The following is a 40,721-nucleotide window of genomic DNA, read 5'->3' as shown; positions in this document are numbered from 1 at the left end:
TCTATCGCCGCACGTGCTGGAAGCGTAGGCCCGGACACGCCGGGCCATGACGATAGAGGATGCCTCAGGCGTTCACCTGACCCCTCAGAGCCGCCCAACGGTCCAGGATCGGCAGGATCTGATCCCGCCCCTCGGCCGGCAGGCTGACGTTCACCCGCACCGCGCCCAACTCGCGGAACCGCTTCAGTTTGCCGGCATCTTCCGGCGCGCCACCGATCGTCACCGGCAACGAACCCCGCCCGGCTTCGGCCGCCATCTTCTGAAACGCCGGCATGTAGTCTTCCGGATTGCCGCTGGTCGCATTCGGGAACCAGCCGTCGCCGTAACGGACCGCCCGCCGAGCCGCCCACGGAAACGCACCACCCACAAGGATCGGCGGATACGGTTTGTGCGTCGGCTTCGGCCAGGTCTGCATCGACGGCACCTTGACGATCTGGCCCTCATATTCCGCCGTCGTTTTGGTCCAGATCTCCTTCATCGCCTCGATCTGCTCCCGCATCTTCTGCATGCGGGTGGCGAACACCGTGCCGTGGGCCTCGATCTCCTCGGCATTCCAACCGCCGCCGATGCCGAACAGGAACCGCCCGCCGCTGACCTGATCGATCGAGGCAACCGACTTCGCCGTCTGGATCGTATCCCGCTGGATCACCAGGCAGATTCCAGTCGCCAGCTTCAGCGTCTTGGTCACCGCGGACGCTGCGCCCAGCGTAACGAACGGATCCATCACGTCGTAATAGCGCTTCGCCAGTTCGCCACCGCCCGGCGGCGGCGTGCGCCGAGGCACCGGGATGTGCGAATGCTCCGCCACCCACAGTGAATCGAACCCGCGCTCCTCCAGCGCGACGGCGAGTTCGGTCGGGGAAATCGAGTAGTCGGTGAAGAAGATCGATGCACCAAATTCCATGGACTTCTGCCTTCATTGTTGACGTGATTGAGCGTGACCATCCGGAAAAACGAGCGAACGCCCGGGCCTGCCGACACTATGAGCGCGAGAACCCGGAATAGGCAATCGGCCCGCCGGCTGCGACGGGTCCCGGCCTAGTCGAACGCCGCCGCAATGCCCCGCATCCACACCACCACGGCCGTCGCACCCGCATCCGGGGCACCGATCGCGCGATCTCCGAGATAAGCAGCCCGACCAACCCGCGGGTGCATGGCCGCCGTCGCCGCCGTTCCTTCCTCGGCCGCCGCGAGCGCGCGCTTCCAGCTTTCCGGTAACGTCGCCCCCTCCGCCACGGCCGCACTGAACGCCTCATGCGCCGGCTCCAACGCGTCCAGCATGGACCGATCACCGCGTTTCGCCCCACCCAACGCGCCCACGCTGGCAACGGCGCCGGCAAAGGCGCGTGCCCACGCCTCGGCCGTCACCGGCCCGGACCCGAGTTCACGCGCGGCCCGCAACAGCGCAGTCGCGTAAAATGGCCCCGAGCTTCCCGCGATCGCGCGCCGCACGACGTTGGCCATCGCCGTCAGGGCCGTAACGGGTTGCCGCCAGGCCGCCTCCGGCATCGCGCGAATGGCCGTCGCACCACGCACCATGCTGATGCCCAGGTCGCCGTCGCCGGCTCGGCTATCCAGATCCGTCAGGGCCGCTTCTTCCCGCTCCAATGCGCTCGCGGCGGCCAGCGCCGCACGCCGCACGCCATTTCCGGCGGCTCCGTTCACCGCATCCGCCGGAGCTTCGACAGCCGGATCGCTGACCGCGGAAGCGACAACACGACGCTGACCGACGCGCCCGCCGCCCGGCCACGCCGGAGCGTCGACCGGGACATCAAGCCGTTTCAACCGCGCATCGTCCACCACCATCAGACTCAGCGAACATCCCGGCATTTCCAGCGCCGTCATGAAGTTCCCAGCCCAGGCGCGCTCCACACGGATACCGCGGCTCCGCAGGACGGCAAGCGCACGGCGAGCGACGATCGCCAGTTCCATGGGCGGCGTGCCGCCCAGGCCGTTCACCAGCAGCGCAACACGCTCCGTTTGCAGGCCCATCTGGGCGATCAGCGTAGCGATGATGGTATCCACCACGGCATCCGCCGCCTGCAGCGGCACGCGGCGCACCCCCTGCTCGCCATGGATGCCAAGGCCAAGCTCCATCTCATCGTCGCCGAGCGAGAAGCCGGGCTTTCCGGCGGCCGGCACGATGCACGCGCCGAGCGCGACCCCCATCGTGCCGAGCGCCGAAGCGGCCAAATTCGCCTCGGCGACCACCGCGTCCAATGCCAGGCCGGCCGCCGCCGCCGCACCGGCCACCTTATGCACCAGCACGGTGCCCGCGATGCCACGGCGGCGAGACGGTTCGACCGTGTCGTGCAGGGCAACGTCGTCGGCCACCACGACAACCCGGGTCGGTATGCCGTCAGCCGTTGCCAGTTCCGCCGCGAGGCCGAAATTCAGCCGGTCGCCCGTATAGTTCTTGACGATCAGCACCGCGCCCGCCGGCCCCCCAGCCGCTCGGATCGCCGCCAGCACGGCATCCACGCTGGGCGAGGTGAACACGTCCCCGGCAATCGCCGCGCTCAGCATGCCGGCCCCGACATAGCCGGCATGGGCCGGTTCATGGCCGCTGCCACCGCCGGACAGCACCGCGACCGGACGCGCTGGCGGCGGTGGAAGATCGGATCGCACGATCACGTCCTCTGCGTCGAGCAGGGCCAGGCCCGGATACAGGTCCGCAAGCCCTTCCAGCATGTCCCGCACCACGTGGCGCGGATCGTTGATCAGCTTTTTCATGTCTCGGTTCTCCCGCTTGCCGGCCGGGGACTGGCAACGTCCTTTGCTGGCCCATCCGGCTTTCGGCCACGCCAATGACACGACCCGTGCCGGTGGGACAAGATGGGATACGTCATGCCCAGGACGTTGCGTTTTTTCGTTGCACGATAGATAATCGAATATCGATGATTACCTCCGCCAAAACGATTGCCGAACAATTCGAGAGTTTGGGCGGGGGCAGCCTTAACCTGAACGGATGGAGCTTTGGCTGCGAGTTCGGCTATTGGCAGCGTTCACTTCACCTGGAGCCGCTGGGCTTGCTGCGATGGGCAAGCATCAGTCCTGACAACCTGCTGCGTGGTCTGGAAGCCGGATTCGCAGGGGTCGAGGACGAAGCCGCCCTTGAATTGCGCGCGCTTACCGGGTCGGATTGGGGATACACCCAGACGACCTATGGCATGTACATGGATCACTCCGGCATGGAACAAGATAAGGTTCCGGCCGCGCAGGCAAAAGCGGCACTCGCCAAAAGCATGGGATTTCTCAGGGATAAGTTGCTCCATGACTTGGCGCTGGGTGAGAAATTGTTTGTCTACCGGACATATGACCACATCGTCGATGACGGCATGCAATGTGCTCTGGCCGATGCGATCGGTCGCCTCGGCAACGGTGTCCTGTGCTACGTGCAGCACGCCGCCGAGGGGCGCCTGCCATTCACCGCGGTCAGAAAGACACCCAACCTGATTGTTGGATACATCGACCACTTCGCGCCGGTGGAGGGTCGTCTCGATTATAACCCTATTGGATGGGAAGCAGTCTGTCGTGCCGCGCTTGATGTCTGGCCCACTGGAATTCAGACGCAGCGCGCACCATCCGGAATGGATTATCTGGCCCTGAATCAGCCGGCTTTTCAGACGCTCCCACCAGCCGAACCAGGCGCCCGTCGATTGTCTCGGCTGCGGCGCTGGCTGGGATTGTAGCCCGGCGCATCGATGTGTCGACGCGCCGGAAAATCCGGACATTCCACGCATCATCGATGACGGTAGGGCATCACCGCTACATTACGGTCACATCTTCGGATTAGAGCATGATCGCGCTGGGCGGAACGTCCAGAGCGCGTGAATCATGCGATCAAACAAAACGCTCTAGCCCGAATTTCTTTATTTTCGTGACTTTTGTCCGAACGCTTGAGTGCTTACGGAGCAGGAAGACGGTTCTGCCATTCGTCCAATACCAGCCGGCGTTGCCGTCGACTCTTGATTCGTTGTGTGATTCGCCATGGCCCGGCGTCAGTCCGCCCCAGTAAGGTTCTGGATCAGGTGGCCCAGACTTCGCTGGCCCAAGACAAGGCCGATGTGTCAACGTCAACGGCCGCTGCCATAACCGGATACGAAGAAGTCTGTAGGCAGCAGCCAAGAGACCGATTGGTTTGTCTTCATTACGGTCATACCTTCCCGTAAACCCGCAATCTTAAATTTCGACGCGGCGCCGTCCCTCCGCAGCCTCCAACCTACGTGTGTTAAAAGGTTCTATCGAGAAACGGGCCGCGCACCAACAAAGCTCGCTCCCAGCAACAAGTCCCAACCGCCACCACCGAACGTATCAGCGCGTCTCGGTCCAGCTCTCGGAGAACGCCAGGGCGCACGTGCTGAACGGCCGGCCCTCGCGCTGCGTCGGAAACGGGCGGCCCTTCGCCTGAACCCCGTTGACCGTCAAGCGTGCCCCGAGCGCCGGGATCAGCACCGTGCAAACACCGTATTTGCGGGCCGGCGGCGGACCCGGCTCGGTGTGGATCAGCAGCGGCTCACCGATGTCATACCAGGTCAGCGTGACCTCCTCATCGTGCGAGACGGCCCGTTCGGTCCAGAAATCGCGCGCATCGCCCGACTTGTCGAACACCGCCTCGGTCACCGGAATCGAAGTATCCGCCAGTTCGTCGTTGAGCATGCCCTGGACGGTCTTCTGCAGCCAGCGCGCCATGGCGATGTTGTCGGCGTAGATCTTCCACCGGTCCTGGGTCAGATCGCTCTTCAGGTACAGCACGTGACCAGGGCCAGCGGGCGAGACCAGGATGCGCCAGAAACTCGCGTTGGTGGTGATCGCGCCGCCATCGGTGTCGCTCAGGCGGATGAAGGGGTTTTCGCCGGTCAGGATCAGCCGGTTCGGATCGAGGGACATCGGATTTCCTGCAATAAGGGTGCGTCCGCTAAGCCTACCGATCATTCCGTGCCTTACGCAATCGGGATGGCGGCCCCCCGGTCGGAATCCAACACTCAGTCCCCCATTTGGACGTCAAAAATCCCCCTCACGCCACCGTCATCGGCGCGTCGATCAGGGCTTCCTCCACCGGCGCCCCCGGGATGCCGAACGCGATCGCCGCGGCGGCGTAAGCACCGATCCCCGGCAGAGCCTGCAACATCATTGTTGTCCGGGAGCGTGTCGCCACAATCTCCCGGCTTCTTGCGCCACCGATCAACTGCCGGTCCTGCCGCTGACCAGCCCGAGGCGGTCAGGCCGCCGGCATGCGATGCATCACGCACAGTTTGTTGCCGTCGGGATCACGCAGGTAGGCGAGATACATGGCGCCGCCGCCGCCCTGGCGGACGCCGGGTGGGTCCTCGATCGACGTGCCGCCGTTCGCGGCCCCGGCATCGTGCCAGGCCTTGGCTTGCTCCGGACTTGCCGCCGCGAAGCCGATGGTGCCGCCGTTGGCATGGGTCGCCGCCTGGCCGTCGATGGGCTTGGTGATCAACAAGACACCGCCGTTGTGCAGGTACAGCAACCGGCCCTGGGGATCGTCCCTGCCCGGCTTGCCGCCGACCGCGGCGAACAGAGCGTCGTAGAACTTCCTCGATCGGGCGATGTCGTTGCTGCCGATCGCGACGTGACTGAACATTGCGTTTTCTCCCCTGCAAAGATGCGGGGGTGAGCAGACCACGGTTTGCCGGCCGGGAAAAGAGCGGGGTTCAGTCCTTCAGCAGATGCGCCGACCAGTCGGCGACGGAGTCTCCGCTGCTGATATTGGGGTGCACCAGGCCGTCGATCATGAAGGTCGGCGATACGTGGATGCCGTTCTGGCGGGCGTATTTGCAGTGAAATTTGATCTCGCGGTCGAGGTCGGGGATGGCGAAGGCCGGCGCGAGTTCGATGCCGCTGTAGCGTTCGATGCGGGCAATGATGTCGTTGGGGGTGGCGTCCATGTTGGGGCCGCCGGCGTGGTGGGCGAACTCGAACTCCTCGCGGTGGGCGGCGACGGCGGCCATGACGGATTTCGCCGCTGCCTTGCCGGTGGGGAGGGTGGACGCGGCGATGATGCAGCGGACGATGACGCCGGAATACATGTGCCAGGGTTGGGATTGGAGGCGGATCTTGATGGTGATCCGGTCCGGCCCGGCGTGGGCCAGCAGGTCGTCGAGTTTGCCGAACGCTCGGACGGAGAACGGGCAGGTGGGTTCGAGGAAGGTCTCGAAGACGCGGGGGCCGTGGCCCCAGGTCAGGGGGTCGGCGTGCCATGGGGGTTGGGTCATTGGGGGTCCTGGTTGGGTGGTTGGGTTGGTTTGTATGTGGGACGGGACGCTTGGTGGTTCGGTCCTGAATGGAGGCTGTTCAGGGTGTCGTCTGGCGATGCTCGGGCTGAGTCAAGGGAGGCTCTGGACTTCGTCGGCCATGGGTGCTGAATGGCGGCGAATGTTCACCAGTTATGGTGTTACTGGAGGTTGGTCGTGCGCGGCCGGGTGACGCACAAATGGCCAAGCTCGACGCCAGCGACCTGGTTATCATTCCCGTCACTGATCACCCATCACGCGACACGGCCGACCTTCTGGTGATCGCCCGCGATGCGCAACGCGCCGGAGCGGATCTACGTTCGATCGCCGAGCCGGTCTCGATACCATGTCTGATTTCGCGAAAGTGGTGCTTGCCATGCTCGGGATTGCTGCCAAACTTGAACGTCACCGGGTCATGGCACGCATTACGCGCGGCCGGTCCGATGCGAAAGCCAAGGGTGTGAAGTTCGATCGCAAGCCGATCCGGATCGCTGCACCAGCAGAAGGAGGTCTGCAAGCGGATCGAGGAAGGTAAGCCACAACGCAGCGTCGTCCGCAGCTACAACGTCAGCTAGGCGACGATTTCGAGGTTGCAAGCAGATGTCGCACGCCAACGACGATGGTTTGGATGACGCCGAGGTTCGCGACCTGGATGCGGAGGAGCAAAGGCGCGTACTGCTCACGTGGTTCCGGGCTCGCTATGTCGCACCTGAAGACCACAGGCTTCTCATAAATCACCAATATTGGCTATCGAACGAGTATGAAGAAGCGCCTGATGCATTTGCAAATTCGGATGAAGAGCCCGTTGACGCGTTGGATGTTATCACTGCGAGATTTTCTCACATCTTAAGCAACGAATTGCTGAATAAGATCGCTGGAGAACTTGAGAACACGGCAACCCACTGGTTTCGAATCAACGACGTCGATGTATATCGCGAGCACGAAGAGAAGGACTTAATGCGGCCGCGAAGGCGTCATTCGACAGCAGAGAACCAACGGATACCTATCACTGAGTCTTCAGATCCTACACTGATTTTTACCCCACGATTCCCAAACGGGATCACGCTCACCGACCTGCGAAGTCAGTCATCTAGTATACAGAAGGAAACCATGCTGGCTTGGTTTCTGGCGACACACGTACCTGCAACCGGAACTTACTTCGGATTTAGCGGCCTCGCACTGCCATCGGCCGTCCTTAATACCAGCATGCTCGGCACTTTTGCCCCCAACCAACCGCGTATCGCAGGATTCGGCCAAGGCACCTTCTTCAATGGCGGTCGAGCTACAGAACTATTGACAAAAGTGTTCCGTCCGGCCGTTGCCTCAAACGTGATCGAAGAAGTTGCGGCCCTCTTTGAGGGCCTGTGGGAGAGAAGACCAGAGATTTCGGAAAGTGCGTCTACACATGCTGAGGTCCTGCCTGCTTTGATCGCCACTTTGGACGCACTAGAGGCCGACGTTAGAAAATTCTCGCCCGAGCATGGTGGCATTGGCCACAATCGGCCGCCCGAGGACGAACTGCCAATAACGAGTGAGGGGCAGGTTAGCACGCTTCAGGCCATCGAAGAGATGCGGCTGGCGGTATCGTCAGGTTCCGATCATTCAGTCGTCGAGGCAGCTTGGCATGGCATCTCGCAAATCACCACGAAGCTTGGTTCTTGGGCGCTGAAGCAGGCCAACGTGTTCATAAATGGTATGGTGGAAGAAGGAGGTAAGGCAGTCGGGAAGAAGCTTCCTTACCTTATAGGCGTCGGATTTAGTGCATGGTACTTCGGGAATAATGTTCCGCATCTTCTGGAGAGGCTGATTGACATTCTCAAATGAGCGTTTCCATGGAATGGGGAACGTTATTTGCACAATTATGCAACGCAGATCGGGCACGCTCGACAATCCCCGCCCCAACCCCTCACCCACCAACCATCCGCACGCATTTCCGCATCACCGAAGGAAGTGCCACCCCATCCAGCGCGTCCAGCCGCCACGCGAACCCCTCCCCCTGGACTACCGGCACATGCGCAGCCAGCAAGTCCAGCACCAGTTCGAAATGGGTGAACCCGTGGCGCACCTGGCCGGCCGGACGCCACGCCACCGTCATCGGCGCGTCGGGCAGGGCGTCCTCCACCGTCCATGGGGTGTCCCGCCATTGCGTCCCCGGCAACTCGGTCATCCCCCCCAGCAGCCCCTTATACGGCCGCGTCCGCAGCAGCACCGACCCGGAGTCGTCGGTCAGCCAGAAATGCACGCCATAGCGCACCGGCCGGTCCTTCTTCGGCGACTTCCGCGGCAGCGAAGCCTGGATACCCAAACGCCGAGCGGCACACGGCTCCATCCACGGGCACACCGCACACCCCGGCGCAGCCGGCGTGCAAACCCCCGCCCCCAAATCAAACAGCGCCTGCGCAAAATCGCTCGGCCGAGCGCGGGCCACCGGGTCGTCCCCCAACCGGGCCGCGCCATCGCGCATCGCGGGTTTGGCGGCCGGCAGAGGGTCCTCGATCGCGAACACCCGCGACACGACGCGTTCCACGTTGCCGTCCACCGGCACCGCCGGGATGCCGAACGCGATCGCCCCGATCGCCGCGGCGGTATAGGCGCCGATCCCCGGCAGCGCCTGCAACCCCACCAGATCGGCCGGAAACCCGCCCGCCCCGGCCACCACCTGCGCACACGCATGCAGGTTGCGAGCGCGCGCGTAATACCCAAGCCCGGCCCAGGCCGACAGCACCGTATCCAGCGGCGCCGCCGCCAGCGCCTGCACGGACGGGAAGCGGCTTACGAACCGCTCATAATAAGGTATGACCGCGGTGACGGTCGTCTGCTGCAGCATGATCTCGCTCAGCCAGACGCGGTATGGGTCGGGGGTCTCGCCAGGCTCCGCCCGCCACGGCAGCCGTCGCCGGTGGCGGTCGTACCAACGTAACAGCTCACGGGCAGAGGCGATGGCGGACGACGACACGCGCACGGATATGACCGGACCGGATCGCCACGTCTATGGCCCGCGCCCGCTGGGCAGTCTGGTGCCGCAGATCACGCGGCAGACATTTCGAAAACATAATCCGGCATCGGCACAGATTCTGGCGGATTGGGAGATTATAGTCGGACCCAAGGTGGCCTCGATGACGGTGCCGCGCCGGCTCGACCGGGGCGTCCTGACCATTGCCTGTGCCGGCCCGGCGGCGATGGACCTGCACTACATGGGGATCGAGGTGATCAACCGGATCAACACGCATCTGGGCGGTCAGCCGGTCCATTCGCTGAAGTTCACCCAGGCCGGCATGCCGCGTAAGGCGCCGCCGATCCGTCCGTCACCGCCAGAGGCCATCCTGGAAGCGGAGGCAGCGGTGGCCGACCTGGCGGACGGCGACCTGAAATCGGCCCTTGCCGCCCTGGGCCGGGTGGTGATTGGCCGAAGCAAACACTCGACACGACTCTTGAAGAAGCTGTAATACCAGATATAGAGGTTTCCATGACGTTTTTCCGCCGTTCGCTACTAACTGTGGTACCTGCCAGTATCACCCTCGGCGCCATCGCGCTGCGCAGCAGCCCCGCGCGCGCCGATGACGACCCCAGGGCCGAACGCTTCGTCGGCAAGCCCGACGCCAAGGTGACGGTAGGCGAGTATTTCTCCCTGACCTGCACCCATTGCGCCGCCTTCGCGCATGAGACGTACCCCGACATCAAGAAGAACCTGATCGACACGGGCACGGTGAAGTGGGTGTTCCACGACTACCCGCTGGACCAGGTCGCCCTGACCGCCGCCATGGTCGCCCGCTATCTGCCGATAGATCGGTATGAACCGTTCATCCTGGCGCTGTTCTCCAGCCAGGACCGCTGGGCCTTCAGCCGCGACGTCAACCCCGCGGACGAGATCTGGAAGGTCGCCGGCCTCGCGGGCATGAGCCGCGCGACATTCGACAAGGCGATCGACGATACCAGCCTGCGCGACTGGATCATCGCCCAGCAGAAGTCCGACACCGACAAGTGGAAGATCGACTCGACTCCGAGCTTCGTGATCAACAACCAGAAATATGCGGGTGAAATGAGCTACGACGCGTTTCGCAAGCTGATTCCCGCTTAACCCCGACAGGAGTCATCATTGCCGGTCAGTTTTCGCCGTCTTCGCATCTCCGGGTTCAAGAGTTTCGCTGAACCGACGAGCGTGGAGATCCTGCCTGGACTGACCGGTATCGTCGGACCCAACGGCTGCGGTAAGTCCAATGTCGTGGAGGCACTGCGCTGGGCCATGGGCGAAAGCAGCGCCCGCAACCTGCGTGGCGGCGAGATGGAAGATGTCATCTTCGCCGGCACCGCCGGCCGCGCATCCCGGAACATCGCCGAAGTCACCGTCTTCCTGGACGAAGCGGAAGGCCGAGCCCCCCCGCCGTTCCACGAACAGCCGGAACTGGAGATCGTGCGGCGAATCGAGCGCGGCAGCGGATCGGCCTACCGGATCAACGGCAAGGACGCGCGTGCCCGCGACGTGCAGACGCTGTTCGCTGATTTGGCGTCGGGGTCGCGCGCCTCGGCGATGGTCAGCCAGGGGCGCGTCGGCGCGCTGGTGGGTGCCAAGCCGGAAGACCGCCGTCAGTTGCTGGAAGAAGCCGCCAATATCACCGGGTTGCATGCCAGGCGGCATGAGGCGGAGCTGAAATTGCGTGCCGCCGAGGCCAACCTGGCGCGTGCCGAGGATTTGCGGGCGCAGTTGGAAAGCCAACTCGGCAATTTGAAGCGCCAGGCTCGGCAGGCCAGCCGCTATCGCAACATCTCGGGCGGAATCCGGGCGGCGGAGGCTGAACTGCTGTCATTGCAGCGCGCCCGCGTGGTGCTGATCCGCGATCAGGCGGCGGCGGCGCTGCACGCGGCGGAAGCGGCCGTGGCGGCAGCGACGGATGCGGCGACTCACGCGACCGCACAAGCCGCCGAAGCGACCGCCGCCCTGCCCCCGCTGCGGGAAACCGAAGCCGACGCCCGCACGGTGTTGGAACGCCATCGCGTGTCGCAGGAGCAGATCGCCGGCGAGGAACAGCAGGCCAGGGTCGCCCTGGGGGAAGCGCAGCGGCGGATCGAGCAGTTGCGGCGCGACCTGACCCACGCCGAACAGTTGCAGCGCGACGCGGCGGCGGCGGACCAGCGGCTGGCGGCGGAGGAAACTGCTCTGGCCGAGGCCGATTCAGGCCATGACGAACGCGCCGCGGCGGCGGAAGCCGCATCAATCGCGGCATCCGACACAGTCAAAACCACGGAAGCCGAGGCCAATCGCGCGACCGAAGCCGCGGCCGAGGCAAATGCGCGCGCCCAGGCGGCGACACAGCTTCTGGCGCAGGCCGAACACCGCGCGAATCGTCTGAATGAGCAGTCCCGTACCGTGGGCCAGGAACGCGAACGGGTTGCCGCGCAACAGGTCGATCCGGCAGTGGTGACTCGGGCCGCGACCGACACCGCCGAGGCGGAAGCGGCCGTAACGGCGGCACGTACGGCAGTCGAGCAGGCGGAACAGGTTCGTGGCACGACAGCCGCCGCCCTGGCCTCGGCCCGGGATAAGCAAGCCGCCGCGGATTCCGCCCGCGCCAGGCTGGCGGCGGAAGCACAAGCGCTGGCGGAAGTGCTGGCGGTGAAGGACGGCGAACGTTGGCCGCCGATGATCGATTCTCTGACTGTCGCGGCCGGTTTGGAAGCGGCGTTGGGCGCGGTGCTGGGGGAAGAACTGACCTCGGCGCTGAATCCGGGCGCGGCACGGCACTGGCGGGAGCTGCCGGCATTCGATCCTGCACCAGGGCTGCCGACGGGGGCTGCTCCATTGGCCGAGTCGGTTCAGGGGCCACCGGCGTTGGCCCGGGCATTATCGCAGATTGGTCTCGTCGAAACCGACCAGGAAGGTTTTGACAACCAGTCCAAATTGCTGCCGGGGCAGTCGCTGGTCTCCCGAGCGGGGGCGATTTGGCGGTGGGATGGGTATTCCATTCGGGCGGGCACACCGACCCAGGCGACGGTGCGCTTGCAGCAGCGCAACCGGCTGGTGGGCCTGCGCAACCGGCTGGCTTCAGCGGAACAGGACGCGGCCTCGGCCCGTGCGGCTCGGTCCGCGGCCGAAACCGCATCCCAAGCGGCGGTAACGGCGGAACAGACGTCGCGCAACAGCCGGCGGGACTGGGAGCAAAAGCTGGAACGGGCGCGCAGCAGCCTGACCAGCCTGCGCAACCAGGCCGCCACGGCGACGTCCCGGCTGGCCGCGGCGGACGACCAACTGGCCCGGATCACGGTCGAACGGGATGAGGCACTGGCAGCCCTGGCGCAGGTGCGCGAGTCGGCGACCGCCCTGCCGGATATCGGTGCCCTCCGCGCCGCCGTCGATCAGGCGCGTGCGGCGCTGTCGGCGGCCCGGTCGCGAGAGAACGCGGCGCGCGGGGACCGCGATTCGCTGGCGCGCGACCACACCACCCGGACCAACCGCCGGCGCGTGATCGTCGCCGAACGCGCCGGCTGGACGGAACGGTCCAAAGACGCCGCCGACCGTGTCACCGACCTGGCCGCGCGCCAGACCGAGGCGGAAGACACGCTGAAAGCCCTGGAAGCCAGGCCGGCGGCAATCGCGGTTCGGCGGGCCGAGGCGTTGGACGCCCTGTCGGCGGCCGAAGCGGCGCATCGCCGCGCGGCGGAGGCTCTGTCGGTCGCGTTGAACCACGCGTCGGAGATGGATCGCGCGGCCCGGGCGACCGAAGCCGCGTTGGCTGGCCGGCGGGAGGATTCGGTCCGAGCGGAAGGCGGCGTGCAGCAGGCCAACCACGCCTGGGGCACCGTCGCCGAACGCATCCTGGAACGGCTGGGCGCCAACCCGGCCCTGCCCGACCCACCGTCCGACCTCAGCCAGGATGCCGAAGACAAGGCCCGCCGGCGATTGGAACGGCAGTTGAAAGAGCGCGAGGAGATGGGCCCAGTCAACCTGCGCGCCGAACAGGAAGCCGAGGACGTCGAAAAGCAGATCGGCACGATCGAAACCGAACGGGAAGAACTGACGACAGCGATCGCCAAACTACGGGGGTCGATCGGCCACCTGAACCGCGAGGGACGCGAGCGGCTGACCGAGGTCTTCCAGGAAGTCGACAAGAATTTCCAGCAACTGTTCTCCCGGATGTTCGGCGGCGGCCGGGCGCACTTGGCGCTGGTCGGGTCGGACGACCCGCTGGAGGCGGGGCTGGAGATCTACGCCCAGCCGCCCGGAAAAAAACTGGCGACATTGTCCCTGCTGTCGGGCGGCGAGCAGGCGCTGACCGCACTGTCGCTGATCTTCGCGGTGTTCCGCTGCAATCCCGCCCCGGTCTGCGTGCTGGACGAGGTCGACGCCCCGCTGGACGACGCCAACGTGGAACGGTTCTGCACCCTGCTGGAAGATATGGTGCGCGACACCGGGACCCGCTTCCTGGTGGTGACCCACCATCCGCTGACCATGGCGCGGATGGACCGGCTGTACGGGGTGACGATGCAGGAACGTGGCGTGTCACGGCTGCTATCGGTCGACCTGACGGCGGCGAACGACCTGATCGACTCGCCGCGGATGGCCGCGGAGTAACACCACAACCGTTGAGGCCGACTCTTGGCCTGCCGATGGCGAACGGACCGCAGTTCGTCACGGCTCAGCGTCAGTTGCTTCGCCATAGCCCGGCTGATTCGTCACGGTCGGGCAACGGTCTTTTCGTCACGGCCCCGCTGATTCGTCATGGCCCGGCGACAGTCTTTTCGTCATGGCCCGGACTTCGCCCTAAGGGATTCTCACTTCTCGTTGCAGATTTGCATAGAGCGAGAATCCTTCATGGATGGCGTGGAATTTTTCTATTCCGCGGTGGAAGGTGATCGGGCCAGGCGGCTTGCCATAACAATGCCAGCTGCCAAGCCGCGCGATCACCCAGGCTGCCCAGGCGAGGCTGCGCGGCGGATGGGGGTTCTGTTGTCTGACCGTTTTGCCTTCGAGGGTCGGATTGAGCGCCGTGATCGTGACAATATCCATCTCGGTAAACACCACCGAGGCAGCCAATCCGTGCACGCCGTCGCGTTCCTGTACCAACTGCATGTCGATGCAGGCGGCCTTCATCGCCGCTGCCGATAACTTGACCAGCCCATCCGCCGTCCCCAGCTGGCTCTCCTCCAGCCCCAGTCCCTGCGATTTCGAGACCCGGAACAACTGCTCGATCCACCAGCGCATCCGGTACCAATCCACGATCCGCCAGGCCGTGGCGATATCGCTTACGTCGTGCGTGGTCAGCAGCCGCCAGTGCAGCGGTTCGACGCCCTCGGGCGCATCGACCTCGCGCACATCCACCAGCCATAGTTTCGCACGCGCCGGCAGATCGCGGTCCTTTTCATTCACCGGACGGGCGATCTCCACGGCGCCGAAGCGGAGTTCCAGCCGCGCCTGACGCGCCGCATGTGCCGGCGAGCGGGCGCGCAATGCGATCAAGGCTCCGCTCGCAACCGGAAAGCTGTCAGCCACCGTATACAGGGTCGCATCCGTCTCGCCGGCCAGGCGCCGATCACTCATCACCCGGTTCAGGACGTGGACGTTCTCCCCCGGCACCCGGCCCCAGGTGGGATAGATGTCGCCCTCGCGATCGGAGATCACCGTCACCATCGCCGCGGCAGACAGGACCTCTTTCGCCTGAACAGCTGTTTCCGTCCAACGCCGCGATTCCCGATCCGCCAGCGCCCGTTTGCGCAACGGCGACGTCACCGTGCTCTTGCGGTTCCACACCTGGCCGCCAACCAGCCCGAGGCAGGCCTCGCTGTCGGCATCCACCGCCATCATCACATGCGCCAGCACGCCATAGGCGTTGCCGTGCCCGCATCGGCCCAGACCACGCCGCCGCTTCGGCTTGGTGGCGAAGTGAACCTCCGTCGTGTCCTGGATCGCCAGCACGTGGCGGCCCGTTACCGCGGCGCGGGTCTGCTGGCTCCAGCTCTCCACGATCCTCCCGGCCGTCACCTTTTTGTTGTTGAAGAAGCTACCGGCTCCCAGCTCATCGCCCCGGGTCTTGCCCAGCCGGTGCAGGCACACGGTTTTCGACGACCGCATCTGTTCGAGAATGAGGCCCCCCTTTTGTCGAGCCGCAGATCCCCGAATGTCCCAAGATTGTCACCCATCGCGGTTACTGCCTTCCCGGTTGCCGCAAGCCAGCGAATCGTACCCCCGCCGCGTCGGGCAAGCCGTTTTTCGCTCAATCCGGCAACGAAATTACATCCCAGCATGGCCTAGGGCGAAGTCCGGGCCATGGCGAATTTCGCCGAGCCGTGACGAATCAGCCGGGCCGTGACGAGGTTGATGCGTCCACGTCAATGGCGATTGGTATCAGTCGCTTTCCGGCGGAATAACGTTCTGGGCTCGTGGCCCCAGTAGCGCGGCGCGCATCGTCTCGGCCGATTTGCTGCGGATGTCGTCCCACGCCTGCGGTGTGTAGAATGCCGAGTGTGGCGTGATAATCAGCCGTCCCAGCGTCCAATCTTCTCGCGCCCGGTAGGCACGTATTAGTTCGGGAACCGGTTCGACCGGTGGTTCCACCGGCACAACGTCCAGTCCGACGCCGGCCAGGTGACCGCTTTTCAGCAGCGTCGCCGCCGCATCGATATCGACGATCGGCCCACGCGCCGTGTTCACCACCACGGCGCCCTTGGGCAGCAGCGACAATTCCTTCAGGCCCAGCAGTCCGCGCGTCTCCCGCGTCAGCGGCGTGTGTACCGACAGCGTATCGGTTTGGTGCAGCAACTCTTCCAGCGTGGCTGCTCGTTGCACGCCGAGGCCCAATTCGACGCCGTTGGGCAGATGCGGATCGTAGAACACGACGCGGAAGCCGAATGCCTTGGCACGCAATGCGACGGCGGTGGCAATCCGCCCCATGCCGACGATGCCGAATGTCTGCACCGAGGACCGCCGCAGCAGCGGGTCGTCGATGTAGCGCCAGGCCGCCGGCGGGCTGGCACGCTGCGTCTCATGATGCATCAGCAACCCGCGACGCAGCGACAAGGCCAGGGCCATTGCGTGGTCGGCGACCTCGGTCGTGCCGTAATCGGGCACGTTCAGGATCATGATCTGGCGGTCCGCCGCCGCGACGCGGTCCAGGTTGTCGTAGCCGACACCCATCCGGCAGATCGCGCGCAGCCGGGGAAACCGCTTCAGGTCTTCGGCGAAGACCTTGAAGCGCAGGATCATCAGGCCCTCGGCCGCGGCGCAGTCCTCATCCGACAGGTCCGCGAGGGAATTCGATGCGGTGGCGGGGAAGATGACCCGGACGTCCGGCCCATAAATCCGACGTTCGACGCTGTCGTCGGCGTAGGATTTCTCCGAATACAGGACGGTGGCGCTGGGCATGGCGGTCGCTTCCTACAAGGTCGTTCCGTCCTCCTATAACGGGCTCGGCCGCGACGCAATCCGGGCGGCGCCCGGATCGCTGGCGATGACCGGGACGTTTCCCTAACATCCGCCCCAGCAGGAAAAACCCTGCCATGGCATCGGTCAGCTTCGTTACCGGCGCCAATGACCGAGCCTTCGACCAGTTGTTTTTACTGATGGGCTCGATAAGGCCGCGCTTGGCCGTTACGTGTCCAATCTTACCACTTCATCGGTTCTTTGGGTCGATGCCGACATGATGATTCTGTCCGACATCCTGCCGCTGGTCGAAAGCCTCGATGCCAGCATGCGGGCGGCTGCTTGCCTTCCAGCGGAGCATGGTGCTCGATGCGCTGATCGAGAACCAGCGCCTGCTGACAGCATGCGGTTTTGGAACCAAAGCGTGATGACCAGATGACACAGCCGCGCACCATCCTGGTTACCGGCGCCGCCAGCGGCATCGGCGCGGCGATCTGCCGCGTCATGGCCGGTCCGGGCACCGCCATCCTGGTGCACACGCGCCGCAACCGCGAGGCGGCCGAGACTGTGGCGCAACAGGTGCGCGACGCCGGCGGCCTGGCCGAGGTCGCGTTGGGTGACCTCGCCGACGCCACGGTGGCGGCCCACCTGGTGGCAACGACGATCGACCGCTTCGGCCGCCTGGACGTCCTGGTCAGCAACGCCGGCTTTGCCGACCGGACCCCGCTCGCCGATCTGACGGATCAGGCGCTGACCGACTCCACCCAGGCGATCCAGGGCGCGTTTTTCCGCCTCGCCAGCGCCGCTTTGCCGCATCTCCGCGCCGCCGCCGATGGACGGGTGATCGCGATTTCCAGCTTTGTCGCGCACGCCTTCCGCACCAACCTGACGACATTTCCCGCTTCCGCCGCCGCGAAGGCCGGGCAGGAAGCGCTGGTCCGCGCCCTGGCGATCGAGTTGGGTCCGGCGGGCGTCACGGTCAACGCCGTGGTGCCTGGTTTCATTCGCAAGGATGCCGGCGCCCACCGGGCCATCGCCCCGACCAGCCTGACGACCCAGACCGCCCACATTCCGCTTGGTCGGGTCGGGCTGCCGGAGGAAGTCGCCGTCGTGGTGGCCTTCCTGGCGTCCCCGGCGGCATCCTATGTCACCGGCCAGGCGATCCATGTGGATGGCGGGCTGGTGATCTAAGAAGGCGGGCGGCTTAGCCTTTGAGGGAGGGACGAAAAGGCTACCCCTCCAGCAACCCATCCCGCACAGCCTGCCAACTTGCCTGGTCCGGCGCACAGATCAGGCCGCCCACGGTCTGCGCCGGCCGATACGCCTTGCCATCAAAATGGGCGCTGTACCCGCCGGCCTCCCGATGCAGCAGCCACCCTGGCGCATGATCCCAGGGCATCAGGCGATTGAAGAACAACACATGGCAGAAACCCGCTGCCGCCATCCGATACTCGTGCGCCGCACAGCGAAGCCAGGTGGCCGATCCCAGCCGAGGCAAGTTGTTCAGCACCATCGTCCGCATCGGTTCGGGCAGGAAATGCGTGCCGACGATGCCCTCCATCCGATCCAGCGGTGCCGCGGCCGCGACATGCAGCCGTCGAGGCGGCCGGCCGTCACGACAGAACCACGCGCCACCGCCTTTCACCGCCTGGACGGTGTCCCGGCAGACCGGGTCGTGGATCGCGCCGGCCACGACCTCACCCCGCACGATCGCCGCCGCCATCACCCCGAACAGCGGCAATCCGGCCACGAAATTGCGCGTGCCGTCGATCGGATCGACGACGAACGCCAACGGCGCAGCGTCCAGGCGATCCAGCAGCGACGGATCGGCCGATGCCGCTTCCTCACCCACGATCAGCGCCCCCGGGAAACTGGCCTGTAACGCAGCCGAGATGAGGCGTTCAGCCGCCTCATCCGCCTCGGTCACCGGGTCGAAGATCGAGGATTTATGCCGAATTTCGCCATCCGTCAGCGCCTTGAACCGCGGCATGATCTCGACCCGGGCGGCTTCGGCCAGGATATCCGCAATCCGGACCACGTCCTGTTGCGTGAATGTCATCGCCCGTTTCCTCCGTGGGTCCGGCAGGAACGCCGCCAGGGTCGATCCTACCGCCCGATGGTATCCGTGCCTATGGCCGAGCCGGAGATGATGCGAAATAGTCCTGTGAAGTAATGGGTCGGGATCGCGATGTGGTATCGCCGGATGCTGTGGAGGAACGGTATCAACCTGATGATGTCTGTCCGAGCTGAAGTCGACTGTGCCGGCCGACGTCGATGTTGGCACGTTAGTCTTGTCTTGGGCCGGCGAAGTTCGGACCATCTGATCCGGGACCTTACTGGGGCGGATGGCCCGGACTGACGCCGGGCCATGACGAATCAGGAGGCGCCGGGTCAGAACGTAAAAATTGCATCTCTTCCCAAAATAGAAACCGTCGGCAAGAGACCCTGGCAAGTCCTCCGCCGGCCACGGGTCATCTTGCGGACGGTAATGCCGGTAATAATCCGCATCGAATACAGTCGTCAGGACATGATTTCATGCTGCGATGCACACAGAATGCTATGCTCACGAAATGTTGACCACCATTATATTAAAGCGACTCGGACTTGGTAGAAGTGTTTGATCTTTAGCCGGAGGGATATTGACAAAATGATGTCTTTGTCCGAAACGCTCGCAATGCGCGGAAGCCTCACCACGCGGTGATGGACTTGGCCACAGGGGCGATGCCCAGGAGGGACGATCATGAACGATGTGTGGCAACCGGTTCCCGGAACCCGGTTCTTTTCACGCAACGGCGAGGGGCTATACGAACGTCTGACAAATCAATTGTATCTGCGTGTGGACGACGTCGATGAGACCGACGCACGCGAGGTTTGCACCCGTTTCGCCGAGGCTTTTGAAGCCCGAGCCCCCGTCCGTATGGTCGCCTGACTGGATCGGCGCAACGCCATCCAGTCCAATAACCCGCCGGCGGCCCGGATGCCGCCAAATCAGGACCCCGGCATAAAATCGACGATGAATTCACTGCCGCCATAGTCGGCCTCTGCCGGGATGCGCATCAGGCGCCTCGTTCCCTCTAGTTTTGTGCCTCGCGGCTGCACCGTCACCACGGTCGCTGCTCGAGCCGCTGCCATCGCTTCCGCCACGGTGCCGGCTCGACCGAGTTTTTCCAAATTCTTGGCGGTGGCGAAAACCAGCTTGAACCGCCCCGCCTCGGTGTCCGCCAATGCCTGCGCGGGTGTGATCCATAGGGAGTCCACCGCTTCCCCGCCATCGTGAACCGCCAGATGTTCCGCCGGTGCCTCGGCGAGGAAGAAATGCGTGTCGTAGCGCTTCGGCTGGTTGGTCGGCGTGATCCAATGGGCGAAATGCACCAGAAGATCGGGCGCGGGCTGCAGCCCCTCGGATCCCAGCACGGCATCGAAATCGATCGAGCCCGCGTTCAGCGCGGCGCGGTGCTGATCCTCCAGCCGCGCCAGGGTCGCCGCGTCGATCAGCCGGTCCGTTCCGAGCGGGCGCGCCAGCAGCACGCCACACTCCTCGAAGGTTTCCCGGATCGCGGCGACCCGGAATGCCAGTGCCTCCGGGTCCAGCCCATCCGGGTTCGGGCAGTTGCGGACCGCGAGGTCATGATCGCTGTCTTCCAGCCGCCCGCCGGGAAAAACCAGGGCGCCGGCCGCAAACGCGATGGCATGGTGGCGGACCACCATGAAAACCTCGATCCCCGAGGGTCCGTCGCGCAGCAGCATGATCGTGGCGGCAGGTCTGGCAGTCGCTTCCATGGTCTTTTCCTGTTCAGGCATGATCGCGCGGGACAGAATGCCTGAAGACCGCCGAGTCAGTGCCGTGTTGTACCCGATGGCTGCCTGCCGGTCACGGCTTCAGGCGGCGAATCAACTCCATTGCGTTGGCGGGTGCGCGCACCTTCCTGTCGTTGTCGAAGAACACGAACACATCGCGTTTGCGCGGCCGAGCCTTTCCGCCGACCGGTTCGGCGTCTGCGGGCTCCTCGCCGGCGGCCCAGATTTTGATCCGGCGGCCCCATTCGTCCAGGGCGGCGTTGTCATAGTCGCCGGCCTGCGGCGTCCGCGATCCCAGCAGCCGACAGTAGACGAAGTCAGATGTGACATCCATCAGACGCGGCCAGGCCGCCGAATCAGCACAAACCAAGCCGACGTCGTGCGCTCGCAGCAGGTCAATGAAGGCCTGGCAGCGGAAACTCTCGTGGCGGATCTCGATGGCATGGCGCATCGGGCGCCGTGTTTCGACCTCCAGCCAGGCGGGTGTGCGCAGCGTTTTGTCGTGGCCGCGGCCCAGGCCGGCGGCATGGCCGGTATCGTGCGGCAGCATCTTCAGGAACGCCCCCAGCCGCTCCGGATCGAACCGAAAATTCGGCGGGAACTGCCACAGGATCGGGCCAAGGTGGATACCCAGCCGCAGCAGGCCGGAGGCCAGGAAGTTCGCCAGCGGCACGCGCACGTCGCGCAGCCGCAGAATATGAGTGATGACACGAGGCCCCCTGACCGCGAACACGAAATCCGCCGGCACCTGGTCGGCCCAGCCCGCGAACGTCTCCGGCCGCTGCAAGCCGTAGAACGTATCGTTGATCTCAAGGGTCCGCAGCCGGCTGGCGGCATAAGCCAGTTCCTGTTCGCGCTTGATCTCCTTGGTGTAGAAAATTCCTCGCCACGGCTCGTAGGTCCAGCCGGAAATCCCCACACGGATGATCCCCGCGGTCATCGCGTTTCAATGCGGAGTCGAGTTGGGTTCGCCATGGCACACGATTGTCTGCATATGTAGATTGCATACAATCATCATGTTACAACCATAGATATAATATTTTTGATAAAATACGCGTGAAACGCGGTTTTCGAACCGCGCCCGCAAACCTTATCCCCGGGCGACTATCCCCCGATGCAGGTTGATTACTCCGCCACCGCCACCGCCCCGCGCGGCGTTACCCTCAACACCAGCATGGAGGCCATCAGGCAGGCCAGGCCGCTGGCGATGAATGCCATCATGTAACTGCCGGACAGGCTGCGCACCGCCCCTGCCCCGAACGCCGCCAATGCGCCGCCGACCTGGTGCGCGGCGAAGATCCACGACACGATCACCGGTGCGTCGCGGCGACCGAACACCTCATTGCTCAGCGCGAAGGTCGCCGGTCCGGTGGCGACCCAGTCCAGGCCGTAGAACACCGCGAATGCCGACAGGCTGAGCGGATCGAACCCGCTGAACGGCACGATCACCAGCGACAGGCCGCGCAGCCCGTAATACCAGAACAGCAGCACGCGGGGGCTGTAACGGTCGCACAGCCATCCCGATGCGGTCGACCCGATCAGGCTGAACAGGCCGATCACTGCGAGGATCGAGGCGCCGTTCATCTGGCTGATACCGTGATCGGCGCAATACGCGATCAGATGCGTGTTGATCAGTCCGTTGGTGGAAAAGCCGCAGATCCCGAACGTCAGACACAGCAGCCAGAAATCCATCGATTTCGATGCTCGGTTCAGCGCCCCGAATGCCACGCCGAACGGATTTTCGCCGCTGAACGCCCGGATCGGCTCCACTGCCGTCCCACCATAGGCCGGCAACCCGACCGAGGCCGGGGATTCCGGCAGCAAGAGCATGACCATCGGGATAACCAGCGCGATCGCCGCGGTCAGCGCGATGGACACACCCTGCCAGCCATAGTGCTGCACCAGCAGCGCCAGCAACGGCAGAAAAATCAATTGGCCCGCCGCGTTGGCCGAACTCAGCAGCCCCATCGCCAGGCCGGCGCGATGCACGAACCAGCGATTGGCGACCGCACCGGCAATGCCGACCGCGCCGGCGCCGGAGCCGATGCCGACCATCAGGCCCCAGGTCAGGAACAACTCCCACGGCTGGGTCATGAACGTGGACAGGGCGGTGCCGGTCATCAGGATTGTCAGGCAGCCGATTATGGTGCGCTTCAGGCCGATGACCTGCATCAGGCCGGTCAGGAACGGGCCGGTGGCGCCCAGCAGGATGATGTTGAGCGACACGGCGCCGGAGATCGTCGAGACATCCCATCCGAACGCCTGCTGCAGCGGCACGATCATGACGCCGGGTGCCGCCCGGACGCCGACGCCGGCCAGCATGGCGGTGAACACGACCGCCAGGGTGATCCAGGCATAATGGACACGGCCGGAGCAGGCTCTTGCGATTCTGGCGTGGATCATGGGTGGTTCTTTTCGTTCGGGCGTTGAATTGTAGAACGTTCTTTCTTCCGCTGGATAGTGTTACGTATTGCAACGCGCGCATGGCAGATGCCGGTGTTGTTGGGGATTTCGGGTTGGTGGGGGTGCGCTTGGTGGCTTTTGCTGGCGGAGAAAAAGTAATCAAGCTGACACAGAGTTGCACCGAGGAGGAATGCGTCCTGCCGCATGTAACGGGACAGCCCGCGCCGTGGAGAGGTCGAGAAAGGCAAATCAACGGTGCCAAACGCTATAGTTCTTTCTCAGTGGAACTTTGTGCCAACTCGGTGCGACTCTGTGTGCGCTTGATTACTTTGTCGGGCTCGGGATGAACTTGAGAGGGCGGCACGGAAACCGGAATGTCGGGCACCCTGACACTCTGAAGCGATCGTTTCCCGGCGTTGCCGAACAGCAGAGTGCCCCAGATCGTCACCGCCCGAGACGCTCGCCGTCGGTAAAGCTGCATTTAGGATATTGCTTTTATCGCACCACCCCGGTATAACCCACATTAGAAATAAATCTTATGGATGACGGAATGAGACACATCCTGGAACGCACCTTCCTCTACCCGGGTGACAAGATCTGCGACGCCTGCCACGTGCAAGCTGGCGACGACCGCATGATGATCCGCACCCTGATCAACATGCTGGTGTGGAACTTCGTTGCCCTGCTGATTGTTCTCGTCATTTACTGAAGGCCACCGATGTCCGACGCCGCCCCCCTGATCGCCATAACCGAAGAAGCGATCGCCGTGTTGATCGACCGGTTTTATACCGCAATCCGCCGCGACCCCGTTCTGGGTCCGGTGTTCGAAACCGCGATCGCCGAGGACGCATGGCCGAAACACCTGGCGACGATGCGGAACTTCTGGTCGTCGGTCATGCTGACCTCGGGTCGCTATTCGGGCAATCCGGTGTCGGTGCATCGCGCCGTCCAGAGTCTGGAACGCCCGATGTTCGCGCGCTGGCTGGCGTTGTTCGAGGCCACCGCGACCGATCTGTTCGCGCCAGACCAGGCGGCGTTGTTCGCGGACAAGGCCAATCGCATTGCCACCAGTCTGCAACTCGCGATATTCCACCGGCTGGGGGCGCCGCCGGACGGGCTTGCCCCTCGCCCCGCACCGCAAAACCGAGCGTAGCCATGCGCCTGACCACTTATACCGATTACACGTTGCGTACTTTGATGTATCTGGCGGTCGACACCGGCCGCCCCGCCACCATCGCCGAGATCGCGCGTACCTATCGGATCTCGGAAACCCATCTGATGAAGATCGTGCATCAACTGGGTGTCGCCGGCGACATCGAGACGATACGGGGTCGCAATGGCGGCATCCGCCTGGGCAAGCCGGCCGCCGCGATCAACCTGGGTGCGGTGGTGCGGCGTACCGAACCGGACCTGGAGCTGGTGGCCTGTTTCGGCGACACCGAGACCTGCACCATCGGCGGGGCCTGCGTGCTGCGCACCGCCCTGCACGAGGCGCTCGCGGCATTCCTGGCCGTGCTCGATCGCTACACTCTTGCCGATCTGGTCGCGCCACGGCAGCAACTGGGCGCGCTGCTGGGACTGGTTCCGCACCCGGCGGCGATGCGGGGGATCGCCTGATGGACCCGACGGTCAACGCCTGGCGCAAAGCGCAACGAACGCAGCTTCTGGGGCAGCGGCAATCGCTGTCGCCCGACGACCGCCTGCGCGCGGCGGAGGTCATTGGCGAGCAACTGAGCGCCATCGTCGCCGCGAACGGCATCGTATCGGTCGGGCTGTACTGGCCGATCAAGCAGGAGATCAGCCTGCTGGCCTGGGCCAACGAACTGGCTGGGGAACGCAATGTGGTCCTGTGTCTGCCGGTGGTCGTGACCCCGAAAGAGCCGTTGGAATACTGGCGCTGGACCCAGGGCGAGCCCCTGGCCCGCGGCATCTGGAACATTCCGGTTCCGGCTGAGCGCGACGTGGTGCTGCCCGACCTGATGCTGGCGCCCGTGGTGGGGTTCGACCGAGCGAATTACCGGCTGGGCTACGGCGGCGGCTATTTCGACCGGACCTTGGCCTCACTGCGGCGACGGCCGATGGTCGTTGGGATCGGCTACGCGTTCAGCGCGCTGGAAACGATCTTTCCGCAGACGCACGACATTCCCATGGACGCCGTGCTGACGGACACGCCCATGCCATTGGAGCAACCATGACACCAGACCATTTCGCCAGCACACTGGTCGCCGGCATGCCCGACGCGATCGTCTACGCCGACGCGGCCGGCGCGATCCGCGTCTGGAACGCCGGCGCCACCCGGATGTTCGGCTTCTCGGAGCAGGAGGCGCTGGGCCAATCGCTCGACATCATCATCCCCGCCGGCCTGAAGGCCCGGCACTGGCAGGGCTATCACGAAACCATGCGGACCGGGGAAACCCGTTACGGAGACGGGCAAATCCTGGCGGTCCCGGCCATGCGCAAGGACGGCACGCGGATCTCGGTTGAATTCACCATCGTGCCGTTCACCGGTCCGGACGGGCAAATGGCCGGAATCGCCGCGATCATGCGCGATGCGACGGCGCGGTTCGAGGAACTGCGGTCGCTGCGCAAACAACTCGCGGCGTCGCAGGGTCCGGTCGCGTGACATGAGCTGCCGCCGGCCGCCTGAAGTCGGTTGAGGCTCGTTATCCGTCGCCGCGCGCTTCGCCGGCACCGAAGGACCTGACGCCGGACACACGATCATGAGTTGGCCTTGTTGGTAGAAATCGGCGATGAACGGTTAGCTTTTCGCGGCGTTCCGCTGCCGTCTGAACGATTTCTTAACACCCTTGGCCTATAGGGACCCGCGTGCGTTATCTGACCGACTTCGCGGACCAGGCCGTCATCCTGCCTCTGGTGTTCGCCGTGGCCATCGTCCTCGCGGCACAGGGCTGGCGCAACGGCGCGCTGACCTGGCTGCTGGTCGTCGCCGGCACCTTCGCCGCCACGATCGCCTTCAAGCTGGTTTTCCTGTCGTGCTCCCCGGTGTTCGGCCCGCTGGACGTCCACAGCCCCAGCGGGCACGTCGCCGCGGCGGCCGTGGTGACCGGCGGGCTGGGGGTCATGCTGACCCACCGCCGCACCAGCATCCTGCCGGCCGCCATGCTGGCCGCCATCGCAATCGGCATCTCCCGCCTGGTGCTGGGCACTCACACCGTGCCCGAGGTCCTGTTCGGCGCGCTGATCGGCCTGGCGGGTGCGGCCGCGCTGCTGCGCTTCACCAGCCCCCCGCCCAGATTGCGCCTGACCCCACTGGTCCTGGTGATCATGGTGGTCGCCACGATATTCCACGGCCTGCATCTGCCAGCCGAGGCGGCGATCCGGCACACCGCCCTGCGCGTGACCGACTTCATCCCGGTGTGCCGCGGCACACCGGTGTACCAGCAACTGCTGGCCGACTGAGGATCTCGCTCGGGTAGTGCACCGGGCTGGGTGGGGCTATCATCCAACGCCCGGATGGAGGAAAATAGACGGGAAGCTGACATGCACCCTTACGGCTTACGAGATCGGCGTCGTTATCGTTCTGGCCGCGCTCAACGGCATAGCATGGATGGAGGGAGCGCCCCGGCTGCACGGCCTGACCGTGTTTTCCGCCGGCTTTGCCCTTGGCATGCTTGGGATGTATGTTTCGGCGTGGCTTTACGGATACCGCCGGGTGGCCTGACCTCAAACTGAGTAACCGCCCGCGCGCGACGTTCATGGACATGTGACAGATCGGTTGCTAGAAGCCCGCTTGTTTCCGGCGCCCGACCGGTTCGGCATTCATCGCAGCGGTCCGCCCCATGAAAATCGTAGCCTGCAACAGCAATCGTCCCCTGGCCGAGGCCGTGGCCGAGATCCTGAAGCTGCCGCTGACCAAGGCGTCCATCAGGCGCTTCGCGGATATGGAGGTGTTCGTCGAGATCCAGGAGAACGTCCGCGGCGAGGACGTCTTCGTGATGCAGTCCACGTCCTTCCCCGCCAACGACAACCTGATGGAACTGCTGATCACGCTGGACGCGCTGCGCCGGTCCTCCGCCCGCCGCCTGACCGCCGTCATTCCGTATTTCGGCTACGCCCGGCAGGACCGCAAATCCGCCTCCCGCACCCCGATTTCCGCAAAGCTGGTGGCCAACCTGATCACCGAGGCCGGCGCCAACCGGGTGCTGACCATGGACCTGCACGCCGGCCAGATTCAGGGGTTTTTCGACATTCCGGTGGATAATTTGATCGCCGCGCCGCTGTTCAGCCGCGACATCAAGGAACGCTATGAGGGCCGCGACCTGATGATCGTGTCGCCCGACGTGGGCGGCGTGGTCAGGGCACGCGCCATCGCCACGCGGCTGAACTGCGACCTGGCTATCATCGACAAGCGACGCGAACGGGCCGGCCATTCCGAGGTGATGAACATCATCGGCGACGTCGCCGGCCGCGACTGCCTGCTGGTCGACGACCTGGTGGATTCCGGCGGCACCCACTGCAACGCCGCCGACGCGTTGATCAAGCGCGGTGCCCGGTCCGCCAGCGCCTACGTCACCCATGGCGTGCTGTCCGGCGCCGCCGTCGCCCGCGTCGCGTCGTCTCCGCTGGAGATGATGACGATCACCGACTCGATCATGGCGACCGAGGAGGTGAAGCGCTGCGGCAACATCCGCGAGCTGACGATCGCCCCGCTGCTGGCGGAAGCGATGCGCCGCATCAGCGACGAGAGTTCGGTCAGCTCGCTGTTCGATTGAGCGGCGCGGCCACCGGATCGCCTTCGATCAGCCCCGGTATGCGCTTCAATGTCGCGATCACCTGCGCGGCGGTGATCAGTCTGGTGCATTCGAACTGGCGCGGGGTTCCGGCATGGCGCGGGCACCACAGGTAGTCCTTGTGGTCGAAACGATGGCGCACGTCGTTCCAGCAACTGTTGCAGGCGTGCCAGTTGATGACCCGGTACGGCGTGGTGAACTCATTGGTCGGATGGGTGAAGCCGCTGATCAGCACCACCGGGGTGCCCGCTGCCCAGGCCAGCCAGGATAGGCCGCTGCTGAGACCCACGAACGCGGCAGCATGCCGCAGCCAGCGCGCGCGCTCGATCAGCGGGCGGTCGCCGGTCTCATCCTCCACCCCATGCGGAATGTGGTTCCAGACAATGCCCGAACCGTGCACCGGCTTCTGGTCGATGCAGATCACGCGATAGCCGCTCTCCTTCAGGAACGCGATGACCTCATGCCAGCCGTACGGGTTCGTCCAGTTCTTGCTTTGCGTCGAGCTTTGCGCCGCGATGCAAACATACGGTTCGGCGATCGGCGGCCCCTCATCGGGCAAGCCGAGGCGTGGCGCTTCCTCCGCCGGATCGACGCCAAGGATGTAGCCGGCGGTGCGGTGCAGCCCGACATGGCGGAAATCGGTGGGCTGGTACACGTTCTCCGCGTCGTCGAAGAAGAGGCCCAGGCAATAAGTGGCGTAGGCCGTTTCCGCCAGCTTCTGCTCTGTCAGTTCTTCGTGGGTGACGAAGCGGATGGCGGGGTAGGCGTCGCGCAGCAGAGGGATGAGCAGGCCGGACATCGCGCAGGTCAGCCGGCAGCCATGCACTTCGCCGAACCGGGCGGCGTACGGAAACCATGCCAGGATGTCGCCCAACGTGCCGACCGGGAATTGGATCAGCACGTCGCGGTCGCGTGCGCCGTATTCGTGGGCCAGCACCACGGTAGGCTGACCTGCCGCGTCCAGTTCCCACACCTCGACGCTGAAACGGACGAAGAAACGTTTGGAGGACCTGACGAAGGCGCCCCGGTTCTCCGTCTGGAACAGGATGTTGCCCGTATCCAGGTCGCGAAGACATATGCGCCACTTTCCTTCCGTCCGGGCGGGCAGGACGACGCGCGCGCCGTGGTTGAAATCAAAGCGAATGCCCCTCGGACCAAACTGGGTCGGCAAGTCGGCAGGCGGTGGGTAGGGTCGCTTCCGGTCCGTTTCGGGCGCCTGCGCGGCGGCGGCGGATGGCGTTGCATCAGAGTCTGCCGCGGCCGCGGAGAGAGACTGATCCGGAATTGCGGCGGGCACGTCCATTCGGTCTTGTTCTCTCCTGGTTCTCGCGGTGGGCCTATATCGGCTTGCCAGGGGCCCAGCACAATTGCCTCAGTGCCACGGGCCTATGAATTTTGTGGTTACAGATGGTCTGACCGAACCGAAGATGAGCGCCGTTGTCCTGAACCCGCGTTCATGCGGCGGTGACCGTCCGCATCCGCTGCGCGTAGACGTTGATAATCAGAGCCGCGAGCAAAATAAGCCCACGAATCAATATCTTGAGAAAGCTGTCGATGTTGACGTGGTCGAGCCCGTTGTTCAACACGCCCAGCACGAAGAGGCCGATAATGGTGTTGCCGATACCGCCCTGGCCGCCAAACAGGCTGGTTCCGCCCACCACGACTGCCGAGATACTATCGAGCAGGTACGTGTCGAATTCATTTTGTTGCGCGCTGCCAAAATATGCCACGCCCAACATGCCCGCGACGCCGGAGCACACCGCCGAGATGATCATCACCGCGGACAGGATCGCCCGGACATTGACGCCGGAATACTCGGCCGCCTCGCGATTGCCGCCGGTCATGTAAATGTAGCGGCCGAAGCGCGTGTAGGTGAGGACGATATGGCCCACCAACAGGAAAAGCGCCGCGACGATCACGATCCAGGGCACCGGTCCCAGCGAACGCGACCCCAGGGTCAGGATCAGCGGCGGCACCGTGTAGGCGATCTGCCCGCGCACCAGCAGCGCGCAAATGCCGGCCCCGATCTGTAGCATCGCTAGGGTCATGATGAAGCTGGGAATGCCGATCAACGTCAGGCCGAATGCGTTCACCGCGCCCAATGCGAAGCAGGCCGCCAGCGCGATCAGGATGGCGGCCCAACCGGCAAGCGGGATGTTGGCGATTGTGACGCTGGCATCCTGGGCGGTGAAATAGGCCACCACGATGCCGGTCGCATTGGCGATACTCGCGACCGACAGATCGATCTCCGCGCACAGGATGACGAAGGTCAGCCCCACGGCGATGATGCCGGTCACCGAAATCTGCGTCAGGATGTTTTGCAGGTTGCCGAGCGTGGCGAAGGAATCGCTGGCAGCCCAGAAGAAGGCCACCAGCACGATCAGCGTCACGAACGGCGCGACGTTGCGGAGTTGCCCGCGCAGCCAGTTCGTTACGCCAATCCGGGTTCGGGAGTCACTCATGCGGCTTCCAGCAATCGGTCTTTGCTGACCGGCTCATCGGCGAACTCCCGCACAACGCGGCCTTTCTTCATCACTAAAATCCGATCGGCGAGCGACAGGACCGTTTCGGGTTCGGTCGATACGACCAGGATCGCGATACCTTGGTCTCGCAGGTTCCGCACGATCCTCACCACATCGTCCTTGGCGCCGACATCCATGCCGCGGGTGGGCTCGCTGAGAATCAGCACGCGGGGAAGATGCGTCAGCCACTTGGCAAGCGCGACTTTCTGCTGATTGCCGCCCGACAACGTGCCCAACAGGCGTGCCACGTCGGGCGGCCGGATGTGCAGGTGCTTCACATGTCCGTCGGCGATCCAACGCTCCGAGGCCGGGCGCAGCCACAGGCGGCCAATGCGGCCCAATATCGCTATCGTCACGTTCTTGAACACCGGTTCGGTGCCGAACAGCATCATCTTGCGGCTTTCCGGCAGGAACGCGATCCCCGCCCGCCGCGCCCGGGATGTGGACGAAAGACGCGCGACACGCCCGTCCAGCGCAATGCTTCCGCGATCCGCCCGCAACACACCAAACAGCGTACGCGCCAGCTCGAGCTGGCCAGACCCCAGAAACCCGTAGATTCCCAGGACTTCGCCAGCCCGCACGGACATCGATACGTCGCGGTAGGCACCGGTTCGGGAAAGATTGTCGACCCGCAGCACATCTTTCGCCCCCGGACGGCTGCGTAACGGAATATCGGCGAGGTAGCTTTCCTCCAGTTCCTGGTGCCCGGTGCCGATCATCCGATCGATGATCCAACGTTTGTCGATGCGCGCACAGGTTTCGGTCGCCACCGCATGGCCGTTGCGGAACACCGTCAAACGGTCGCAGACCGACAGCACGTCATCAAGAAAATGCGAGATGAAAATGAGGCTTTTCCCGGACTCCCGCAGTCGCCGCAGCAACCCAAACAGCCGCTCGATCTCCGGTGGCGCGAGGGCCGAGGTGGGTTCATCAAGGATGATGATGCGCGCGCCGGAGAACAGCACGCGAGCGACCTCCACCAATTGCTGCAGGCCGAGCGAGAGGTCGCCCATCCGCGCTCGGAGGTCGACATCGATCCCCAGGTTGGCCAGGTGCGCCGCCGCGCTGCGCCGCATCGCCCGCCAGTCGATCAGCCCGAGGCGTTGCAGGGGCTGCACGCCCAGATGGACATTTTCCGCGACGCTGAGGTCGGGCACGATGGAGAGTTCCTGATGCACCATGCCGATGCCTCGGGTGCGCGCATCGCGCGGCGAGGCGAGGCGCACCGGTCGGCCATCCAATCGCATCTCACCCTGATAGTCGGTGTGCACGCCGGCGATGATTTTCATCAATGTCGATTTGCCGGCGCCGTTTTCGCCGACCAGGCCATGGATCTCCCCCGCCGCCAGGAAGAAGTCCACGCCACCCAGGGCCGTCACGCCGCCAAACGCCTTGGTGATCCCGGAAAGCGCCAGCAGTCCCGGCTGCGTTGGGTCGGACACGGGCGGATCAGATCAGGAAGTGTTCCTCCATCCACATCATGCCTGGTGCGTTGGCTTTGGTAACGACCGGCCCATCGACGATGATGTTCTTGGGGATGCCGCCTTGTCCGGTCTTCTCGCCGGTGACGACGGCCGCGACACCCGCCACGATGGCGCCGCCGTGGATCCGGCAGGACGGGTTGCGGACGGTCGCCAGCATGCGCCCGTCGCTGACCGCGGCCAGCGCGGGCGGCATTGCGTCGCAGCCGCCGATCTTGATCTCGGTGCGGTTGTGCGCCTTCATCACGTTGTAGGCAGCGAGCGCCATGTCGTCGTTGTGGAAGTAGGCGGCACTGATCTTGGGATACTTGGTCAGCAACGTCTCCCAAATACGAGCGACCTTGGTGACGTCCCAATCGGCGGGCTGCGTGTCCAACACCTGGATCTTGGGATATTTCTTAACCACCGATTGAAAGCCGCGCGCCCTGCCCTGCGCCCCGGTGTGACCAAGCGCGCCCTGGGTCATGATCATCGTGCCCTCACCGTCGATGGCGTCGACAAGTGCCTGGGTGACCGAGGAGCCCATGAATTCGTTGTCGGGGGCGAGAAAACTGTGGATGTTGATCGTGTCGAGCGGTGCGATCAGCGTATCCATGTCAATCACCGGCGTGCCGGCGTCAATCAGCTTGTTGACCGGGGCGGTCAGGGTGCCGATGCCGAAGGCCTGGATCGCGACGAAGTCCCATTTCTGCGAGGCCAGGTTGTCGATCGCGGCCCGCTGCTTCTGTGCGGCCAGTTCACCGTCGAACCAGGTCACCTCCACGTTGAACAGTTTTCCCCAGTATTCGGCCGCCTGCTTGCCCTGTGCGCACCAGGTCGCCTGCAGGCCGGCGTTGGAGAATGCGGCCTTCAGCGGCTTGCCGGACCGGCCGGCGACCTTGCCCACCTCCTGCGCCAGCGCCGGATCAAGCCCGAACGCAGCCAGTGCGACGCCGGCGCCTTGCAAGATGCCCCTGCGGTTGGCCATTGGCAGTCCTCCCCGTTTCGTTGGGTCGACGTTAACGCGACCGTGTACGACCGGGCAACCATCTTGGGAGGGGTATCCGCACACACCGGCGCGAGCCAGCAGGCCCTCTTGCACAACGCACCTTGCCGGTGTCCCCCACGCATGCGAACAACAACAAACCCGTTTCTGGACCTGAAGACCGCCATTTGAAGCCCTCGCCCCAAGCAGAACCGCCCCCAACCTGGCAGCTTCGCCAGGCGAACGGCCGAGACGTCCTGACGCTGACAGGCGACTGGATCGCGCAATCCGGCCGCATTCCCGAATTCACCCCCGACACGATTGCGGCAGCCCACACCCTGACCTTGGACGTCGCCGGCGTCACGCGCTGGGACAGCGGGCTGATCGAGTTCCTTTGGGACGCCAAGCGCGCCGCGGCCAGCGCCGGCATCCCGATCGACACCAGCCCCCTGCCCGCCTCCGCCCAGAAGCTGCTCGGCCTGCTGCCCGACAGTGCCACCGGCCGCGTGGCGCCGCCGCGCCGCCGGTTCCGCCCGCTGACCTGGCTGGGTGGCGAAACCATTGGTTTGCTCACCGAACTGGGCATCCTGACCACCCTGCTAGGCGCCGCCGCCACCGGGGGCACCCGCGCCCTGGCCGGCCGGGCGCGCATGCGTGGCGTGGACCTGCTGGCGAATATCGGCGATGCCGGACCGTCCGCGCTGGTGATCGTCAGCACCGTCAATTTTCTGGTGGGCGCCATCCTGGCCTTCGTCGGTGCCGTGCAACTGCGCAAATTCGCCGCCGACATCTATGTCGCCGACCTTGTCGGCCTAGCCTTGGTGCGGGAAATGGCCGCCGTCATGACCGCAATCATCATGGCCGGCCGCACCGGCGGCGCCTATGCCGCGCGCATCGCCACCATGCAGGGCAACGAGGAAATCGACGCTCTGCAGGTCATCGGCATCCCGGTGGCCGATTACATCGTGCTGCCGTCGATCCTGGCGCTGGTGTTCACGATGCCGTTCCTTTACCTGTACGGCTGCCTCGTCGGCATGTTCGGCGGCTTTGTCGTCGCCCTCGCCATGCTGAGCGTCACCGGTCCCGGTTATTTGAACGAGACGCTGAACGCCGTCGCCTTCAGCCAGTTCATCTTCGGCTTCGTCAAAAGTATCGCCTTCGCCATCCTGATCGGGGTCACCAGTTGCCGCATCGGCCTGAAGGCAGGCCGCAGCGCCGCGGACGTCGGCACCGCGGCGACCAACGCCGTCGTCACCGGCATCGTCGGGGTCATCGCCCTGGACGCGATCTTCGCCGTTCTCGCCAATGTGGTGGGGCTATGACCGACACGCCCTTGCTGTCCGCGCGTGGCGTCACCCTCGCCTTCGGCCCCAAGGTCATCCAGCACGACCTGTCGTTCGACGTCCGCCGCGGCAGCATCTTCGCCGTGATGGGCGGCAGCGGCTGCGGCAAAAGCACGGTGCTGAAAGCCATGGTCGGCCTGCTGCGCCCCACCGCCGGCAGCATCCGGGTGGAACAGGAGGACTACTGGGCCGCCCCCGAATCCCGCCGCACCGAAATCGGCCGCCGCTTCGGCGTCCTGTTCCAGAGCGGCGCGCTGTGGAGTGCCCTGACCGTCGGCGAAAACGTCGCCCTGCCGCTGCGCATGTTCACCCGCCTGAACGACGCCGCCATCGCCCGCATGGTGCGCCTGAAACTCAGCCTGGTGGGGATGGAACACGCGCTGGATCAGTTGCCGTCCGAACTGAGTGGCGGCATGCGCAAGCGGGCTGGGCTGGCGCGGGCGCTCGCCATGGACCCGGACGTGCTGTTCTTCGATGAGCCGTCGGCCGGGCTGGATCCGATCACGTCCAGCCGGCTCGACGATCTGATCCTGAATTTGCGCGACGGGCTGGGTGCCACCATCGTCATCGTCAGCCACGAACTGCCCAGCCTGTTCGCCATCGCCGATGACGGAGTCTTTCTCGACGCCGAAACGAAAACCGCGATCGCCCATGGCAGCCCCGCGTCGTTGCGTGATACTTCCCCCATCCCGCAAGTTGAGGCATTCATGCGGCGCGAGCGTCCCGAAGCCCTGACCGATGGGAAACACCCCCCGTCATGAACGCCAACAGACAAACCGCCGTCGGCGCCTTCGTCCTGGGCGGCCTCGTGCTGGGCCTGGCCGCCATCGTCATGTTCGGCAAGTTCAACCTGTTCAACCCCAGCATCCGAGCGGCCGTCATCTTCCAGAATTCGATCGCCGGGCTGTCGGTCGGCGCACCCGTAACGTTCCGCGGCGTCCGCGTCGGCGCGGTGGACGGCATCGGCATTCAATACGATACGAAAACCAGAATCGCCTATATCCCCGTAACGGTCACCATCGATCCCGGCCACGCCATCCTGGGCAAGCGCGGCGGCGACACCATCGACCTGCCGGACCTCGTCGCCCACGGCCTGCGCGCCGAATTGAACGTGCAGAGCTTCGTCACCGGCCAGTCGGAGATCGACCTCGATTTCGACCCCACCTCCCCGCCGATCCTGCACGAGGACGTCACCAAACTGCCGGAAATCCCCACCAGGCAGTCGACGTTCCAGAGGGCGACGGAACAGCTCAGCCAGCTTCCCCTGCGGCAACTGGCGGACGACACCACCGCGACCCTGAGAAGCCTGCGCGGGGTGACGGAGAAACTGAACACCAATCTGCCGCCGGTGATCGACAGCCTGAAGACCACGCTGGACAAATCCGGACAGACCGTCGACACCGTCAACCAGGCGATCAAGACGCTGCAATCCCGCCTGGACACCACCCTGGCCGCCATCACTCAGGTCGCCGACACCGGCAGCCAGCAGCTGACCCAGCGCGGCGCCGAACTGCATACCCTGCTGATGACCACCAACCAGTCCATCACGCAAATGCACGGGCTGCTCGGCGACCTGAAGAGCATAACGTCCGATCGCGCTGCCGACCGAGCGAATGTCGACGCCACGCTGCGCGACCTTGCCGCCGCCGCCGCGTCCTTGCGCGGCTTCGCCAACGACGTCGAGCATAACCCGCAACTTTTGCTGACCGGACGCAAACCATGAAACGAATATCGTTTCTTCCGTGGGTGGCGGCCCTGCTGCTGGCTTCGTGCGCCTCGCCACCACTGAGCCTTTACACGCTGGGCACGTCACCCGCCGCCCCGGAGGCCGCCCCGCTTGGTTCCCACCCCATGGTCATCACCGTTGCCCGGGTGACGATGCCCGATGAACTCGATACCGAGGACCTTGTCGTTCGTGACGGCAGCACGCTGCGCCGCAGCACCAAGGGCCGGTGGGCCAGCCGGATGTCGCTGGGGATCACCGACCGGCTGACCCAGCGCCTGGCCGAACGCCGCCCGGACGCACTGGTGACCGACCGTCCGCTGGCCGACACCCCGACCGACCGCATCCAGGTCAACATCGGCCGGCTGGACGTGACCGCCGCCGGCACCGCCACGCTGGACGCCGACTGGGTGATCGTGCCGCGTGATCCCAAGATCCCGACACGCCGCGACCGCGGCCATTTCACCGCCACCGGACCGGTCGCGAACGATGCGGATGTGGTGGCGTTGCTGGGGAAGGTGCTGGACCAGTTGGCCGCCGCGATCCAGTTAGGGCGGCCATAAGGGCCTGACAGTTGCCTAGGTCGGCCGTTCCGCTGCCGTCGTCGCCGGGCACCTGCGCCGGAAATGGGCAACGTCTCTGCGAATAACCCCGAGACGACGAAAGAATATTTCGTCCAGGCGCCACCACACGTAACGCCAATCACAGGGATCACGGCTTGAATACCGGCACCACAAGCAGTTAACCACAATCTGGTTAACGGTACCTATTGCGTTGCACCATCTATCTTTTCCGCCCTGGCATCCTTGTCGAACCTGCCGATATACCGCTAGTCAGCCATGAACCGGACTGGCAACCGAAGCGGGAGACGTCACCATGGCGCAGGCAGCCGAGGCGCGGAAGCGCGGTAAGACCAAGGACAAGGCGGTCGATCAGCAGACGCTGCTGAAAGCCTACCGCACCATGCTGCTGATCCGGCGGTTCGAGGAGAAGGCCGGGCAACTCTACGGCATGGGTCTGATCGGCGGGTTCTGCCACCTGTATATCGGCCAGGAAGCCGTCGTCGTCGGCATGCAGTTGGCGATCAGCGACGGCGATGAGGTCATCACGTCATACCGCGATCACGGCCATATGCTCGCCACCGGCATGGAGGCCCGCGGCGTGATGGCGGAGCTGACCGGCCGGTCGGGCGGTTACTCGCACGGCAAGGGCGGGTCCATGCACATGTTCAGCAAGGAGAAGAACTTCTTCGGCGGGCATGGCATCGTCGGTGCCCAGGTCAGCCTGGGCAACGGGCTGGCGTTCAGCAACTGGTATCGCGGTAACGACCGCGTCGCGCTGACCTATTTCGGTGAGGGTGCGTCCAACCAGGGCCAGGTGTTCGAGAGCTTCAACATTGCCGCGCTGATGAAGCTGCCCACCGTCTTCGTCATCGAGAACAATAAGTACGGCATGGGCACCTCGGTGGAGCGGGCCTCGGCCAGCCACGATCTGTCGAAGAACGGCGCGCCCTGGGGCATCGCCGGGGCGCAGGTCGATGGTATGGACGTGCTGGCGGTGAAGGAAGCCGCCGATATCGCCGTGGCGCATTGCCGAGCGGGTAAGGGGCCGTATTTGTTGGAGGTGAAGACTTACCGGTATCGTGGGCACTCCATGTCCGACCCGGCGAAATACCGCACGCGGGAGGAAGTGCAGATGATGCGCACGCAGCACGACTGCATCGAGAACGCGCGTCACCGGCTGGAGGAGCTGGATGTGGAGGAAAAGACCTTCAAATCCATCGATGACGAGATCAAGTCCATCGTCCAGGACGCCGCCGATTACGCCCAAAGCAGCCCGGAGCCCGAGTTGTCCGAACTCTTCACCGACGTGCTGGTGGAGGGCTAAGCCATGTCCACCCAGATCCTGATGCCGGCTTTGTCGCCCACCATGACCGAGGGCAAGCTGGCGCGCTGGCTGAAAAACGTTGGTGACGACGTGAAGGCCGGCGACGTGATCGCCGAGATCGAGACCGACAAGGCGACCATGGAGGTCGAGGCGGTGGATGAGGGCAAGCTGGCCCGAATCCTGGTTGAGGAAGGCACCGAGGGCGTCGCCGTCAACACGCCGATCGCGGTGCTGGGCGCCGATGGCGAGGATGTCTCGGCGGAGCCGGCGGCGGCACCGCAGGCCAAGGCGCCGGCCGAACCGAAGGCCGAGGCCCCTGCCCCGGCGAAGGTTCCAGAACCGGCCGTCGCCGAAGCAGCGCCGGAGAAGGATTGGGGTCCGACCAAGCCGATCACCGTCCGCGAGGCTCTGCGTGACGCCATGGCGCTGGAGATGCGCCGCGACCCCGACGTGTTCCTGATCGGCGAGGAAGTCGCGCAGTACCAGGGTGCCTACAAGATCAGCCAGGGTCTACTGGATGAATTCGGCGCCCGCCGCGTCATCGATACCCCGATCACCGAACACGGTTTCACCGGCATGTCGGTTGGCGCCGCGTTGAACGGATTGCGGCCGATCGTCGAGTTCATGACCTTCAACTTCGCCATGCAGGCGATGGACCAGATTATTAATAGTGCCGCCAAGACGCTGTACATGTCGGGAGGCCAGATGGGCTGTCCGATCGTGTTCCGCGGGCCGAACGGGGCGGCGTCCCGGGTGGGGGCGCAGCATTCGCAGTGCTATGCCAGTTGGTATGCGCATGTGCCGGGGCTGAAGGTGGTCTCGCCGTGGTCGTCGGCTGATGCCAAGGGGTTGTTGCGGGCCGCCATTCGCGATCCGAACCCGGTGATCGTGCTGGAGAACGAAATTCTTTATGGCCAGACGTTCGATTGCCCGGTGGATGACGAGTTCATCCTGCCGATCGGCAAGGCGAAGATCGAGCGCGCCGGCAAGGACGTTACCATTGTCGCGTTCAGCATCATGGTCGGCGTCGCCCTAAAAGCGGCCGAGGCGCTGGCCGAACAGGGCATCGAGGCCGAGGTGATCAACCTGCGCTCGCTGCGGCCGCTGGATACGGCGACGATCGTGGAGAGCGTGAAGAAGACCAACCGCCTGGTCACGGTGGAAGAAGGCTGGCCGTTCGCCGGCATCGGCGCCGAGATCGCCATGCAGATCACCGAACACGCCTTCGACTGGCTGGATGCACCGCCAGTGCGGGTGCATGGGCTGGATGTGCCCCTTCCCTATGCCGCGAATCTGGAGAAACTCGCGCTGCCGCAGCCCGATTGGGTGGTGGCGGCGGTGAAGAAGATCGTCTGACGGGGGATCCGACCATGGCAACCAACATCCTGATGCCGGCGCTGAGCCCGACCATGACCGAGGGTACACTCGCCCGCTGGCTGAAGAAGGAAGGCGAAACCATCAAGGCCGGCGACGTCATCGCCGAGATTGAGACCGACAAGGCCACCATGGAGGTCGAGGCGGTCGACGAGGGCGTGCTGGGCAAGATCCTGATCGGCGACGGCACCGAGAACGTGAAGGTGAACGCCCCGATCGCTATCCTGGTGGATGCTGGCGAGGCGGTACCGGACGCGGCACTTGCCCCCAAGTCGGCTGCCGCGCCGGAACCGGCGAAGCCCGAAGCCCCAAAGCCGGAGGCGGTGAAGCCGGTCGCGCCACCACCGGCGCCCGCACCCGCGGCGAAGGCCGCCAACGGGCATGCGGGGGGAGATCGGATTTTCGCGTCGCCGCTTGCTCGCCGCATGGCAGCCCAGGTCGGCATCGATCTGTCTGCGCTGACCGGTAGCGGCCCCAATGGCCGGATCGTTCGCGCCGATATCGAGGCGGCGCAGAAAGGTGGGTCGGCCGCGGCAGCTCCAGCACCGGTCCAGGCGCCCGCACCGACCCCTGCTGCGAAGGCCCCGGCAGCGGCCATCACCGCCCCGCACAAGCTGGTCCCCCACACATCGATGCGGAAGGTCATCGCCCGCCGGCTGACCGAGGCTCGGCAGACCATCCCGCAGTTCTACGTGTCGATGGACATCCAGATCGACGCGATGATCGCTCTGCTCGCGCAGTTGAACGCCAAGTCGCCGCCGAAGGACTCGCCCGGTGCGTATCTGGTGACCATCAACGACATGGTGATCAAGGCCGCGGCGACGACGTTGCGAAAGGTCCCGGGCGTCAACGCCAGTTGGACCGAGGACGCGATGGCGCTCTACGAGGACGTTGATATCAGCGTCGCCGTGTCCATCCCGGACGGACTGATCACGCCGATCATCCGGCACGCCGATCATAAGGGGCTGGCGACGATCAGCCGGGAGATGAAGGACCTCGCCGGCCGCGCCCGAGCGGGGAAGTTGAAACCGGAGGAATTCCAGGGCGGCGGGTTCTCGATCTCCAACATGGGGATGTTCGGCGTGTCGGCGTTCACCGCGATCATCAACCCGCCGCAGTCGGCCATCCTGGCCGTGGCAGCCGGTCAGAAACGCCCGGTCGTCAACGCCGCCGGCGAACTGGCGGTCGCGACAGTGATGACGTGCACCCTGTCGGTGGATCACCGCGTCGCCGATGGCGTCCTGGGGGCGACCTGGATGCGGACGTTCAAACAGGTGGTGGAGGACCCGCTGAGCTTGCTGCTGTAGGAGCACCCTCTATCGTCATGGCCGGGCGTGTCCCGGCCATCCACGCACCGACGGACCATCCAAAGGCGGTGTGATGCAAGACAAGGGCGGCTGGATCTACCTTCTGACCAACCGCCCGAATGGCACTCTCTACGTCGGCGTGACGAATGATCTGATGCGACGGATCTGGGAACATCGAAACGGCGCAAGCGATGGATTCACCCGGAGGTACTACCTGAAACGACTGGTCTACTTCGAACACCACGACAGCATCCAATCCGCGATCCAGCGCGAGACAAACATCAAGCGTTGGCCCAGGCAATGGAAGATCAACCTGATCACGAAGGATAATCCTGAGTGGAACGACCTCTACGGACAGATGCTGTGATGGCGGGTCGGCGCGAGCGTATCCGTCATGGCCGGCATCCTCTCCCCGTCATAGCCGGGCGTGTCCCGGCCATCCGCGCTTCATCCGTCGGTGCGAAGATGGCCGGGACACGCCCACGGTTGTCTGGCACGTTTCTTGATATGATACGGTATCAGACTGTCTCATATCAGGACACCCTGTCCGGGCACGCCCT

General features: G+C 64.7%; 39 protein-coding genes. 23 read left to right on the top strand and 16 right to left on the bottom strand.

Going from position 1 to position 40,721, the window contains the following annotated elements:
• Positions 1 to 64: 64 nt before the first annotated feature.
• Positions 65 to 904, bottom strand: a complete 840-nt coding sequence (locus tag GSQ89_RS00850) for an LLM class F420-dependent oxidoreductase (protein WP_158921043.1) — start codon at positions 902 to 904, stop codon at positions 65 to 67.
• A gap of 134 nt (positions 905 to 1,038) precedes the next feature.
• Positions 1,039 to 2,733, bottom strand: a complete 1,695-nt coding sequence (locus GSQ89_RS00845) for a dihydroxyacetone kinase family protein (protein WP_158921041.1) — start codon at positions 2,731 to 2,733, stop codon at positions 1,039 to 1,041.
• Positions 2,734 to 2,807: 74 nt separating this feature from the next.
• Here GSQ89_RS00845 and GSQ89_RS00840 point away from each other — a divergent pair, with 74 nt between their 5' ends.
• Positions 2,808 to 3,692, top strand: a complete 885-nt coding sequence (locus GSQ89_RS00840; RefSeq protein ID WP_158921039.1) for a hypothetical protein — start codon at positions 2,808 to 2,810, stop codon at positions 3,690 to 3,692.
• Between the two features lie 622 nt (positions 3,693 to 4,314).
• On the opposite strand, the gene GSQ89_RS00835 is transcribed toward GSQ89_RS00840, so the two are convergent.
• The 3 genes from GSQ89_RS00835 to GSQ89_RS00825 form a co-directional block, all read right to left on the bottom strand.
• Complete coding sequence (locus GSQ89_RS00835; protein WP_216855952.1) at positions 4,315 to 4,890, bottom strand: hypothetical protein; 576 nt, start codon at positions 4,888 to 4,890, stop codon at positions 4,315 to 4,317.
• Between the two features lie 331 nt (positions 4,891 to 5,221).
• Positions 5,222 to 5,608 carry a VOC family protein gene (locus GSQ89_RS00830; protein WP_158921037.1) on the bottom strand — a complete coding sequence of 129 codons (387 nt, stop codon included), beginning with the start codon at positions 5,606 to 5,608 and terminating at the stop codon, positions 5,222 to 5,224.
• Positions 5,609 to 5,678: 70 nt separating this feature from the next.
• Positions 5,679 to 6,239: a thioredoxin gene (locus tag GSQ89_RS00825; RefSeq protein ID WP_158921035.1), complete on the bottom strand. Its 561-nt coding sequence runs from the start codon at positions 6,237 to 6,239 to the stop codon at positions 5,679 to 5,681.
• A gap of 364 nt (positions 6,240 to 6,603) precedes the next feature.
• Here GSQ89_RS00825 and GSQ89_RS00820 point away from each other — a divergent pair, with 364 nt between their 5' ends.
• Together GSQ89_RS00820 and GSQ89_RS00815 are read left to right on the top strand one after the other, a co-directional pair.
• Complete coding sequence (locus GSQ89_RS00820) at positions 6,604 to 6,792, top strand: hypothetical protein (RefSeq protein WP_158921033.1); 189 nt, start codon at positions 6,604 to 6,606, stop codon at positions 6,790 to 6,792.
• Between the two features lie 65 nt (positions 6,793 to 6,857).
• Complete coding sequence (locus GSQ89_RS00815; RefSeq protein ID WP_158921031.1) at positions 6,858 to 8,081, top strand: hypothetical protein; 1,224 nt, start codon at positions 6,858 to 6,860, stop codon at positions 8,079 to 8,081.
• Positions 8,082 to 8,163: 82 nt separating this feature from the next.
• On the opposite strand, the gene mutY is transcribed toward GSQ89_RS00815, so the two are convergent.
• A complete protein-coding gene (mutY, locus tag GSQ89_RS00810; RefSeq protein ID WP_158921029.1) occupies positions 8,164 to 9,213 on the bottom strand; it encodes an A/G-specific adenine glycosylase in 1,050 nt (349 codons plus the stop codon).
• Between mutY and GSQ89_RS00805 the strand changes: the two genes are divergently transcribed.
• Genes GSQ89_RS00805 through smc form a run of 3 tightly spaced genes read left to right on the top strand, consistent with a single transcriptional unit; the run spans position 9,197 to position 13,824 of the window.
• Entirely contained in the window at positions 9,197 to 9,703 is a 507-nt protein-coding gene (locus GSQ89_RS00805) for a DUF721 domain-containing protein (RefSeq protein WP_254073020.1), read from the top strand. The genes mutY and GSQ89_RS00805 overlap by 17 nt on opposite strands.
• A 20-nt stretch (positions 9,704 to 9,723) precedes the next feature.
• Positions 9,724 to 10,335, top strand: coding sequence for a thioredoxin domain-containing protein (locus GSQ89_RS00800; RefSeq protein WP_158921027.1), 612 nt, complete (start codon positions 9,724 to 9,726; stop codon positions 10,333 to 10,335).
• Positions 10,336 to 10,353: 18 nt separating this feature from the next.
• Positions 10,354 to 13,824, top strand: a complete 3,471-nt coding sequence (gene smc / locus GSQ89_RS00795; RefSeq protein WP_158921025.1) for a chromosome segregation protein SMC — start codon at positions 10,354 to 10,356, stop codon at positions 13,822 to 13,824.
• 189 nt (positions 13,825 to 14,013) lie between these two features.
• Here the strand turns inward: smc and GSQ89_RS00790 are convergent, their stop codons facing one another.
• Together GSQ89_RS00790 and GSQ89_RS00785 are read right to left on the bottom strand one after the other, a co-directional pair.
• On the bottom strand, positions 14,014 to 15,321 hold the full coding sequence (locus GSQ89_RS00790) for an IS4 family transposase (RefSeq protein WP_158921023.1): 1,308 nt from the start codon (positions 15,319 to 15,321) through the stop codon (positions 14,014 to 14,016).
• A 273-nt stretch (positions 15,322 to 15,594) separates the two neighbouring features.
• Positions 15,595 to 16,611: a C-terminal binding protein gene (locus tag GSQ89_RS00785; protein ID WP_158921021.1), complete on the bottom strand. Its 1,017-nt coding sequence runs from the start codon at positions 16,609 to 16,611 to the stop codon at positions 15,595 to 15,597.
• Between the two features lie 432 nt (positions 16,612 to 17,043).
• Between GSQ89_RS00785 and GSQ89_RS00780 the strand changes: the two genes are divergently transcribed.
• Entirely contained in the window at positions 17,044 to 17,799 is a 756-nt protein-coding gene (locus tag GSQ89_RS00780; RefSeq protein WP_158921019.1) for an SDR family NAD(P)-dependent oxidoreductase, read from the top strand.
• 40 nt (positions 17,800 to 17,839) lie between these two features.
• On the opposite strand, the gene GSQ89_RS00775 is transcribed toward GSQ89_RS00780, so the two are convergent.
• Entirely contained in the window at positions 17,840 to 18,667 is an 828-nt protein-coding gene (locus tag GSQ89_RS00775; protein WP_158921017.1) for an inositol monophosphatase family protein, read from the bottom strand.
• Positions 18,668 to 19,348: 681 nt separating this feature from the next.
• Here GSQ89_RS00775 and GSQ89_RS00770 point away from each other — a divergent pair.
• Positions 19,349 to 19,537, top strand: a complete 189-nt coding sequence (locus GSQ89_RS00770) for a hypothetical protein (protein ID WP_158921015.1) — start codon at positions 19,349 to 19,351, stop codon at positions 19,535 to 19,537.
• A gap of 59 nt (positions 19,538 to 19,596) precedes the next feature.
• On the opposite strand, the gene GSQ89_RS00765 is transcribed toward GSQ89_RS00770, so the two are convergent.
• The 3 genes from GSQ89_RS00765 to GSQ89_RS00755 all read right to left on the bottom strand — a co-directional run bounded on the left by GSQ89_RS00765 (position 19,597) and on the right by GSQ89_RS00755 (position 22,809).
• Positions 19,597 to 20,388 carry an NUDIX hydrolase gene (locus GSQ89_RS00765; RefSeq protein ID WP_158921013.1) on the bottom strand — a complete coding sequence of 264 codons (792 nt, stop codon included), beginning with the start codon at positions 20,386 to 20,388 and terminating at the stop codon, positions 19,597 to 19,599.
• A 91-nt stretch (positions 20,389 to 20,479) separates the two neighbouring features.
• The gene (locus tag GSQ89_RS00760) at positions 20,480 to 21,346 is read right to left on the bottom strand and encodes a DUF72 domain-containing protein (protein ID WP_158921011.1); all 867 of its coding nucleotides are present in this window, start codon (positions 21,344 to 21,346) and stop codon (positions 20,480 to 20,482) included.
• A gap of 185 nt (positions 21,347 to 21,531) precedes the next feature.
• Positions 21,532 to 22,809, bottom strand: coding sequence for an MFS transporter (locus GSQ89_RS00755; RefSeq protein ID WP_158921009.1), 1,278 nt, complete (start codon positions 22,807 to 22,809; stop codon positions 21,532 to 21,534).
• 550 nt (positions 22,810 to 23,359) lie between these two features.
• Here GSQ89_RS00755 and GSQ89_RS00750 point away from each other — a divergent pair.
• The 7 genes from GSQ89_RS00750 to GSQ89_RS00720 all read left to right on the top strand — a co-directional run bounded on the left by GSQ89_RS00750 (position 23,360) and on the right by GSQ89_RS00720 (position 27,542).
• Complete coding sequence (locus GSQ89_RS00750; protein WP_158921007.1) at positions 23,360 to 23,518, top strand: hypothetical protein; 159 nt, start codon at positions 23,360 to 23,362, stop codon at positions 23,516 to 23,518.
• Between the two features lie 9 nt (positions 23,519 to 23,527).
• Positions 23,528 to 23,962, top strand: a complete 435-nt coding sequence (locus GSQ89_RS00745) for a group III truncated hemoglobin (RefSeq protein ID WP_158921005.1) — start codon at positions 23,528 to 23,530, stop codon at positions 23,960 to 23,962.
• Positions 23,963 to 23,964: 2 nt separating this feature from the next.
• Positions 23,965 to 24,426 (top strand): Rrf2 family transcriptional regulator, encoded by a 462-nt coding sequence (locus GSQ89_RS00740; RefSeq protein ID WP_158921003.1) that lies wholly within the window; start codon positions 23,965 to 23,967, stop codon positions 24,424 to 24,426.
• Positions 24,426 to 25,004: a 5-formyltetrahydrofolate cyclo-ligase gene (locus tag GSQ89_RS00735; protein WP_158921001.1), complete on the top strand. Its 579-nt coding sequence runs from the start codon at positions 24,426 to 24,428 to the stop codon at positions 25,002 to 25,004. Before GSQ89_RS00740 ends, GSQ89_RS00735 begins: the two co-directional genes overlap by 1 nt.
• Positions 25,001 to 25,432: a PAS domain S-box protein gene (locus GSQ89_RS00730; RefSeq protein ID WP_158920999.1), complete on the top strand. Its 432-nt coding sequence runs from the start codon at positions 25,001 to 25,003 to the stop codon at positions 25,430 to 25,432. Before GSQ89_RS00735 ends, GSQ89_RS00730 begins: the two co-directional genes overlap by 4 nt.
• A 203-nt stretch (positions 25,433 to 25,635) precedes the next feature.
• The gene (locus GSQ89_RS00725) at positions 25,636 to 26,229 is read left to right on the top strand and encodes a phosphatase PAP2 family protein (protein ID WP_158920997.1); all 594 of its coding nucleotides are present in this window, start codon (positions 25,636 to 25,638) and stop codon (positions 26,227 to 26,229) included.
• 380 nt (positions 26,230 to 26,609) lie between these two features.
• A complete protein-coding gene (locus GSQ89_RS00720) occupies positions 26,610 to 27,542 on the top strand; it encodes a ribose-phosphate pyrophosphokinase (RefSeq protein WP_158920995.1) in 933 nt (310 codons plus the stop codon).
• Here GSQ89_RS00720 and GSQ89_RS00715 read toward each other — a convergent pair.
• From GSQ89_RS00715 to GSQ89_RS00700, 4 genes are all read right to left on the bottom strand, one after another.
• Positions 27,523 to 28,863, bottom strand: a complete 1,341-nt coding sequence (locus tag GSQ89_RS00715; RefSeq protein WP_158920993.1) for an autotransporter strand-loop-strand O-heptosyltransferase — start codon at positions 28,861 to 28,863, stop codon at positions 27,523 to 27,525. The genes GSQ89_RS00720 and GSQ89_RS00715 overlap by 20 nt on opposite strands.
• Before the next feature lie 151 nt (positions 28,864 to 29,014).
• Complete coding sequence (locus GSQ89_RS00710) at positions 29,015 to 30,022, bottom strand: ABC transporter permease (protein ID WP_158920991.1); 1,008 nt, start codon at positions 30,020 to 30,022, stop codon at positions 29,015 to 29,017.
• Complete coding sequence (locus GSQ89_RS00705) at positions 30,019 to 31,524, bottom strand: sugar ABC transporter ATP-binding protein (RefSeq protein WP_158920989.1); 1,506 nt, start codon at positions 31,522 to 31,524, stop codon at positions 30,019 to 30,021. The genes GSQ89_RS00710 and GSQ89_RS00705 overlap by 4 nt, the downstream gene beginning before the upstream one ends.
• Before the next feature lie 7 nt (positions 31,525 to 31,531).
• Positions 31,532 to 32,530, bottom strand: a complete 999-nt coding sequence (locus GSQ89_RS00700) for a sugar ABC transporter substrate-binding protein (protein ID WP_158920987.1) — start codon at positions 32,528 to 32,530, stop codon at positions 31,532 to 31,534.
• 185 nt (positions 32,531 to 32,715) lie between these two features.
• Between GSQ89_RS00700 and GSQ89_RS00695 the strand changes: the two genes are divergently transcribed.
• The 8 genes from GSQ89_RS00695 (at position 32,716) to GSQ89_RS00660 (ending at position 40,528) form a co-directional block, all read left to right on the top strand.
• Entirely contained in the window at positions 32,716 to 33,849 is a 1,134-nt protein-coding gene (locus GSQ89_RS00695; protein ID WP_158920985.1) for an ABC transporter permease, read from the top strand.
• Entirely contained in the window at positions 33,846 to 34,631 is a 786-nt protein-coding gene (locus GSQ89_RS00690; protein ID WP_158920983.1) for an ABC transporter ATP-binding protein, read from the top strand. Before GSQ89_RS00695 ends, GSQ89_RS00690 begins: the two co-directional genes overlap by 4 nt.
• Complete coding sequence (locus GSQ89_RS00685) at positions 34,628 to 35,593, top strand: MlaD family protein (RefSeq protein ID WP_158920981.1); 966 nt, start codon at positions 34,628 to 34,630, stop codon at positions 35,591 to 35,593. Before GSQ89_RS00690 ends, GSQ89_RS00685 begins: the two co-directional genes overlap by 4 nt.
• The gene (locus tag GSQ89_RS00680; protein ID WP_158920979.1) at positions 35,590 to 36,156 is read left to right on the top strand and encodes a membrane integrity-associated transporter subunit PqiC; all 567 of its coding nucleotides are present in this window, start codon (positions 35,590 to 35,592) and stop codon (positions 36,154 to 36,156) included. The genes GSQ89_RS00685 and GSQ89_RS00680 overlap by 4 nt, the downstream gene beginning before the upstream one ends.
• Before the next feature lie 313 nt (positions 36,157 to 36,469).
• Complete coding sequence (gene pdhA, locus GSQ89_RS00675) at positions 36,470 to 37,480, top strand: pyruvate dehydrogenase (acetyl-transferring) E1 component subunit alpha (RefSeq protein ID WP_158920977.1); 1,011 nt, start codon at positions 36,470 to 36,472, stop codon at positions 37,478 to 37,480.
• 3 nt (positions 37,481 to 37,483) lie between these two features.
• Entirely contained in the window at positions 37,484 to 38,836 is a 1,353-nt protein-coding gene (locus tag GSQ89_RS00670; RefSeq protein ID WP_158920975.1) for a pyruvate dehydrogenase complex E1 component subunit beta, read from the top strand.
• A 14-nt stretch (positions 38,837 to 38,850) separates the two neighbouring features.
• The gene (locus GSQ89_RS00665; RefSeq protein ID WP_158920973.1) at positions 38,851 to 40,161 is read left to right on the top strand and encodes a pyruvate dehydrogenase complex dihydrolipoamide acetyltransferase; all 1,311 of its coding nucleotides are present in this window, start codon (positions 38,851 to 38,853) and stop codon (positions 40,159 to 40,161) included.
• Positions 40,162 to 40,234: 73 nt separating this feature from the next.
• Entirely contained in the window at positions 40,235 to 40,528 is a 294-nt protein-coding gene (locus GSQ89_RS00660; RefSeq protein ID WP_158920971.1) for a GIY-YIG nuclease family protein, read from the top strand.
• Positions 40,529 to 40,721: the final 193 nt, after the last annotated feature.

It is taken from the genome of Acidisphaera sp. S103 (assembly GCF_009765975.1).
Taxonomy (GTDB): Bacteria; Pseudomonadota; Alphaproteobacteria; order Acetobacterales; family Acetobacteraceae; genus Rhodopila.
The sequence above is the reverse complement of the archived record's forward strand: the minus strand, read 5'-3'. Positions and strand labels throughout refer to the sequence as shown.

Excerpts from the sequence above, each read along its gene's own strand:
- GSQ89_RS00850 (WP_158921043.1), bottom strand. The coding sequence starts at position 904 with ATGGAATTTGGTGCATCGATCTTCTTCACCGACTACTCGATTTCCCCG.
- GSQ89_RS00845 (WP_158921041.1), bottom strand. The coding sequence starts at position 2,733 with ATGAAAAAGCTGATCAACGATCCGCGCCACGTGGTGCGGGACATGCTG.
- GSQ89_RS00840 (WP_158921039.1), top strand. The coding sequence starts at position 2,808 with ATGACACGACCCGTGCCGGTGGGACAAGATGGGATACGTCATGCCCAG.
- GSQ89_RS00835 (WP_216855952.1), bottom strand. The coding sequence starts at position 4,890 with ATGTCCCTCGATCCGAACCGGCTGATCCTGACCGGCGAAAACCCCTTC.
- GSQ89_RS00830 (WP_158921037.1), bottom strand. The coding sequence starts at position 5,608 with ATGTTCAGTCACGTCGCGATCGGCAGCAACGACATCGCCCGATCGAGG.
- GSQ89_RS00825 (WP_158921035.1), bottom strand. The coding sequence starts at position 6,239 with ATGACCCAACCCCCATGGCACGCCGACCCCCTGACCTGGGGCCACGGC.
- GSQ89_RS00820 (WP_158921033.1), top strand. The coding sequence starts at position 6,604 with ATGTCTGATTTCGCGAAAGTGGTGCTTGCCATGCTCGGGATTGCTGCC.
- GSQ89_RS00815 (WP_158921031.1), top strand. The coding sequence starts at position 6,858 with ATGTCGCACGCCAACGACGATGGTTTGGATGACGCCGAGGTTCGCGAC.
- GSQ89_RS00805 (WP_254073020.1), top strand. The coding sequence starts at position 9,197 with ATGGCGGACGACGACACGCGCACGGATATGACCGGACCGGATCGCCAC.
- GSQ89_RS00800 (WP_158921027.1), top strand. The coding sequence starts at position 9,724 with ATGACGTTTTTCCGCCGTTCGCTACTAACTGTGGTACCTGCCAGTATC.
- GSQ89_RS00790 (WP_158921023.1), bottom strand. The coding sequence starts at position 15,321 with ATGCGGTCGTCGAAAACCGTGTGCCTGCACCGGCTGGGCAAGACCCGG.
- GSQ89_RS00785 (WP_158921021.1), bottom strand. The coding sequence starts at position 16,611 with ATGCCCAGCGCCACCGTCCTGTATTCGGAGAAATCCTACGCCGACGAC.
- GSQ89_RS00780 (WP_158921019.1), top strand. The coding sequence starts at position 17,044 with ATGACACAGCCGCGCACCATCCTGGTTACCGGCGCCGCCAGCGGCATC.
- GSQ89_RS00775 (WP_158921017.1), bottom strand. The coding sequence starts at position 18,667 with ATGACATTCACGCAACAGGACGTGGTCCGGATTGCGGATATCCTGGCC.
- GSQ89_RS00770 (WP_158921015.1), top strand. The coding sequence starts at position 19,349 with ATGAACGATGTGTGGCAACCGGTTCCCGGAACCCGGTTCTTTTCACGC.
- GSQ89_RS00765 (WP_158921013.1), bottom strand. The coding sequence starts at position 20,388 with ATGGAAGCGACTGCCAGACCTGCCGCCACGATCATGCTGCTGCGCGAC.
- GSQ89_RS00760 (WP_158921011.1), bottom strand. The coding sequence starts at position 21,346 with ATGACCGCGGGGATCATCCGTGTGGGGATTTCCGGCTGGACCTACGAG.
- GSQ89_RS00755 (WP_158921009.1), bottom strand. The coding sequence starts at position 22,809 with ATGATCCACGCCAGAATCGCAAGAGCCTGCTCCGGCCGTGTCCATTAT.
- GSQ89_RS00750 (WP_158921007.1), top strand. The coding sequence starts at position 23,360 with ATGAGACACATCCTGGAACGCACCTTCCTCTACCCGGGTGACAAGATC.
- GSQ89_RS00745 (WP_158921005.1), top strand. The coding sequence starts at position 23,528 with ATGTCCGACGCCGCCCCCCTGATCGCCATAACCGAAGAAGCGATCGCC.
- GSQ89_RS00740 (WP_158921003.1), top strand. The coding sequence starts at position 23,965 with ATGCGCCTGACCACTTATACCGATTACACGTTGCGTACTTTGATGTAT.
- GSQ89_RS00735 (WP_158921001.1), top strand. The coding sequence starts at position 24,426 with ATGGACCCGACGGTCAACGCCTGGCGCAAAGCGCAACGAACGCAGCTT.
- GSQ89_RS00730 (WP_158920999.1), top strand. The coding sequence starts at position 25,001 with ATGACACCAGACCATTTCGCCAGCACACTGGTCGCCGGCATGCCCGAC.
- GSQ89_RS00720 (WP_158920995.1), top strand. The coding sequence starts at position 26,610 with ATGAAAATCGTAGCCTGCAACAGCAATCGTCCCCTGGCCGAGGCCGTG.
- GSQ89_RS00715 (WP_158920993.1), bottom strand. The coding sequence starts at position 28,863 with ATGGACGTGCCCGCCGCAATTCCGGATCAGTCTCTCTCCGCGGCCGCG.
- GSQ89_RS00710 (WP_158920991.1), bottom strand. The coding sequence starts at position 30,022 with ATGAGTGACTCCCGAACCCGGATTGGCGTAACGAACTGGCTGCGCGGG.
- GSQ89_RS00700 (WP_158920987.1), bottom strand. The coding sequence starts at position 32,530 with ATGGCCAACCGCAGGGGCATCTTGCAAGGCGCCGGCGTCGCACTGGCT.
- GSQ89_RS00690 (WP_158920983.1), top strand. The coding sequence starts at position 33,846 with ATGACCGACACGCCCTTGCTGTCCGCGCGTGGCGTCACCCTCGCCTTC.
- GSQ89_RS00685 (WP_158920981.1), top strand. The coding sequence starts at position 34,628 with ATGAACGCCAACAGACAAACCGCCGTCGGCGCCTTCGTCCTGGGCGGC.
- GSQ89_RS00680 (WP_158920979.1), top strand. The coding sequence starts at position 35,590 with ATGAAACGAATATCGTTTCTTCCGTGGGTGGCGGCCCTGCTGCTGGCT.
- pdhA (WP_158920977.1), top strand. The coding sequence starts at position 36,470 with ATGGCGCAGGCAGCCGAGGCGCGGAAGCGCGGTAAGACCAAGGACAAG.
- GSQ89_RS00670 (WP_158920975.1), top strand. The coding sequence starts at position 37,484 with ATGTCCACCCAGATCCTGATGCCGGCTTTGTCGCCCACCATGACCGAG.
- GSQ89_RS00665 (WP_158920973.1), top strand. The coding sequence starts at position 38,851 with ATGGCAACCAACATCCTGATGCCGGCGCTGAGCCCGACCATGACCGAG.
- GSQ89_RS00660 (WP_158920971.1), top strand. The coding sequence starts at position 40,235 with ATGCAAGACAAGGGCGGCTGGATCTACCTTCTGACCAACCGCCCGAAT.